Source organism: Zoogloea ramigera (genome assembly GCF_006539865.1).
GTDB classification, from domain to species: Bacteria; Pseudomonadota; Gammaproteobacteria; order Burkholderiales; family Rhodocyclaceae; genus Zoogloea; species Zoogloea ramigera.
The window spans coordinates 1-46,250 of record NZ_BJNV01000039.1 but is presented as its reverse complement, the minus strand read 5'-3'; the positions used below and the strand labels follow the sequence as shown (position 1 = coordinate 46,250).

The 46,250-nt window shown below is 68.2% G+C and carries 46 protein-coding genes, 1 CRISPR repeat array and 1 riboswitch; of the genes, 10 read left to right on the top strand and 36 right to left on the bottom strand.

Annotated elements, in window-relative coordinates:
- The 10 genes from ZRA01_RS20850 to ZRA01_RS11880 form a co-directional block, all read right to left on the bottom strand.
- Window positions 1-397, bottom strand: a 397-nt coding sequence (locus ZRA01_RS20850; protein ID WP_218028710.1) for a hypothetical protein, incomplete at its 3' end; no start/stop codon positions are given.
- Window positions 397-1,638, bottom strand: coding sequence for a tyrosine-type recombinase/integrase (locus ZRA01_RS11920; RefSeq protein WP_141352451.1), 1,242 nt, complete (start codon window positions 1,636-1,638; stop codon window positions 397-399). The genes ZRA01_RS11920 and ZRA01_RS20850, both read right to left, overlap by 1 nt.
- Window positions 1,639-1,837: 199 nt before the next feature.
- The gene (gene rng / locus ZRA01_RS11915) at window positions 1,838-3,292 is read right to left on the bottom strand and encodes a ribonuclease G (protein ID WP_141352449.1); all 1,455 of its coding nucleotides are present in this window, start codon (window positions 3,290-3,292) and stop codon (window positions 1,838-1,840) included.
- A gap of 206 nt (window positions 3,293-3,498) precedes the next feature.
- Window positions 3,499-4,125 (bottom strand): Maf family protein, encoded by a 627-nt coding sequence (locus ZRA01_RS11910; RefSeq protein WP_141352447.1) that lies wholly within the window; start codon window positions 4,123-4,125, stop codon window positions 3,499-3,501.
- Window positions 4,122-4,592 (bottom strand): 23S rRNA (pseudouridine(1915)-N(3))-methyltransferase RlmH, encoded by a 471-nt coding sequence (gene rlmH / locus ZRA01_RS11905; RefSeq protein WP_141352445.1) that lies wholly within the window; start codon window positions 4,590-4,592, stop codon window positions 4,122-4,124. The genes ZRA01_RS11910 and rlmH overlap by 4 nt, the downstream gene beginning before the upstream one ends.
- 30 nt (window positions 4,593-4,622) lie before the next feature.
- Entirely contained in the window at window positions 4,623-4,991 is a 369-nt protein-coding gene (gene rsfS / locus ZRA01_RS11900; RefSeq protein WP_141352443.1) for a ribosome silencing factor, read from the bottom strand.
- 4 nt (window positions 4,992-4,995) lie between these two features.
- Window positions 4,996-5,652: a nicotinate-nucleotide adenylyltransferase gene (gene nadD, locus ZRA01_RS11895; protein ID WP_141352441.1), complete on the bottom strand. Its 657-nt coding sequence runs from the start codon at window positions 5,650-5,652 to the stop codon at window positions 4,996-4,998.
- Window positions 5,639-6,406, bottom strand: a complete 768-nt coding sequence (locus ZRA01_RS11890) for a BPSS1780 family membrane protein (RefSeq protein ID WP_141352439.1) — start codon at window positions 6,404-6,406, stop codon at window positions 5,639-5,641. Before ZRA01_RS11890 ends, nadD begins: the two co-directional genes overlap by 14 nt.
- Before the next feature lie 4 nt (window positions 6,407-6,410).
- On the bottom strand, window positions 6,411-7,202 hold the full coding sequence (locus ZRA01_RS11885) for a BPSS1780 family membrane protein (protein WP_174851611.1): 792 nt from the start codon (window positions 7,200-7,202) through the stop codon (window positions 6,411-6,413).
- A 92-nt stretch (window positions 7,203-7,294) separates the two neighbouring features.
- Entirely contained in the window at window positions 7,295-8,242 is a 948-nt protein-coding gene (locus ZRA01_RS11880) for a homoserine kinase (RefSeq protein WP_141352437.1), read from the bottom strand.
- 106 nt (window positions 8,243-8,348) lie between these two features.
- On the opposite strand from ZRA01_RS11880, the gene ZRA01_RS11875 reads away from it, so the two are divergent.
- The 3 genes from ZRA01_RS11875 to ZRA01_RS11865 all read left to right on the top strand — a co-directional run bounded on the left by ZRA01_RS11875 (window position 8,349) and on the right by ZRA01_RS11865 (window position 12,580).
- Window positions 8,349-9,599 carry a sensor domain-containing diguanylate cyclase gene (locus tag ZRA01_RS11875; RefSeq protein ID WP_218028709.1) on the top strand — a complete coding sequence of 417 codons (1,251 nt, stop codon included), beginning with the start codon at window positions 8,349-8,351 and terminating at the stop codon, window positions 9,597-9,599.
- Between the two features lie 88 nt (window positions 9,600-9,687).
- Window positions 9,688-10,503, top strand: coding sequence for an acyl-CoA thioesterase (locus tag ZRA01_RS21335; protein WP_307724350.1), 816 nt, complete (start codon window positions 9,688-9,690; stop codon window positions 10,501-10,503).
- A 76-nt stretch (window positions 10,504-10,579) separates the two neighbouring features.
- The gene (locus tag ZRA01_RS11865; protein ID WP_141352435.1) at window positions 10,580-12,580 is read left to right on the top strand and encodes a UvrD-helicase domain-containing protein; all 2,001 of its coding nucleotides are present in this window, start codon (window positions 10,580-10,582) and stop codon (window positions 12,578-12,580) included.
- A 46-nt stretch (window positions 12,581-12,626) separates the two neighbouring features.
- Here the strand turns inward: ZRA01_RS11865 and ZRA01_RS11860 are convergent, their stop codons facing one another.
- The 13 genes from ZRA01_RS11860 to cutA all read right to left on the bottom strand — a co-directional run bounded on the left by ZRA01_RS11860 (window position 12,627) and on the right by cutA (window position 23,105).
- Window positions 12,627-13,304: a DUF799 domain-containing protein gene (locus tag ZRA01_RS11860; RefSeq protein WP_141352433.1), complete on the bottom strand. Its 678-nt coding sequence runs from the start codon at window positions 13,302-13,304 to the stop codon at window positions 12,627-12,629.
- The gene (locus ZRA01_RS11855) at window positions 13,301-13,684 is read right to left on the bottom strand and encodes a DUF4810 domain-containing protein (RefSeq protein WP_141352431.1); all 384 of its coding nucleotides are present in this window, start codon (window positions 13,682-13,684) and stop codon (window positions 13,301-13,303) included. Before ZRA01_RS11855 ends, ZRA01_RS11860 begins: the two co-directional genes overlap by 4 nt.
- Before the next feature lie 21 nt (window positions 13,685-13,705).
- Entirely contained in the window at window positions 13,706-14,380 is a 675-nt protein-coding gene (locus ZRA01_RS11850; RefSeq protein ID WP_141352429.1) for a CsgG/HfaB family protein, read from the bottom strand.
- A 3-nt stretch (window positions 14,381-14,383) separates the two neighbouring features.
- Window positions 14,384-14,977 carry a hypothetical protein gene (locus tag ZRA01_RS11845; RefSeq protein WP_141352427.1) on the bottom strand — a complete coding sequence of 198 codons (594 nt, stop codon included), beginning with the start codon at window positions 14,975-14,977 and terminating at the stop codon, window positions 14,384-14,386.
- Window positions 14,978-15,002: 25 nt separating this feature from the next.
- A complete protein-coding gene (locus tag ZRA01_RS11840; protein ID WP_141352425.1) occupies window positions 15,003-15,362 on the bottom strand; it encodes a hypothetical protein in 360 nt (119 codons plus the stop codon).
- Window positions 15,363-15,396: 34 nt separating this feature from the next.
- Complete coding sequence (locus ZRA01_RS11835; RefSeq protein ID WP_141352423.1) at window positions 15,397-16,629, bottom strand: hypothetical protein; 1,233 nt, start codon at window positions 16,627-16,629, stop codon at window positions 15,397-15,399.
- A 19-nt stretch (window positions 16,630-16,648) separates the two neighbouring features.
- Window positions 16,649-17,419: a hypothetical protein gene (locus ZRA01_RS11830; protein WP_141352421.1), complete on the bottom strand. Its 771-nt coding sequence runs from the start codon at window positions 17,417-17,419 to the stop codon at window positions 16,649-16,651.
- A 57-nt stretch (window positions 17,420-17,476) separates the two neighbouring features.
- On the bottom strand, window positions 17,477-17,983 hold the full coding sequence (locus ZRA01_RS11825) for a hypothetical protein (RefSeq protein WP_141352419.1): 507 nt from the start codon (window positions 17,981-17,983) through the stop codon (window positions 17,477-17,479).
- Window positions 17,980-18,258, bottom strand: coding sequence for a J domain-containing protein (locus ZRA01_RS11820; RefSeq protein ID WP_141352417.1), 279 nt, complete (start codon window positions 18,256-18,258; stop codon window positions 17,980-17,982). Before ZRA01_RS11820 ends, ZRA01_RS11825 begins: the two co-directional genes overlap by 4 nt.
- Window positions 18,259-18,261: 3 nt before the next feature.
- A complete protein-coding gene (gene metF, locus ZRA01_RS11815; RefSeq protein WP_141352415.1) occupies window positions 18,262-19,122 on the bottom strand; it encodes a methylenetetrahydrofolate reductase [NAD(P)H] in 861 nt (286 codons plus the stop codon).
- 112 nt (window positions 19,123-19,234) lie between these two features.
- Window positions 19,235-20,647, bottom strand: coding sequence for an adenosylhomocysteinase (ahcY, locus tag ZRA01_RS11810; protein ID WP_141352413.1), 1,413 nt, complete (start codon window positions 20,645-20,647; stop codon window positions 19,235-19,237).
- Between the two features lie 100 nt (window positions 20,648-20,747).
- Window positions 20,748-20,849, bottom strand: a riboswitch (S-adenosyl-L-homocysteine riboswitch).
- Window positions 20,850-20,898: 49 nt separating this feature from the next.
- Entirely contained in the window at window positions 20,899-22,716 is a 1,818-nt protein-coding gene (locus ZRA01_RS11805) for a protein-disulfide reductase DsbD (protein WP_141352412.1), read from the bottom strand.
- A gap of 59 nt (window positions 22,717-22,775) precedes the next feature.
- On the bottom strand, window positions 22,776-23,105 hold the full coding sequence (gene cutA, locus ZRA01_RS11800) for a divalent-cation tolerance protein CutA (RefSeq protein WP_141352410.1): 330 nt from the start codon (window positions 23,103-23,105) through the stop codon (window positions 22,776-22,778).
- A 223-nt stretch (window positions 23,106-23,328) separates the two neighbouring features.
- Here cutA and ZRA01_RS21030 point away from each other — a divergent pair, with 223 nt between their 5' ends.
- Together ZRA01_RS21030 and ZRA01_RS11790 are read left to right on the top strand one after the other, a co-directional pair.
- A complete protein-coding gene (locus tag ZRA01_RS21030; RefSeq protein WP_246093648.1) occupies window positions 23,329-23,481 on the top strand; it encodes a hypothetical protein in 153 nt (50 codons plus the stop codon).
- A complete protein-coding gene (locus ZRA01_RS11790; RefSeq protein ID WP_141352408.1) occupies window positions 23,478-23,810 on the top strand; it encodes a type II toxin-antitoxin system RelE/ParE family toxin in 333 nt (110 codons plus the stop codon). Before ZRA01_RS21030 ends, ZRA01_RS11790 begins: the two co-directional genes overlap by 4 nt.
- Window positions 23,811-24,099: 289 nt before the next feature.
- Window positions 24,100-25,510: a CRISPR direct-repeat array (repeat unit 37 nt; unit sequence CCTTCAACGAAGTCCGACCATCAGGTCGGATAGCCAC).
- Between the two features lie 125 nt (window positions 25,511-25,635).
- Here the strand turns inward: ZRA01_RS11790 and ZRA01_RS11785 are convergent.
- The 13 genes from ZRA01_RS11785 to ubiU all read right to left on the bottom strand — a co-directional run bounded on the left by ZRA01_RS11785 (window position 25,636) and on the right by ubiU (window position 39,068).
- On the bottom strand, window positions 25,636-26,574 hold the full coding sequence (locus ZRA01_RS11785) for a type I-G CRISPR-associated protein, Cas3-extension family (RefSeq protein WP_141352406.1): 939 nt from the start codon (window positions 26,572-26,574) through the stop codon (window positions 25,636-25,638).
- Window positions 26,571-29,207 carry a type I-G CRISPR-associated helicase/endonuclease Cas3g gene (cas3g, locus tag ZRA01_RS11780; RefSeq protein ID WP_141352404.1) on the bottom strand — a complete coding sequence of 879 codons (2,637 nt, stop codon included), beginning with the start codon at window positions 29,205-29,207 and terminating at the stop codon, window positions 26,571-26,573. The genes ZRA01_RS11785 and cas3g overlap by 4 nt, the downstream gene beginning before the upstream one ends.
- A gap of 2 nt (window positions 29,208-29,209) precedes the next feature.
- On the bottom strand, window positions 29,210-30,592 hold the full coding sequence (gene csb2, locus ZRA01_RS11775) for a type I-G CRISPR-associated protein Csb2 (RefSeq protein WP_141352402.1): 1,383 nt from the start codon (window positions 30,590-30,592) through the stop codon (window positions 29,210-29,212).
- 11 nt (window positions 30,593-30,603) lie between these two features.
- Window positions 30,604-31,791 (bottom strand): type I-G CRISPR-associated RAMP protein Csb1/Cas7g, encoded by a 1,188-nt coding sequence (cas7g, locus tag ZRA01_RS11770; RefSeq protein ID WP_170182961.1) that lies wholly within the window; start codon window positions 31,789-31,791, stop codon window positions 30,604-30,606.
- Window positions 31,792-31,946: 155 nt separating this feature from the next.
- Window positions 31,947-32,729 carry an ABC transporter permease gene (locus ZRA01_RS11765; protein WP_141352398.1) on the bottom strand — a complete coding sequence of 261 codons (783 nt, stop codon included), beginning with the start codon at window positions 32,727-32,729 and terminating at the stop codon, window positions 31,947-31,949.
- Window positions 32,722-33,657: an ATP-binding cassette domain-containing protein gene (locus ZRA01_RS11760; RefSeq protein WP_170182960.1), complete on the bottom strand. Its 936-nt coding sequence runs from the start codon at window positions 33,655-33,657 to the stop codon at window positions 32,722-32,724. The genes ZRA01_RS11765 and ZRA01_RS11760 overlap by 8 nt, the downstream gene beginning before the upstream one ends.
- On the bottom strand, window positions 33,654-34,262 hold the full coding sequence (locus ZRA01_RS11755; protein WP_141352396.1) for a glutathione S-transferase: 609 nt from the start codon (window positions 34,260-34,262) through the stop codon (window positions 33,654-33,656). The genes ZRA01_RS11760 and ZRA01_RS11755 overlap by 4 nt, the downstream gene beginning before the upstream one ends.
- A gap of 27 nt (window positions 34,263-34,289) precedes the next feature.
- Complete coding sequence (locus tag ZRA01_RS11750) at window positions 34,290-34,931, bottom strand: alpha/beta hydrolase (RefSeq protein ID WP_141352394.1); 642 nt, start codon at window positions 34,929-34,931, stop codon at window positions 34,290-34,292.
- Window positions 34,932-34,933: 2 nt separating this feature from the next.
- Window positions 34,934-35,242 carry a (2Fe-2S) ferredoxin domain-containing protein gene (locus ZRA01_RS11745; protein ID WP_141352392.1) on the bottom strand — a complete coding sequence of 103 codons (309 nt, stop codon included), beginning with the start codon at window positions 35,240-35,242 and terminating at the stop codon, window positions 34,934-34,936.
- Window positions 35,243-35,303: 61 nt separating this feature from the next.
- The gene (locus ZRA01_RS11740; RefSeq protein ID WP_141352390.1) at window positions 35,304-36,386 is read right to left on the bottom strand and encodes a VanZ family protein; all 1,083 of its coding nucleotides are present in this window, start codon (window positions 36,384-36,386) and stop codon (window positions 35,304-35,306) included.
- A 280-nt stretch (window positions 36,387-36,666) separates the two neighbouring features.
- Window positions 36,667-37,110, bottom strand: coding sequence for a ubiquinone anaerobic biosynthesis accessory factor UbiT (ubiT, locus tag ZRA01_RS11735; RefSeq protein ID WP_141352388.1), 444 nt, complete (start codon window positions 37,108-37,110; stop codon window positions 36,667-36,669).
- A gap of 33 nt (window positions 37,111-37,143) precedes the next feature.
- The gene (locus ZRA01_RS11730; protein ID WP_141352386.1) at window positions 37,144-38,049 is read right to left on the bottom strand and encodes a U32 family peptidase; all 906 of its coding nucleotides are present in this window, start codon (window positions 38,047-38,049) and stop codon (window positions 37,144-37,146) included.
- A gap of 5 nt (window positions 38,050-38,054) precedes the next feature.
- Window positions 38,055-39,068: a ubiquinone anaerobic biosynthesis protein UbiU gene (gene ubiU, locus ZRA01_RS11725; protein ID WP_141352385.1), complete on the bottom strand. Its 1,014-nt coding sequence runs from the start codon at window positions 39,066-39,068 to the stop codon at window positions 38,055-38,057.
- Window positions 39,069-39,246: 178 nt separating this feature from the next.
- Here ubiU and ZRA01_RS11720 point away from each other — a divergent pair, with 178 nt between their 5' ends.
- From ZRA01_RS11720 to ZRA01_RS11700, 5 genes are all read left to right on the top strand, one after another.
- Window positions 39,247-40,239, top strand: coding sequence for an ABC transporter substrate-binding protein (locus ZRA01_RS11720; RefSeq protein WP_170182959.1), 993 nt, complete (start codon window positions 39,247-39,249; stop codon window positions 40,237-40,239).
- A 58-nt stretch (window positions 40,240-40,297) separates the two neighbouring features.
- Window positions 40,298-43,600, top strand: coding sequence for an EAL domain-containing protein (locus ZRA01_RS11715; RefSeq protein WP_246093649.1), 3,303 nt, complete (start codon window positions 40,298-40,300; stop codon window positions 43,598-43,600).
- A gap of 160 nt (window positions 43,601-43,760) precedes the next feature.
- A complete protein-coding gene (locus ZRA01_RS11710; protein WP_307724349.1) occupies window positions 43,761-45,290 on the top strand; it encodes a high affinity choline transporter 1 in 1,530 nt (509 codons plus the stop codon).
- A gap of 117 nt (window positions 45,291-45,407) precedes the next feature.
- A complete protein-coding gene (locus ZRA01_RS11705) occupies window positions 45,408-46,055 on the top strand; it encodes a flavin prenyltransferase UbiX (protein ID WP_141352379.1) in 648 nt (215 codons plus the stop codon).
- A gap of 4 nt (window positions 46,056-46,059) precedes the next feature.
- Window positions 46,060-46,250: LON peptidase substrate-binding domain-containing protein (locus tag ZRA01_RS11700; RefSeq protein ID WP_174851610.1), on the top strand; the 191-nt coding region annotated here is incomplete at its 3' end.

Sequence of the window (46,250 nt, the reverse complement as noted above, 5' to 3'; positions counted from 1 at the left end):
TTCCACGATGTATGCGATCGAGCGAAGCGCATTCAATAGGTGACATCAAGTCAGAGTCAAGAAATTGAAGCGTCCCGTTTTTTTCGATCAGGCTGGCCAACTCCGCCGCTAGTTTTGCAGCCCTAGAGCCAGCAGCCTTGATTTCCTTGGCTGTTCGCCTGTACGCGGCGGGAATGAAACACCCGATAACCTCACGTCCTATAAACAAGGCGACATCATGAAAGCTCCATTCGTCTAAAACGGGCATGGAATAAAGTTTCACCCATGCGGCCTTAGCATCCTCTCTTTCCACAAGTCGGCATAAAGCGTTGTAAGTGGGCCGGCTTCCGCACAAGTAGTCCCATCCCATCACGACCGATCGAACAATCTCTAGTGATGCCGCTTGATCGGAACCCATCACGCAACCCCTCGCCCGGGAAGCTCTACGACCTCCGCCCCCGCCTTGAGCCGCCCCAGGTAGTCCGCCCATAGATCCATCATCCGGCGCCGGTCCTTGATGAATTTGGTGCGGTTGTAGGCGGTGCCCAGGGCATCGGGCACCGCGTGTGCTAGCTGGTGTTCGATCACCTCCCGGTCCACGCCTAGCTCTTCATGCAGGATCGTCCGGGCCATTGCCCGGAAGCCATGTCCGGTCATCTCGGTTTTCGTGTCGTAGCCCATGCGGCGCAGGCCAGCATTCACGGCGGCGTTGCTCATCGGCTGCTTTGGGTCACGGCCGGCGAAGACATACACGCCCCGCCCGGTCAGCGGGTGAAGGTTGCGCAGGATCGCCACCGCCTGCGGGGCCAGCGGGACAAGGTGAGGCGTCGTGATGCCCTTGCGTACCCATCCCTTCATCCGTTCGGCCGGGATGTTCCATTCACCCTTTTCAAGGTCGATTTCGGCCCATTCCGCTTTCCGCAGCTCGCCAGGGCGCACGAACACCAAGGGCGAGAGCATCAAGGCGGAGTGAACAATCAGGGTGCCCTTGAAGACCTCGATTGATCGCAGCAGCGCCCCCACTTCTGGCGGCGTAGTGATCGCGGGCCTGTGCTTCTTTCTTGCTGGCGGCAAGGCGCCCCGCAGATCGCCCGTAGGGTCGCGTTCGGCGCGGCCTGTGGCCACGGCATAGCGGAACACCTGCCCGCAGATCTGGAGCGCCCTGTGGGCGGTTTCCAGCTTCCCCGATGCTTCAATGCGCCGAATGGTCGACAGCAATTCGGGGGCTCCAAGGTCCGCCATGGGCTTGTGTCCAATCACGGGGAATATGCTGATTTCCATTCGCCGCAATGTGTTGTTGGCGGTTCCCTCCACCCACGTCGGCAGCATCTTGGTGTGCCACTCCCGGGCGATCTTCTCGAAGGTGTTGCCCGATGCTTCGGCCCGGGCCTTTGCTTCTGCTTTGCGCTGTTCGCTGGGGTCGATTCCATCCGCCAGGAGCCGGCGGGCTTCGTCCCGGCGCTCCCTCGCCATCTTGAGGGAGACATCGGGATAAGCCCCCAGGGCAAGCAGCTTTTCCTTTCCGTCCACCCGGTACTTGAGCCGCCACAGCTTACCGCCGCCGGGCTGCACCAGCAGGTAAAGCCCTTTTTCGTCCGCCGCCTTGCGGGCCTTCTCGCCAGGCTTCAGGGCCTTTATCTGGGTTTCGGTCAGGGGCATGGGGGTATCTCCGGGTCGAGGTGTCCCAGCGTTTGGGGGTATCGGAAAAGGCTCGGACTCAAGATACCCCCATCGATACCCCCACGAGAGGCCGGCTTGGGGTAGAACGTGCCGGAACTTTAGGGAGTAAAAAAGCCGGGAAAGCCTTATTTTAATTGGCTTTCCCGGCTTTGTGCGGAATGCTTCGGAACTGTTTAGGCTAGAGTAGCACGATGTCGAACTGCTCTTGCCCGTAGCTGGCCTCCGGGTGCAGCGAGACGGTGCGGTCGATGAAGTCGGAGAGCATCGCCAGCGACTGGGATTCTTCCTCGAGGAAGAGGTCGATGACGTTGGGCGCGGCGAGCACGCGGAACTCCTTGGCGTTGAACTGGCGGGCTTCGCGCAGGAGTTCGCGGAGGATCTCGTAGGCCACCGTGCGGGCAGTCTTCACTTCGCCGCGGCCGTTGCAGGTGGAGCAGGGCTCGCACAGCAGGTGGGCCAGGGATTCGCGGGTGCGCTTGCGGGTCATCTCGACCAGGCCCAGCGAGGTGAAGCCATTCACCGTCATCTTGGTGTGGTCGCGGGCGAGGGCCTTGCGGAATTCGTCGAGCACGGCGCTGCGGTGCTCGAGGTTCTCCATGTCGATGAAGTCGACGATGATGATGCCGCCCAGGTTGCGCACGCGCAGCTGGCGGGCGATGGACTGGGCCGCCTCGAGGTTGGTCTTGAAGATGGTGTCGTCGAAGTTGCGGGCGCCGACGAAGCCGCCGGTGTTGACGTCGATGGTGGTCATCGCCTCGGTCTGGTCGATGATCAGGTAGCCGCCCGATTTGAGGTCGACCCGGCGGGCGAGAGCTTTCTCGATCTCGGCCTCGACACCGTGCAGGTCGAACAGCGGGCGCTCGCCGGTGTAGTGCTCGAGTAGCGGCGCGACCTGGGGCATGTATTCGCTGGCGAAGGCGCTGAGCTTCTGGAAGTTCTCGCGGGAGTCGGCGACGATGCGGGTGGTGTCTTCGGTGACCAGGTCGCGCAGCACCCGCTGGGCGAGGTTGAGGTCCTGGTACAGCACCGTGGGTGGGCGGGCGCCGACGGCGCGGTTCTTGATTTCGGCCCACAGCTTCTTGAGGTAGGCGATGTCGGCGGCGAGCTCTTCGTCGGAGGCGTTTTCGGCCATCGTGCGGACGATGTAGCCGCCGGTCTCGCCGGCCGGCAGCAGGCGGTGCACCCGCTCGCGCAGCGCTTCGCGCTCGGTCTCGTCGCCGATGCGCTGGGAGATCCCGATGTGCTTGTCCTGGGGCAGGAAGACGAGCATCCGCCCGGCGATGGAGATCTGGGTGGACAGCCGCGCGCCCTTGGTGCCCAGCGGGTCCTTGAGCACCTGCACCATCAGGTTCTGGCCCTCGGCGAGGATGCGTTCGATGGGGCGCGGGGCGTCGCCGGCGTGGCGGTCGCACCAGATGTCGGCCACGTGCAGGAAGGCTGTGCGCTCAAGGCCCACGTCCATGAAGGCCGACTGCATGCCCGGCAGCACGCGCACGACGCGGCCCAGGTAGATGTTGCCGACGATGCCGCGGCTGGCGGTTCGCTCGACATGCACTTCCTGGACGACGCCCTGCTGCATGAGGGCGACCCGGGTTTCCTGGGGGGTGAAGTTGATCAGGTATTCGTCGGACATGGTGGGGATGGCAAATGGTGATGGGTGATGGCGGGCGCGTTGCCGTGCCATCACCGATCGCCACTTGTCCCGTGGGGCGCCGCTCGTTGCCCCCGGCGGGCAGAGGCGTCGTCGTCCGGTGCTCCCCGGCTCCGGGCTTCCGGCCGGGGGGCGTGTGTTGGTGGGTGGGGTCTCCTGCTGCGGTGCCGGCGATGGCCGGCGGGCGGTCACAGAGAATAGCCGAATTCCTGCAGCAGGGCCGCAGTCTCGAACAGGGGCAGGCCCATGATGCCGCTGTAGCTGCCGCGGATCTCCTCGATGAACATCGCGGCGCGGCCCTGGATGCCGTAGGCGCCGGCCTTGTCGGCGGCCTCTCCGCTGGAAACGTAGTGGTGGATCTCCTCGTCGTCGAGGCGCCGGAAGCGCACCTGGCTGACCGACAGCCGTTGGGCGAAGCGCTTGCCGTCGGTGAGCACGACCGCGGTGAGCACCTGGTGGGTGCGCCCGGACAGCCGGCGCAGGATCTCCATGGCGTGGCTTTCGTTGTCCGGCTTGCCGATGATCTCGCCGTCGAGTTCGAGGGTGGTGTCGGCGGCGAGCAGCAGCTGCGGCGGCAGGCCGCGCCAGTGCATGCGCTGGATGCCGCCCTCGGCCTTGGCCTGGGCGACCCGCTGGACGTAGGTGAAGGCGTCCTCGCCGGGGCGGACGTCCTCGTTGATGTCGTGGTCTTCCCGCCCGGGGCCGCGGAAGAGCAGGGCTTCGTGGCGGACGTGGATCTGGTGCAGCAGTTCGCGCCGGCGCGGGCTGTTGGAGGCGAGGTAGATGGACATGGTGCTGGGGGCCGGGCGGCTCATTCCCGGTGGTAGGGGTGGTTCTTGAGGACGCTCCAGGCGCGATAGACCGCCTCGGCGAGCATCACGCGGACCATCGCGTGGGGAAGGGTGAGGCTGGAGAGGCGCATGGTTTCGTGGGCGCTGGCCTTGAGGGCCGGGTCGAGGCCGTCGGGGCCGCCGATGATGATGGCCACGTCGTCACCGCCCTCCTGCCAGCGCTCGAGGCGCCGGGCGAGGGCCTTGGTGGTGAGGTCTTCGCCACGCTCGTCGAGGATCAGGCGCCGGCAGCGCGGTGGCAGCACGGCCTCGATGCGGGCTGCTTCGGCGGCCATCATGGCAGCGGCGGTCTTGCCGGTGGTGCGTGGCTCGGCCTTGACCTCGATGAGCTGCAGCGGCAGCTCCCGCGGCATGCGCTTGGCGAAGTCGTCGAAGCCGGTGTCGACCCAGCCCGGCATGCGGGTGCCGACGGCGACGAGGATGAGTTTCATGATGCGGAGCCGACCGCCGGGCCGCCGGGGTCAGGCGGCGTGGGCCGAGAGCCCGCCTGGGCGGCCGGGCCGGGCCGGGGCGGCGCCCCACAGCTCCTCGAGGTTGTAATAGCTGCGCACGGCCGCCTGCATGACGTGCACGACGATGCCGCCAAGGTCGACCAGCACCCACTCGCCGCCGCCCTCGCCTTCGATGCCGACGACCTCGATGCCGGCCTCGCGGGCCTTGTCGGCCACGTGGCGGGCCAGGGCGCGGGTCTGGCGGTTGGAGTCGGCGGTGGCGATGATCACCCGGTCGAACAGGGAGGTCAGGCGGGTGGTGTCGATGACGCGAATGTCCTTGCCCTTGATGTCTTCGAGGGCGGATACGACGAGGGTTTCGAAGTGCTGGATGTCCATTGATTCAGAGGTAGAGTTGATGCCGGGAAATATAGTCAACAACCGGCGGGGGGAGCAAATAGCGCAGGCTCTGGCCGGCGGCGCAGCGGGCGCGGATGTCGGTGGCGGAGATGGCCAGCGGCGTCATCGCAAACTGCACCAGGCGCCCGGCGGGCGCTGCGCCCAGGGTGTCGGGAGTGGCCTGGCGGCGGCTCACCTGTTCGGCGAGGGCGGCCGGCATCGCGGCGCCGCCCAGGCTGTAGCCCGGCCGGTTGGCGACGGCCAGGTGGGCGAAATCGAAGAGCTCGGTCCAGCGCCGCCAGGTGGGCAGGCCGAGGAAGGCGTCCACGCCGAGCAGCAGCACCAGGGGCCGCCGGGGGCCGAGCTCGGCGCGCAGGCGTTCGAGGCTGAGGATGGTGTAGCTGGCCTGGGCGGCCTCGACTTCGGCCGGGTCGACCTCGAAGGCCGGGTTGCTGGCGGCGGCGAGGCGGGCCATCGCCAGCCGGTGGGCGCCGGCGGCGCCGGGCGTGGCCCGGTGGGGCGGCTGGCCGGCGGGGATCAGGCGCACCCGGGTGAGGCCGAGGGCTTCGCGGGCGGTTTCGGCGAGACGCAGGTGGCCGTAGTGGATCGGGTCGAAGGTGCCGCCGAAGACGCCCAGCGGGCCGGCCTCAGGCAGCGTCATCGGGGGTGATCGTGCCGAACACGTCGAGGGCGTTGGCGTAGAAGCTGGCAAAGACCACCGGGATGAACACCGCCGGCAGGGCGATGCTGAGCAGCTGGCCGATCAGGGGCGAAACCAGGGCGAGCACGCCGATCAGCAGGCTGGGCACCATCACCACGAGCATCAGCCCGAGCGCATAGGCCAGAAAAGCCCGCCAGTTGCGCGAGCAGGCCACGAAGCTGAAGAACATCGCCTTTGCCGCCGAGATGCGGCCCCAGCCGGCGAGCAGCGGGGCGAACCAGTAGGCCATCATCAGCGGCGTCGAGCCGAGGGCGCCGATGAGGAGCGACAGGCCGAGCTGCGGGTCTTCGGCGGTGGCCTCGTCGAGCTTGCGCTTGCCGAGCATCAGCTCGGCCAGGATGCCGTCGTCGGCCAGGGCGGTGAGGCCGAGCACCGCGAAGGTGCCGATCAGGTAGATGCCGCCGATCTTGACCAGTTCGGGGAGGTTCTGGCGGAAGCCGGAGAGCAGGATGTCGGGCCCGGCCTTGCGCCCCTCGCCAACCGCCTTGCAGCCGTTGTAGATGCCCAGCGACAGGGCCGGCATGATCAGCGACATCAGCACCTGGCCGACGAAGGGCACGGCGGCGACCACCAGCAGGCACAGCCAGTAGCCGAAGACGAGGAAGGTGATCAGCGCCGGGTTGCGCTTCCAGAGCATGAAGCCTTCGATGATCCATGCCCAGCCGCGCTGGGCCGGTAGGGTGCGTGCCTGCATGGGTTTATTCCTTGGCGGCAGCGGCGGGCGGCAGGGCCGGGCGCTCGCCGAAGACGTCCTGGTAGGACGCGTGGAGCGTGCCGGCCAGAACGGGGATCAGCACGATCATGCCCAGCCCGAGGGGGAGCAGCGCGACCCAGATGAGCACGTAGATCAGCACCCCCAGCACGACGAAGGAGCCGAGGTTGTTGAAACAGGCCGACAGGGACATCTTCATGGCGTCGAGGGGCGGAGTGTCCCGGAGGATGACCAGGGGAGGAGCGAACCACAGGGCGGTGATCATGATGGTCATGATCGTGATGATGACGCCGGTGGCGAAGGCGGCGCTGCCGAGAGCAACCGCGAGCCAGCTGAGGCTGTGCAGTTCGGTATAGAACAGCCCGGTCAGGATGAGGCCGCCGAGGAGCACCGGCAGGATGCCGGCGATCACCGTGCCGAGCAGATAGAAGCAGCCGACCAGCGCGAGGTGGGCGCCATGGACGCGCAGCCCGCTGAAGAGGTGGTCGACCTTGAGCGGCTCGCCCCGGGCCTGCGCGTCGCAGCCCAGCACCATGCCGGCCACCATCACCGGGAAGCCGATTATCGCGATGACCATGCCGAGGATGGGGATCGCCAGCAGCGCGACGAGGATCACGAAGAACACCAGGCTGATCGCCATCCAGACGCCGGGGTTGCGCGTGAAGGACGACCAGCCGGTTTTAAGCCAGGCCAGGCTGGCAGCCGGGGCTACATGGCGGGGCCGCGGGTGGCGCGCGTCTTGGTAGGGGTGGGCTGCCGGGGAGGCCGGTTCGGTCATGGGGAAAGTGAGCGGAAAATCAGGATGTTGCGTTGCGGCAGAATGCTAGCCCAAATTGTGTGCCGAGTTCAAACCGGCTGTCGCCTGGCGGGTCAGGCGGGAAGCGCCGGCATGGCGGTGGCCCGGGCCCGCTGGCGGAGGATCTGCCGGTATTCGTCGGGGTCTTTCACCAGCACCATCTCGCCGGCCCGCGGCAGGTGGAAGTCTTCGAGGCGGGAGAGCCAGAAGCGCAGGGCCGCGGCGCGCAGCATGGCCGGCCAGGCGGCCCGCTCGGTGTCGCTGAAGGGGCGGTTTTCGGCGTAGGCGGCGAGGAGGGCGGTGCTGCGGGCGGGGTCGAGCCCGCCGTCGGCGGCGGCGCACCAGTCGTTGACGGTGACCGCCACGTCGAACAGCAGCGCATCGTGCCCGGCGAAATAGAAGTCGATGACGCCGCCCACGAAGTCGCCGTCCCACAGCACGTTGTCGCGGAACATGTCGGCGTGGATCACGCCCTGGGGCAGCGCCTTGAGGTCGACGCCGGCCTGGTAGGCGAGCTCGGCGTCGAGCTCGGCCTGCTGGTCGGGGGGCAGGTGGGCGCGCACCCGGGCGGCGCAGTCGCGCCGCCACTCGGCCCCGCGGGGGTTGGGCTGGCGGCGGCCGAAGGACATGCCGGCCAGGTGCAGGCCGGCCATCATCGCGCCGATGCGGGCGCAGTGGCCGACGCTGGGCGTCATCTCGGAGCGGCCGGCGAGCCGCGACACCAGCGTCGCCGGCTTGCCCGACAGGGTGCCCAGGTATTCGTTGTCGCGGTTGGCGACGGGGGCCGGTACCGGCAGACCGTGGCGCGCGAGGTGGGCCATCAGGTGCAGGTAGAAGGGCAGCTCGGAGCGGGGCATCGTCTCGAACAGCGTGAGCACGTAGCGGCCCAGGCTGGTGGTGACGAAGAAGTTGCTGTTCTGGACGCCGGCGGAGATGCCCTGCAGCTGTTCGAGCCGCCCGATGGCGTAGTTCTGCAGCCAGGCGGCCAGATCGGGTTCGGTGACGGATGTGAAGACAGACATGATGGCCGGAGCTTACATCACGGCGGCCGGGCCCGGGTGGTGTGGGCCCGCCGAAATCCCGGAGTCCGGGTACCATGCGGGCTTCAGCATCGACTGGATGCAGGCGGTGACATCTCCCAGCGCGCTCCCCTCGGCCGAGGCCTTGTTCGATCAGATGGCCGATGCGGTCTATTTGATCGACCCCGTCACGTCCGCGATCGTATGGGGCAACCGGGCTGCCTGGGCGATGCTGGGCCTCAGCCGCGAGGACGTGCTCGACCACAGCGTGCTGAGCCTGCAGCTGGACGTGACGGGGCTGCCCCAGTGGTCGGAGATCGCAGCGGCGATCCGTGGGCAGGAGTGCTTCACCTTCGTCGGGCGGCACCGCCACCGGGAGGGGCACGAGATCCACGTCGAGGTGAACACCACCCATTTCTGCCTCGATGGCCACGCGTACTTCCTGTCGGTCGCCCGCGACGTGCGGCGGCGGATGGCCCTCGAGAAGGACATGCAGAGCCGGGAGAACCAGCTGTGGTTCGCCCTCAACGAGGCCGCCGACGGCCTGTGGGACTGGGAGATCGCCACCGGCCGGCTGTTTTTCAGCCCTCAGCTGAAGCGCATGCTCGGCTACAGCCCCGACGAGATGGAGCCGGTGCTGGCCACCTGGAGCGATGCGCTGCACCCGGACGACCGCCAGGTTGTGCTTGGCATCCTGCAGGCGCATCTCGACGGCAAGCGGGTGCGCTACGAGGCCGAGTACCGCCTGCGCAACCGCAACGGCCGCTACCTGTGGGTCCACGACCGGGGGCGGGTCTGCGAGCGCGACGGCCTCGGGGCGCCGACCCGCGCTGTCGGCATGGTGCAGGATATCACCGCGCGCAAGGAGCTCGAACTCCAGCTTCAGCAGCTCGCCTCCAGTGACACCCTCACCGGGCTGCCCAACCGGCGCCACGGCGAGCGCTTCCTCGAGGCCGAGCTGGCGCTGTGCCGCCGGCTCGGCCTGCCGCTGGGGGTGTGCTTCTTCGACGTGGACCACTTCAAGCGCGTCAACGACAGCTTCGGCCATCTGGTCGGCGACACCGTCCTCCAGCAGGTGGCCGAGCAGGCCCAGGCCAGCATCCGCCGCTCCGACCTGGTGTGCCGCTGGGGGGGCGAGGAGTTCGTCATCATCTCGCCCAACTCCAACCGGGCGCAGCTGTTGCAGGTGGCCGAGAAAGTCCGCAAGGCGGTGATGGCCCTGGCCGGCACGCCGCGGGTGACGGTCAGCCTGGGGGTGGCGGCCTTCCCGGAGGATGGCGACGATGTCGAGGCGCTGCTCGGCGTGGCCGATGGCGCCCTCTACCGCGCCAAGACCAGGGGCCGCAACCGGACCGAGTAGGCCCGGAGCGGCGCGCATAGGTAGCAGCCCCCATTGCCTGCGCTGGCGGGCTGGGTATCCTAGGCGGCCTCTTCAACAGGAGCCTGCCATGTCCGATGCACCCCATGTTTCCAGCGACGCCCTGACGAGCAAGCCGCTCGCCCTGCGTGTGATGCCGATGCCGGCCGATCTCAACCCCGCCGGCGATGTCTTCGGCGGCTGGATCATGGCCATGGTCGATGTGGCGGGGGCGATGCCGGCGATCCGCCGGGCCGGCTCCCGGGTGGTGACGGTGGCGGTCAACTCCTTCGTCTTCAAGCAGCCGGTGGGCGTGGGCGACATCGTCAGCTTCCACGCCGAGGTGGCCGCGGTGGGCAAGAGTTCGGTGACGGTGGACGTGGAAGTCTTCGCCGAGCGCAACCCCAAGGCCCCGGAGGTGGTGAAGGTCACCGAGGCGCGCCTCACCTACGTGGCGGTGGGCGAGGACGGCAGCAAGCGGACGATCCCCGCCGAAGCCCCGGCCGGGCACGCCGCGGTGGCCTGCCAGTTGCCCACCGACAAGGAGGTGGTGCTGCAGGTGATGCCGATGCCGGCGGCCCTCAACCCGTCGGGCGACGTGTTCGGCGGCTGGATCATGTCGATGGTGGATGTCGCCGCCGCGGTGCCTGCGATGCGCCACGCCAAGTCCAAGGTGGCCACGGTGTCGGTGGACTCCTTCGTCTTCAAGCAGCCCGTCTCGGTGGGCGACCTGGTCAGCTTCCACGCCGCCATCGTCGAGGTGGGGCACACCTGCGTCACCGTGGATGTCGAGGTCTTCGCCCAGCGCAACCCGGCGCACCCCGAGGTGGTCAAGGTCACCGAGGCGCGGCTCCGGTTCGTCGCCCTCGACGAGTTCCACGCCCGCCAGCATCATCACCTGGGCTGACCTGCGCTGAGGCGGGTCGAAGCAGCGGGCGGCTTGGAGTAGACTCGACGGCCCGCTCCACCCGACGCACCCCGCCATGTCGCTGCTCCTCAACGCCCCCCAACGCGAAGCCATCCATTACCTGGACGGCCCCTGCCTGGTGCTGGCCGGGGCCGGCTCGGGCAAGACCCGGGTGATCACCCAGAAGATCGCCTACCTCATCACCGAGTGCGGGATGAGCCCCCACAACATCGCGGCGATCACCTTCACCAACAAGGCCGCCAAGGAGATGCTCGAGCGCATCACCGCGCTGATGGGCGGGCGCGGGGTGAAGGGGCTCACGGTGTGCACCTTTCATGCGATGGGCGTGCGCATCGTGCGCCAGGAGGCCCAGCTGCTCGGCCTCAAGCCGCAGTTTTCCATCCTCGACGCCAGCGATACCACGCAGATCATCGCCGAGCTCACCGGCAACACCGACAAGAACCGCGCCAAGGCGCTGCAGTGGCAGATCTCCAGCTGGAAGAACGCCCTCATCGAGCCCGACGAGGCCGCCCACCGCGCCAACGACGAGATCTCGTCGGCCGCTGCGCTGCTCTACCGCGACTACGACAAGACCCTGCGTGCCTACCAGGGCGTCGACTTCGACGACCTCATCCGCCTGCCGGTCAAGCTCTTCGACGAACACCCCGAGGTGCGCGAGCGCTGGCAGAACCGCCTGCGCTACCTGCTGGTGGATGAATACCAGGACACCAACCGCGCCCAGTACCGCCTGCTCAAGCTGCTCGCCGGGGTGCGTGCCGCCTTCACCGCGGTGGGCGACGACGACCAGGCCATCTACGCCTGGCGCGGCGCCGACATCGAAAACCTGCGCCAGCTCCCCGTCGATTACCCCAACCTGCGGGTCATCAAGCTCGAGCAGAACTACCGCTCCACCACGCGCATCCTCAACGCCGCCAACACGGTGATCGCCAACAACGAGAAGCTCTTCGACAAGAAGCTGTGGTCCGAGCACGGCGCCGGCGAGCCGGTGACCGTGGTGGCCTGCCAGACCCCCGAGCACGAGGCCGAATCGGTGGTGATGAAGCTGTCGGCCCACAAGTTCGAGCACCGCACCCACTTCAAGGACTACGCGATCCTCTACCGCGGCAACCACCAGGCGCGGCTCTTCGAGCAGCAGTTGCGCAACCACAAGATCCCCTACGCCATCTCGGGCGGGCGCAGCTTCTTCGAGAACGCCGAGATCAAGGACCTCTGCTCCTACCTGCGCCTGATCGCCAACGAGGACGACGACCTGGCCTTCATCCGCGCCATCACCGTGCCCCGCCGCGGCATCGGCGCCGCCACCATCGAATCCCTCGGCCACTACGCCTCGCACCGCAACATCAGCCTGTTCACGGCCATCTTCGAAGAGGGCGTGGCCGAGCACGTGGGGGCGCGGCAGCTCGAATCCCTGCGCGAGTTCTGCCACTTCATGAACCGCATCGCCCACCGCGCCCCGCGGGAGCCCGCCGGGCAGGTCATCAACGACCTGCTGAAGGCGATCAACTACGAAGCCTGGCTGTACGAGAGCTGCGAGCCCCGCGAGGCCGAGACCAAGTGGAGCAACGTGGGCGACTTCACCGGCTGGCTCGGCCGCAAGGGCGAGGAGGACGGCAAGACCCTCTCCGACATGATCCAGACCATCAGCCTGATCACCATGCTCGACAAGGACGACGCCGAGCTCGATCAGGTCCAGCTGGCCACCCTGCACGCCTCCAAGGGGCTGGAGTTCAAGCACGTGTTTCTGGTGGGCGTCGAGGAGGGCCTGCTGCCCCACCAGAGCTCGATCGACGAGGACAAGATCGAGGAGGAGCGCCGCCTGATGTACGTGGGCATCACCCGCGCCCAGCGCAGCCTCAACATCAGCTACTGCGAACGCCGCAAGGCCGGCCGCGAGGTGCGCACCTGCGACCCGTCGCGCTTCATCGACGAGATGGGCATGGAGGGCATTCGCCGCGCCGATAAAAAGTCCCAGGAGCCGGTGAGCAAGGAAGACGCCAAGGCCCGCATCGCCAACCTGCGGGCGATGCTCGGCAACAAGCCGGGGACGATAGGCTAGCTGGGTGTCGGGTTAGCCCAACGGGCGTAACCCGACACCCCACCGCTCAAGGCGCCGGTGAGCCGTCTTTCTGGTACTTGGGTGAGCGCGGGCCGTACAGGATGCCGTTGGGCCGGCCGGCGGAGAGCAGGCGGTCGGCGGTGATGCCGGCGATCGGGTGGCCGCGGTTGCTGAGGGTGTCGGCGATCTGAGTGATGACCGCTTTGAGGAGCAGGCCCAGCGCGCCGCCGCCCGAATTGTTGTCGCCTTCCGCGCTGGAGGCCGTCGCGCGCCCTTCCCACAGGGTGGCGCCGCTACGCAGATCGACCAGCTTGCCCTCGGCGGAGACGCGGGTTTCGCTGGAGATGATCATGTATTTGGTGCCGTAGTGGGTGACCTTGATGTAAAGGGCCGCGTCGGCGCCGAAGATCTCCCGCAGCTTCTTGAGGGGCACCTGCTGAATGTCGGCCGGGGCGGTGAGGCCGTTCTGGCGGAAGGCTTCGTCCACCAGGGTGACCGGCAGCACGTAGTAGCCGGATTCTGCCAGCGGTAGCGTGGTCTGGGCGTACATGCTGTAGGTGGCGTTCACGTCCGGCGAATCATTGAGCGGCGGCAGCACCAGGATGGACCTGGGGCGGCTCTCGCGAAATGCGCTGTAGTCGTAGCCGGGCTGGGTGGCGCAGCCGGCTAGCATCAGCACGCCAACAGCCAGCAGGGCCCGGAGTAAAAGGCGCGGGCGGATCATGGGCGGGCCTCGGCGGGTTTGCGTTCGAACTTCTTCAGGATGAAGTCCATGAAGGGGGCGCCTTCGGGGAACTGCTGCTTTTCGGCTTCGAGATTCTGGGCCAGCCGGTCGGTCTGGCCGCTCTGGCCGTAGAGCATCGCCAGATGGGCCTGGAAGCCCGGCGGCAAAGCCTGCCCCTTGGCGCGGGCTTTCTCGCGGATCGCTTCAAGGGCCTGGATCTGTTCCTGCTGCCCCTTGGCGTTCTGGAAGTGGCTGTACACAACGTTGGGGTAGTCGCCCCAGTAGTAGAGCGGCTGAGGGCGGGTGGCGCAGCCGCCGAGCAGGCTGACGGCCAGCGCGCCCAAGGCCAGCCGGCCCCGAGGGATGGAGAGGTGTCGCATTGGGTTCGACTCCATCCCTCGTTAATCGGCCAGACGCAGCGCGCCGGATTCGACGCCGCCGACGAAGTTATCGACGGCTTCGCGGATGGCCAGATCGAGCACCTTGCCGTTGAGGGTGGAGTCGTAGCTGGCGGTGCTGCCAAAGCCGATCACCTCGCGGTTGGAGAGGCTGTATTCGCCGGCGCCTTGGGCCGAATAGACGACCTCGGAGGTGCGCACATCCACCACGTTGAGGGCCACCTTGGCGTAGGCTACCTGCTGTTTGCCGCGGCCGAGGATGCCGAAAAGCTGATGGTCGCCAACTTCCTTCCGGCCGAACTCGGTCACGTCGCCGGTGATGACGAAGTGGGCGCCCTTGAGCTTTTGCTCCACCTTGTTGAGGGCGGCCTCCTGCTTGATCTCGGACATGTTCTCGCGCTCCAGCACATTGAAGCGGTTGGTCTGCTGGAGGTGGGTGATGAGGATGGTCTTGGCCTGGCTGCCGAGGCGGTCGACGCCATCAGAGAAGATGCCGCGCATGAAGCTGGAGCGGTTGTCGAACTTGCCCACTGAGATCGGTGTGCGGGCGCCGGTGAAGGCGCGGCTGGCGGCGGCCGGCTTGGCGACGGCCAGAGAGCGGGATTCTTCGGTGGCGGCGCAGCCGGTCAGGATGCCGGCGGCGGTGATGCTTGCAACAAGGGCGAGGGTCTTTTTCATGCTTCAGCCTGGATTTTGATGGAATTGGTGGTCGGCTGAAATTATATACACAGGGCCATTCCTTCTGCATTCAAGGGGAGCGAGCAGACGCGTTGGTGGGCGAAACGGCTGCTTGCGATCACGGGCGGAATGGGGGAGAGGTCGAGCTGTGACCTGCCATTCCATGCCCTGAATCCCACCCTGACTAGCCCCGAGCCGATTGCGCCGTGCGAGGTCTTGCTCGAAGGCGGCGATCACCGCGTCCTCCTTGCGCTTGTAGACCTCGCCGGGATGCGCCTGCACGTTCTGGTCGGTTGGCGTTTCGGCGTCGTCGTCGCAGGCGACATGGATGTATCCGCCGGCCGGCGTCTGGTACACCTTGAACAGCGCGTTCGAATACACCACCGGCAAGGGCGTGCTGAGGCTGCCGACCTCGACGTCGTACAGCTCGCAGGCCGCATTGAGCGCGTCGTCGTAGGTGCTCTCGAACGGGCAGTCGGCGTAGCTGTCGGCGTCGACCGCGATGCCGGCGGCCTCATAGACGTAGCCATTGGCCTGGGGCACGTGCCAGATGGCGAAGTCGTCGTGCTCGAATACCTTGGTGATCCGGTCGCTCAAGTCTGCTCCCCTCTTTGCAGGTGGACTACGACACCGAGAACGTCAGCGTGCTGCCGTCGAGCTGCATGCTGCGCACCTTGATCAGCTTGCCGGGCTGCTTCTGGCGGTTTACCGCCAGGGTCTCGCTGACGCCCGACCACAGGTCGGAGATCACCGTGCGTTCGGTGACCTCTGTGCCCGCCGGGCCCTGCGTGGCCGCCGGAAGCCGGAAGAACAGCTGGGCGTCGCCGCCGTGAACCCGGCAGAAGCCCTTCAGGTCTTCCGTCAGCGCGATCTGCCAGTTGAATCCGAGCGAGCGCAGGGCTTCCGCGAAGGGCGCGTAACCCTTGTCGAAGTCCTTGAAGTTGATGTGGTCGGTCTGCAGGGGTTGTGTCTCGGTGCTCATGGGTGTGCTTTCTGCGTAAGGGGTGCGGCGCGCTTCAGCTGGCGCGCTTCTTCCAGCTGGCCCGGCAGGTCTCCTGGAGGTAATCCAGCACCCGGGCCTCGTCGTCGCTGTCGAGGTGCACGCGGGCTTCGGGGCCGAGGTCGTCGTCCCACATGCGGCGGATGTCGGCCTGGTATTCGAAGGGCACCACGTTGTCGATGAAGCGTGCCACGGCGGCGTCGTCGAAGCCCCCGGCGCTGAAGGCGTCCCAGATGGCCTGCGCGTCTTTCTTGCGCAGGCTGCGGGCGGGTTCGAGGCCGCAGGCGACCATCAGGAGCACGCCGCACTGCACGTCCACGTGCTCGCCCTGGGTGCCGGTGATTTTTTGCCACTCTTCGGCGCGGGCCTTGTCGTGGTGGGTGATTTCGCTGACGGAGTGGGCGTCGAAGAAGAACAGGCCGGAGAAGCGGTCCTGGTTGCGGTAGATCTCGGTGGCCGGGGTGTCGCGCAGGATGGGCAGGACCTCGGCGCTGAAGCGCGTGCATTCGCGCTCGAGGAGCCTGCGGATGGCCGGCGGGGCGTCGGCCAGCCAGGCGTCGAGCAGGCCGAAGCCGGCGCCGCGCTTCTTGCGGGCGGCGTCGGCGAGCTTGGTGAAGCGGTCGACGCTGAAGAAGCCGCCGGGTTTTTTCTCGGTGAACAGCACCAGCAGGGCGCTGTTGATGACCGATTCACAGAACACATGCCAGTCCTGGGCGTCGGCCCGGCCCACGCCGAAGCGCTCGGCGAGCCAGTAGGCGGCGTCGATGTAGTGCTGGTTGCGCTCGCGGGCGGCGTGTTCGGCCAGGTAGCGGGCGTAGGTGATCACCGGCTCGCTGGTGCATTGGTCGAGAAACTCCTTCTCGCTCTCGCGGAAGATCTCGGGGGCGCCCAGCAGGCGCTCGGTGGGCAGGGCGTGGAGCCGGCGCAGGCGGTCGGCGCCGGCCTTGGAGAGGGCCAGCAGGGTCTTGTCGCGCAGGAGCCGGGCGGCCACGTCGAGCTTGCCGCCGGATTCGGCCTCGAGGGCCAGGCCGACCAGGGTGACGAGGCGGGTGCGGGCCGCTTCGAGGGCCGGGCGCAGGTTGGCGGTGCTGAAGTGGGCGGCCAGCTGCACGATGCCCTTGGCGCCCTCCCGGTGGAGCGCGTCGAGGCGCGCAGCGTCGATGAGGCCCTCGGCGCGGGCGTGGCACAGCACCCGCTCGAAGTAGGGGCGGCTGTCGACGGTGGCGATGGCTTGGGCTGGGGTGGTCATGGCGCTGCGCGGGCGGGCATCAGATGGCGGACTCGTCGTCGTCTTCGTCGAGGCGGGGCACGCCCGGCTCGGCGGCGTCGGCGACGGGGGCCGCGGCGGCCTCGGCGGCGCGGCGCAGGCGGTCCTGGATCTCGATGATCATCAGCTCGAAGGTGTCGGGGAACTCGTGGCGGAGCACCCAGGCGGTCTCCATCCAGTCGCCGTCGGCCACTTCGGAGCGCGGGATGCGCACCCGCACCATCTCGATCGCGTCGCCGATCTCGAGGCCCTGGTCGAGCTCGTCGACGCGCTCGGAATCCCAGGTGATCGCCGACTTGGGGGCGAAGGCCTTCTCGAGGTCGAGCTCGGCCTCGAAGACGCCGTGGTAGGCCAGCGCCTGCAGCGAGTCGTAGTGGTCGGTGAAGTAGTCGGCCAGCACGCGCACGCCCTCGTCGTGCTCGGCGAGGCATTCGAGCGCCTCGGCGCAGGCGCCGGGGTTGCGGTGCATCACCGCGTTCATGGTGTTGCGCAGGCGCGGCACGTAGCGCTCGAGGGGCTCGCCGTACTGGCGTTCGAGCACGATGGCCTGCACGAACTGCTCGGGGCTCACCACCAGGTTGATGATGGATTCCTTGCTGGCGTCGAACTCGCGCATCACCGCGAGCACGTCTTTGGGGGCCATCTCGTCGAGCACCTCGACGAGCGCGTGGTCGCCCTCCTGCTCGGCGATGACGACGAGGTTGGCTTCGGCCTCGGCGATCTCGCCGGCCTGGATCAGGGCGTGGGTCTGTTTGATGATCAGGTCGTTCATGGAAGATCTCGATCTGGGGTGTGCAGGGGTTTCTCCCGGCGTGGGCCGGGGCGCAGCTCAACGCTCGACGGAGTCGAAGCCTTGCTCGGCCATCCATTCGTCGCCGGCTTCGCCCAGGTCTTCGTCCTGCTCCTCGTCGTCGCGGGTGCTGGCGGGGGCGGCGCGCACCGCGAGGCCGCTGCCGAGCATGTGTTCGAGCACCGCGGCGGTGACGAGGAAGCTGTCGCCGCCGTCCTTGGCCAGGCATTGGGCGACCAGCGGCTCGGCCCACGGGGCGATGTCGAGGGTGCGGGCGAGTTCGCTCCACGCGGGGAAGTCGTCTTCGCCGGGCTCGCTGTGGGCGGCGCCATAGACGAGGGGCTGGCTGCGGAAGCCGAAGGCGCCGTGGAAGGCCGGGGCGACCATCTCGGGGGCGGTGTCCATCATGGACAGCAGGAAGGCAAACTCTTTGTGCTTGTCGCGCAGGCGCTTCTTCAGGACGTCCTTGCCTTCGGAGTCGGAGCGGAGGTCGTCAATCTCGGCGGAGTAGCGCTCGAAGATGTCTTCAAAGTAAAACGAGGTCAAGAAATTACCTTTTCAATGTAGGAGGCCCACAGCGAGGTGGCTTCTGCGAGGGGGTCGTCGATCAGGTTGCGCTGGCGCAGCAGGTCGTAGTCGCGCCGGCGGGCCGGGTCGGCCAGCAGCTCGTAGGCGGCCTGGATGTCGCGGAAGCGCGCGGCGGCCGACGGGTCGGGGTTCTTGTCGGGGTGGTAGAGGCGGGCGGCCTTGCGGTAGGCCGTCTTGATCGCCTCGTCGGCGGCGGTGGGCGTGACGCCGAGAACCTCGTAGGGGTCGCGCATGGCTCAGGCAAGGATGCCGAGGCGCTCGCACACCGCGAGGGTGGGGGCGGCCTGGTTCATGCTGTAGAAGTGGAGCCCGGGGGCGCCGGCGGCCAGCAGCTTGGCGCACAGCTCGCTCACCACGTCGAGGCCGAAGGCCTTGATGGAGTCGGTGTCGTCGCCATAGGCCTCGAACTTGCGGCGCATCCAGCGCGGGATCTCGGCGCCGCAGGCATCCGAGAAGCGCGCCAGCTTGGAGAACGACACGATGGGCATGATGCCCGGCACGATGGGGATGGTGATGCCCAGCGCCGCGCATTCGTCGCGGAAGTGCAGGTAGGCGTCGAGGTTGTAGAAGTACTGGGTGATCGCCGAGTCGGCGCCAGCGTCCACCTTGCGCTTGAAGGCGAGCAGGTCGTCGCGCGGGGTTCTGGCCTGGGGGTGGTATTCGGGGTAGGCGGCGACTTCGATCTGGAAGTGATCGCCGGTCTCGGCGCGGATGAACTCGACCAGCTCGTTGGCGTAGCGGAGCTCACCGGCAAAGCCGACGCCGGAGGGCAGGTCGCCGCGCAGCGCGACGATGCGGCGGATGCCGGCGGCCTGGTAGCGCTGCAGGATCTCGCGGATGTGCTCGCGGGTCGAGCCGATGCACGACAGGTGCGGCGCAGCCTGATGGCCTTCGCGCTGGATCTCGAAGACGGCTTCGAAGGTGCGCTCCTGGGTCGTGCCGCCGGCGCCGAAGGTGACCGAGAAGAACTCGGGCTTGAGCACCGCCAGTTTCTGGCGCACCACGCGCAGCTTGTCGGCGCCTTCGGCGGTCTGCGGCGGGAAGAATTCGATGCTCAGATGCTGGGAGGGGTGAGGCGTGGGGAGTGAGGAGGTCATGACTGTTCCGTAGGTGCGCTGCCCTTGGCGCAGCGGGGCCTGTAGTCTGTGGGGGCGGGAGAGAGGCGGAGGTTTTCCCTCCTTGCTCCTCTCTCCCGACTCATCCCGCGTCTTAGTAGCGGTAGTGCTCGGCCTTGTAGGGGCCTTGCTTGGACACGCCGATGTAGGCGGCCTGCTCGTCGGTCAGCTCGGTGAGCTGGGCGTTGAGCTTCTTGAGTTGCAGGCGCGCGACCTTCTCGTCGAGGTGCTTGGGCAGGGTGTAAACGCCCACCGGGTAGTCGGCCGTGCGGGTGAACAGCTCGATCTGCGCGATGGTCTGGTTGGCGAAGGAGCTGGACATCACGTAGCTCGGGTGGCCGGTGCCGCAGCCGAGGTTAACCAGGCGGCCCTTGGCGAGCAGGATGATGCGCTTGCCGTCGGGGAAGATCACGTGGTCGACCTGCGGCTTGATCTCTTCCCACTGGTACTTCTCGATCGAGGCGACGTCGATCTCGTTGTCGAAGTGACCGATGTTGCAGACGATGGCCTGGTCCTTCATGGCGGCCATGTGGTCGTGGGTGATGACGTGGAAGTTGCCGGTGGTGGTGACGAAGATGTCGGCCAGGCTGGCGGCGTATTCCATGGTGACCACGCGGTAGCCTTCCATCGCGGCCTGCAGGGCGCAGATCGGGTCGATCTCGGTGACCCACACCTGGGCCGACAGGGCGCGCAGGGCCTGGGCCGAGCCCTTGCCCACGTCGCCGTAGCCGCACACCACCGCCACCTTGCCGGCGATCATCACGTCGGTGGCCCGCTTGATGCCGTCAACGAGCGACTCGCGGCAGCCGTAGAGGTTGTCGAACTTGGACTTGGTGACCGAGTCGTTGACGTTGATCGCCGGGAACTTGAGCTCGCCGCGCTGGTGCATCTGGTAGAGGCGATGCACGCCGGTGGTGGTCTCCTCGGTGACGCCCTTGACGGCGGCCAGGCGCACCGAATACCAGGTCGGGTCGACGGCCAGCTTGGCCTTGATGGCGGCGAACAGGATGGTCTCTTCTTCGGAGCTGGGGTTGGCCAGCACCGAGATGTCCTTCTCAGCGCGGGCGCCCAGGTGCAGCAGCAAGGTCGCGTCGCCGCCGTCGTCGAGGATCATGTTGGAGAAACCGCCATCGGCCCACTCGAAGATGCGGTGGGTGTAGTCCCAGTAGTCGGCCAGGGTCTCGCCCTTCACGGCGAACACCGGGATGCCGTCGGCGGCGATGGCCGCAGCGGCGTGGTCCTGGGTGCTGAAGATGTTGCAGGAGGCCCAGCGCACCTGGGCGCCGAGGGCGGTGAGCGTTTCGATCAGCACCGCGGTCTGGATGGTCATGTGCAGCGAGCCGGTGATGCGGGCGCCCTTGAGGGGCTGGCTGGCGGCGAACTCCTCGCGGATCGCCATCAGGCCCGGCATTTCGGTTTCGGCGATGCGGATCTCCTTGCGGCCCCAGTCGGCCAGGGAGAGGTCGGCGATGACGTAATCGGTGAACTTTTCAGCCACAGTGTTCATGAGATTTCCTCGAACGTGTGGCCGGGAGGGGACTGCGCGTGGCTTCAGGGTGGCTCACCGCGTCTCCCCGTGCCCGGCACGGGTTTGCAAACAAAGCATGGACGGGTGAGCGCAGTTGGCGGTGCCGGCGGGTTTTGCCGGCACTGACATCGAGCCTGGGGCGCCGGGTTGTAGCCCGTGCCTTGCAGCGCTCCTCGATTGAGGCGAGGATTATATCGGTTTTTGCGACAGATTCTTGAACGCCGTGCCGATTAGCGGGCGAGGGCTGCGTCGAGCACCTTGGCAAAAGCTTCGGCCGGCTGGAAGCCCACCACCCGCAGGCCGGTGCGCTCCGCGCCGGCGGCGTCGAAGAAGATGATGCCCGGCGGGCCGAACAGCCGGAAGCGCTTGAGCAGCGCCTTGTCGGCGTCGTTGTTGGCGGTCACGTCGGCCTGGACGAGCTGGAAGGCCTCGAGCCGCCGCGCCACCGCCGGGTCGGCGAAGGTGAAGCGCTCCATCTCCTTGCACGAGATGCACCAGTCGGCATAAAAATCCAGCATCACCGGGCGGGTGGCGGTTTTGAGGATCTGGTCGAGCTCGTCCACCGAGCGCACGCGCTGGAACCTGGTCTCGGCCACCGGCGCCTGGGCGGCCTGGGCGCGCAGGATGGCCAGCGGCTGCAGCGGGTCACGCGAGCCGGCCAGCGCGCCGATGAACAGCGCCGCCCCGGCGATCAGCGCCAGCACGCCCACGCCCTTCCAGAAACGCTGCCAGCCCGCCGCGTGGCTGGGCAGCGGGTCGAGGGCGTGGAGGTAGATCGCCGAGAAGATCAGCAGCCCGGCCCAGGCCAGCATCGGCACGATGCTCGGCAGTACCGGCGAGACCAGCCACACCGCCACGCCCAGCAGCATCACCCCGAAGGCCCGCCGCACGCCCTCCATCCACGGGCCGGGCTTGGGCAGCGCGCTACGCGCCAGCACGCCGACCACGACCAGCGGCGCGCCCATCCCGAGGGCCATCGCAAACAGCGCCGCGCCACCCAGCACCGCGTCGCCGCTCTTGGCGATGTAGAGCAGCGCGCCGGCCAGCGGGGCCGCCACGCAGGGGCCGACGATCAGCGCCGACAGCGCGCCCATCGCCACCACCCCGCCGGGCGAGCCGCCCTGGCGGTGGTTGGCGCTGTCGGACAACTTGCTCTGCAGCGCGGTGGGCAGCTGCAGCTCGTAGAAGCCGAACATCGAGAAGGCCAGCACCACGAAGACCAGCGCAAAGCCGCCCAGCACCCACGGGTTCTGCAGCGCGGCGGCCAGCAGGGTGCCCGACAGCCCGGCCGCCACGCCAGCGGCGGCGTAGGTGACTGCCATGCCCAGCACGTAGAGCAGCGACAGCGCCAGCGCGCGGCCCTTCGAGATGGCGTGGCCGTGGCCGACGATGATGCCCGACAAAATCGGGATCATCGGGAACACGCAGGGCGTGAAGGCCAGCAGCAGCCCGAAGCCGAAGAAGCTGGCCAGCGTGGCCAGCGTCGAGCCGCCGCCCAGCAGGCGTTCGATGCGGCCGGACTCGTCGTGCTCGTCGCCCGCAGGCGCCGGCGCGGAGGATGCCGCCGGCGCCTCGCTGCGGCCGAGGGCCCGGCCGAGCAGGCTGCCCACCGTGCTGCCACTGCTCACGTCGAGCGAATGCACCTGGGGCGGGTAGCAGATGCCGATGTCGGCGCAGCCCTGGCTGGTGAGCTGCAGCGTGAAGGGCGGCTGGCCGGCGCTGATCGGCAGCGTGAACACCAGCTCTCCGCGGTAGATCTCGACGTCGCCGAAGGCGTCGTCCTTCTTGGGCTTGCCCGGTGGGAGCGCCGGCTCGCCGAAGCTGATGCCATCGGCCGCAAACTTGAAGCGGTGGCGGTAGAGGTAGTAGCCGTCGGCTACCTGGAAGCGGATCTCGACCTGTTTGTCGTCGATCAGCCGCGCGCTGGCGCGGAAGGCCTCCTCGGCCGGCAGCGGCTCGTCGGCAGCGTGGCCGGCCAGGGCGAGCAGGCTGATCAGGGCGGCGAACAGAAGGGTAAGAAAGCGGGGAAGGCGGGCGGTAGGCATCATGGCCGGCAGTGTAGGGGCAGGCGCGCGGAGCGGCGCCCGCCTGGATCAAGAAATGGCGATCAGGCTTGCGGCGGTGTGGTTTCGGACGCCACCCAGGCCAGGTAGCCCGGCAGCCCGGCTTCCAGAGGGACCGCGATGATCTCGGGAAGTTCGTAGGGGTGGGCTTCGGCGAGAGCAGCTTCGAGCTCGGCGTAGCGCGCCCGGGTGGTCTTGATCAGCAGCGGCACCTCGGCGGCGGTCTCGATGGCGGCGTTCCAGCGATACACCGAGGTGCACGGCGCCAGGATGTTCACGCAGGCGGCGAGGCGCTGCTCCACCAGCAGCCGCGCGATGCGCTCCGCGCTGGCCGCATCGGGCAGGTTGGTAAGGACGAGGAGGGTGTCGGGCATGGGGAGGGTGCGAAAAGGAAACCGGAGCGAGAGGGTACACCGGAGCCGCGCTGTGCACGGACTCGACTCACCGCTTGCGCTCCGGGAAGCTTGGCTTGCCAAATTTTGCCAAGCTGTCCAGCCTGAAGCCATGAGCACGATGAACATTTCCCTTCCCGACGCCTTGAAGTCCTTTGTTGACGAACAGGTCAGCCAGCGTGGCTACGGCACCAGCAGCGGGTAGGTGCGCGAGTTGATCCGCAAGGATCAAGGCCGGCAGCTGCTGCGCAGCCTGCTCCTGGCCGGCGCTGCCACCACGCCCGCTGCGCCGGCCGACGGCGCCTACTTCGAGGGCCTGCGGGAGCGCGTGCGCAAGGCCGCCAAGGCCGCCGGGTGAAAGCCAGGCCAGTCGTCCCGCGTGAGCAGGCCAAGCGGGACATCGACGGGGCCATCGCGTATTACCTGGGTGAGGATGCAGTCCAAGCTGCGCTCGGCTTCATCGACGCCCTCGAGCAGGCCTACGCCCACATCGGAAGCCACCCGGCGCTGGGCTCCCCGCCTTACGCGCACGAGCTCGACCTGCCGGGCTTGCGCATCTGGCCGCTGAGCCCTTACCCGTATCTGGTGTTCTACGTCGAGCGCCCGGGTCATGTCGACGTCTGGCGTGTGCTGCACGGCCAGCGCGACATCCCGGCCTGGATGCAGGACCCCGACGTGAGCGATTGAGGCGGGTTGCCCGGGTGACGGGGACGCCGGCCTTGGTGTGGCGCGCAGATGCTCTGGTTGTGAGGGCATGAGCTTCGGTGACGCGTGCGCATCCTTCGGGGGCGGCGGCACATGCCTTGGTGACGGGGGAACATCCTTTCGTGAAGCGCGCCGATGCTGTCGTGAAGCGTGCATTTTCTTCATGCACAGGAGTGTCAGTAATTTTGTGTTCAAGGCGGTTTTGATTCTTCCCGCCCTGAAGGTCGGATAGCCACGACGCCCACGACGGCTACTTGCATATCCAGAAGCACCTTCAACGAAGTCCGACCATCAGGTTGGATAGCCACGGGTGCTGGATTCGGCCATCGTCGCCGGCACCATCCTTCAACGAAGTCCGACCATCAGGTCGGATAGCCACGCCGGTCAGTCAGGCTTTTGAGCTGGTCAGGGGTCAGCCTTCAACGAAGTCTGACCATCAGGTCGGATAGCCACATCGTCATGCTCGACGGGATCACGAAAATTTTGCCGCCTTCAACGAAGTCCGACCATCAGGTCGGATAGCCACACCCCCGGCACGATCATCGACGACCTGCGCCCAGGCCCTTCAACGAAGTCCGACCATCAGGTCGGATAGCCACGCAGTGGAGACGTCTGCACGGCGGCGCGGATCGCTTCCTTCAACGAAGTCCGACCATCAGGTCGGATAGCCACTTTCCAGCTCTCTAAATCGCCCCTTGCGGAGTGACCTTCAACGAAGTCCGACCATCAGGTCGGATAGCCACTTTCGTCTGCCTTTTTCAGTCTTCCGTATTTGCTGGTCCTTCAACGAAGTCCGACCATCAGGTCGGATAGCCACGAGCGCCGGGATCGAGGCGACCGCCCACTTGACCATCCTTCAACGAAGTCCGACCATCAGGTCGGATAGCCACGAAATCAGGATTTCCGCAACTTCGGCGCTTGGCTTCCTTCAACGAAGTCCGACCATCAGGTCGGATAGCCACGGCGGCGGCTGGCCCCAGGGGGGCGTGCTGCGCATCCTTCAACGAAGTCCGACCATCAGGTCGGATAGCCACCGGGACACCAGATCGGCAACGGTCTTGTAGGTCGACCTTCAACGAAGTCCGACCATCAGGTCGGATAGCCACTCGCAGCCCGTTGATCGGGCGAGCCTGGAGCAGGTCCTTCAACGAAGTCCGACCATCAGGTCGGATAGCCACAGCCGCCTTGATGCGCGGATTAAGCTGCTTCAAGTACCTTCAACGAAGTCCGACCATCAGGTCGGATAGCCACGAAGCCCACAACAAGATCATGGGAGCCAAGCAATCCTTCAACGAAGTCCGACCATCAGGTCGGATAGCCACAGACGCTGGCCGATGCGTAGCGCTTGAAGATGCGGCCTTCAACGAAGTCCGACCATCAGGTCGGATAGCCACGGTGGGCCGGGTGTACGTGCCCCTCACCGCCGATCCTTCAACGAAGTCCGACCATCAGGTCGGATAGCCACCAGATGCCGAATCCAGTCCGCATCCGCCGGCGCGTTCCTTCAACGAAGTCCGACCATCAGGTCGGATAGCCACAATATCGTCGCGATGAAAAGCATTACGGCAGCGTTCCTTCAACGAAGTCCGACCATCAGGTCGGATAGCCACGTCGCCTCTTCCACGAACTCACGCAGCGGCCGCAGCCTTCAACGAAGTCCGACCATCAGGTCGGATAGCCACCCCACATCGGCAAGCCTCTGATGCACAGCGGAAAAACTGGTCGTTTGCGCGAACCCCCAACATCCAGGGGCTGGCTTGCGACCGGGTGGAGTCTGGGTTGGGCAATTCATTGATCTGATTCGACTTTACCGGTGCGCTAACCTGCCGGGGTTCAGGTGGGTGCTCAGGGTTCGCGCGGCGGGCAGGAAGAATCCGAATTTCCCGATATTGGTTCGCTGGGATGCCCACAGGCCGGCGACGCCGGGCAACTGTAGCAGGGACGCCACCGGGCGGCTACGCACCAAGCGCACTTCAGGGGCGCTGAGCGGGAGGCTCCATTCTGGCCAGGCGTAGGCCTGCCGGTTCGGCCAGCCGGTGGTTTGGGCGCGGCCGTTGCCATCGGGCAGCACGGGGTGCCAAGGCAGTGACTCGACGGCTAGCCAGACAAGGCCGGGTTGTGCCAGAGGCTTGGTATAGGTTGGGGCGATGGCGGCTTGCCCGTGGGCCGTGAGGGTGGCCGGGTCCCAGCCGAAGCTGTGCTGTTCGGCATACGGGCCGCCGAAGAGGCTGTTTTTCCAGAGGGTTTCGAGGGGAGCTTCCTTGCGGCCGCGCTTGCGGTCCGTGTCGAGGCGGGCGGCGAGGTTGCGGAACTCCTTGCCTAGCTCCTGGCGGGCTGATGAGAAATCGAAGGCGGTGCGGGCGATGAAGCCATTGTCGGTCACCACGGCATCGGTGGCGAAGCCGGCCAGGAAGCCGAGGGCGCGCGGGTTGTCGACCAGCGTGGCAGCGGCGCGGTGGTAATCCTCGGGGCGGATCTCGCGCAGGTGCACAACTGGCGCCGGCGTGCCGCCGCCGGTGCCCACTTTGAAGTTGAATTCCGGCGCCTGATGCCGGCCGCGCATGTGGTCGGCGAGCAGGGCGAGGAGGGCGGAGGTGTCGATGCCGCCTAGCAGGGCATGGCCGTTCTGCCAGCGCAGGTTCACGTCGAGGCCATGGTCTTCGTGCAGCACACGCAGCAGCCCGAGGGCGGCCATGAAGCCGAGCGGGCTGCCGATCTGGATGCCCGTGAGTGCCACCGTGTTCATGCGTTATCTCCTGCGGCTTCTTCAATCGATGCTCGGGCGTCGGCGGTGCGCAGCAGCCATTCGCAGCGGGCCAGTTGCCAGGGGCCGTGCTCGTTCAGGAGCCTGGCATAGAGCGCGAGCCAGCCGCTGCCAAGGGCGGCGATCGCGGCACCGTCGGCAGTGCTGTCGACACAGGGCACGAACCATGGGCGCCCGTAGCCGTGGTGGCTGCCGACCAGATAGCGGACCAGCGGGGCACTCGGGGCTTCGTAGGCGAGGCTCGCGAGTTCGTGCCGGAAGCCGCGGGGGAGGCCGGACTCCCGATGGGCGTTCAGCCGGTCGGCGGGCAGGCGCTGCGCGGACTTGGCGAGCAGGGGACCAGCTGCTGCCGCGAGAGCGTTGCCGTGGAGCATGCGCTGCATTCGTGGCTCGCGCTTGCCGGCGTCGTGTATCCGGGCGGCCGCCAAGATGGGGTTACGCTGCGGATGGTGGCCGGCGAGTGCGGTGGCCCAGCGGGCCACGTCGCCGTGGTGGATGTCCAGGGGCACCGCGATGCCGGTCTCGATCACGCCGTGCTCTTCGGTGATCCCTGCGCCGCGCAGCAGCAGGCCGCCGGGGTAGGTGTCGATGGTGAAGTCCACCCCGAGCCGGCGGATCCAGGGGTGGCGGCTGGTTGCGAGTTGTTCGCGCAGCGTATGGAGGGTGTCGTCCAATGCCGATTCGGCGTCGGCGCGCAGGTCGGTGTCTTCCTGCGCGTCGAACTGGGCCCGGGCCTGGAGGGCGGCGAGCAGCGCGGCCCGGAGGTTTTCGCGCGGGTCGATGCTGGCGAGCCGTTCCGGCCACAGGCGCAGCAAGGGGGCCGGTGCTTGCCGGCCCTCGGGGGGCGCGACGTGGCATTGCTCGGCCAGATCCTCCACCGGCCGGGTGGCGTTGGGGGCCCAGCCCCATTCGTCGCAGCCGCCCCAGGTGGCCGGTACGATCAGCGTGTCACCTGGCTGGATCTCGTCGGCGGTGACGAGGCCGCTATCCTCCAGCCCACGCCAGCGCAGCGCGAGACGGGCATGGCCGGAGGCGGTGTGGGGTGTGCCTTCGTTGGAGGGGCTGTGATCGAGGTCGCAAAGGCTGTCGTCGAGCTTGTGCTCACCACGGAGCCAACGACGCACGGCCGACAGGGGCATGTCGAGGGACTCTGCGCGCATCGGTGGCATGGCCGCGACGCAGTCGCGCCAGTGCTCGCTCGTGGTGGGGTCGAGGTCGGCCCGCCAGACGAGCGTGACTTCGGCTCGCGGTGGTTGCGGCCCGTGCAGCCAGGGGGCAACGTCGATTTCAGGGGCGTAGGGTCCGCTTTGGGCCAGCAGGTGCAGGTGGGCGGGCAGCAGCGTGGCGATGGCGGCCGCTTGCTCGGCTGGGGGCGGATTGGCAGTGATGGCCGTGCTCAGCGCGGCCAGGCCCATGTCGATGGTGCCTCCCGCCGCTTGGGCGTTCAGCCAGGCCCAGGCCTTGGCGCCGTCGTCCCCATAGACCGGGTCGGTCTTCTTGCCCTTGCGGTTGAGGATTACGGCGTGGGTTGCGCCGAGTTCTCCCAGCCGATCGAGCCGGCCAAATCGCTGACGCAGGGCCGAGAGGGAGGCGGATTCGGAGATGATGGCATCGAAATCGAAGTCGGCACCGACTTCGACGGTCTGGGTGGCGACGACGCATAGGGCGGGCTGGTCGGCGCTGCGGTGGCGTCCCGCCTTGAGTTCGGGCAGGTAGTTGGCCAGCAGCCGCTCCCGGTCCAGGCCGCGGCTGCGGCCGATCAGCAGGATGCAGCGCTCGCCGCGTTTCTTGAGGTTTTCATATAGCAGCCGGGCCGTCGCTACCCGGTTGACGATGACGCCGAGCTTGCGGCCGGGTTTGCCGAGGCCGAGGGTGATGGCTTCGGCAAGGGCTTGCCCGACGAACTTCATATCGTCGCTCGCTGCGTCAATCAGGCGGGTGAGTTTGCGGGCGGCGAGGCGGCGGGCGATCAGGGGATGGGCATGGTCGTCGGCTTCGAGCCCAAGGGCGTCCGGCGATGGATCGGCAAGGGTTGCCGACATGGGGAGAATGGTGATGTCGGCGCCCGAGCGGCGCAGCGTGGTGAGGGTGTGAAGGAAGGGGGATGAGAGGTGTGCCTCGTCCACGACGATGAGTGTCTGCGATGAGAAAAAGGCGCTGTGCAACGGCCAGCGCCGCGGGCTCACTCCGTAGCCGCGGCCCAGGAGGCGGGAGCCGACTTGGTCGACCGTAGACAGCACCACCGACAGCCGATCCGGATAGAGCACCCAGTCGTCGTCGCCAAACAGCCCGCCACGCAGGCGTACGATCTGCAGCGGGCCGAGTCGATCCCGGAGTTCTGCGAGTTCGGGCTTGTTTTGCAGTGCGGTGTCGATGCGCAGGGCACGTTCATGGACTTCATCGACCACGATCCGACGGTCGACGACGAACACGATGCACCGCCAGCGCCCCGCGAGTGCCCCCCAAATGGCTGCGTCGATCGCCGCGCTCTTGCCTAGCCCCGTCGGGACGGTGATGGCGAGATCTGATCCGGGTGCCAGCCGGTCTGCCAGCCGGCGCTGCCAAGGAAATGGGGGGTGCTCGTTGACATGCTGGAAGAACGCCTCGAATTGCATGCTCAGTTCTCTTGTGGAAGCGGGCGGAACAGGCCGATCCCGAAATGTCGCCCACGGCCCGCGATGACCGGACCGCACAGGGCTTGGGCAAACCTTACCCGGGCGTGATAGCGGGGATAGGGCGAGGGGACGTCGAGGGCGCGCGGTGCCCCTTGGAAGTCGGAGGTGTGGCGTACGGTGACTTCTACCGGCGCCGGGTAGCCCGCATTGACCAGTGATTGGGTGATGGCGCTGGCGATTGCCTCGGGCGTCTTGCGCTTCGGCGTGCGGTCGAGGATCACCGGGGTGACCGTTGACCAGGTGGTGGCCCCCGTCCGCCCTGCACACCAGGTGGAAGGGTGGAGTGCCTTCGGCAATCGGGCTGAGACGAGGACAGGCTCCAGGCGGGCCACTTGCCGGTCGGGCAGGATCACGCTGTGCAGCATCGCGAGCGCAGCCATGAGGGCCGAGTCGTCTTCCGGGGCAAGGCCGCCGGGCAAGGCGATCGCAAAACCGATGACGTGGCCGGTGGCGTGCGGGTGGCCCACATCGGAGATGGGCAGGAAAGCCAGGTGGCTGCAGGTGTGATCATGGCCGTGGGCGGCAACTGGCGCGTTGTTGCCGAGAAGGGCGAGGAGGGCGCGCCGCACGCTCCGTGCGAGGGGCTCCGGGGTATCGATTCCCCAACTGGCCCCGCGTAGTCGCCAGGCGAGCCAGCGATGGGAGGCGGGACGAACTTCGGGCAGCGTTGGATGCCTGGCGGAATAGCCTTGTAGATGCTCTGCCTGCGGGAGGGGGCGACGGAGCATGGAGCCGCCCTGGGCGTGCGTGCGGTCCAGCTCGTCCAGACGGCCTGCCCGGGTAACGCGAAGAAAGCGCTCCGGTTGGCTCTCGTCGGGGATCCAGTCGGGCGTGGAGGTCGGCTCGGCGCGCGAGAAGCGGCCGACGACCATCGAGTGTGATGTGCCGACATGCGTCATGCTGGCAGCGAGCTTATCGAGTTGGCGCAGCTCTGCGTCGTTCACGTCCTCCGACCAGACGTAGCGGACGATCGGTTCTCCCAACATGAAGGCGGCGGGAAAATACCTTTCTGCGTGAAGAGGGCGCGCTGGATGGGAGGATTTTCTCTTGTCGAAGAAGGAGTCGATGTCGTTGACAGGCACGTAACGCTTGGGGGACGGGGAAACGTCGGCCTCTGGGCAGAAGATCATCGGCGACGGCAGGGTTTCCAGCGTCTGCAGCGCAGCGACGCTGTCGCCGTCGATGCCGCCCAGCCGGCAATGTGCCGCGGCGACCAGCGCGGAAAATACGCGCGAGGGGCTCGGCGGCCACTCCGGGTGGGCGGGGTCGTCATGGGTTGCCGCAAAGCAGCGGGCGAGGGGAAACGCCAGTTCCAGCTGCAACATGGCAGAGCTCCTCACTCGCCGCTATCGTCGCCGCTACCTGCCGCGATACGACTCCGGCGGACCAGTGCGGTGAGGCGGTCGTCGGCGGTCAACTCAAGATCGGCTTTCCAGGCAAGCCCGTGGCGTTCCGCGTTGCCCAGCGCCTCTTCAAGAAGCTTGAGGGCGTCTTCGGCTCCCAGATCAAAGCGGGTCACATCGTCCAGGGTTCGTCCGATCACTTCGAGTTTGGCCGACGAGTGTGGCACCAACTCGCAACGGGAGCGCAGCCGATAGCCCGCTTCGTTCTGCGCAAGCAGGCCGTAGAGCCCCAGGGCTGCCAGTACGGTGCGCGCCGCGAGGTTGCGCGATGCGTCGATTTCGCCGCTGTCCTCCGGGAATCCCAATTGCCGGAGGCCTGAGCAGGAGAGTAGGCTTGTTTGCCTCGCCATGCTTATCGAAGCAGCTCGCGGCTTGTCGGTCGAGAGCACGCTGCCAAATCCGAATTCGCTGGGTTTTCGGCTCTTGTCCTTGGCGCCCTCGGCTTTGAGTTCGAAAAGGCGCCCCGAGCCTGGCGACGCAGCGACGAGCTCGGCAGAATTCTTGCGGATGTCCATTGGGTCGGTCTTCGTCGCCGACACGTTCACCGGAACTGCATCAAGGCCGATGATTTCACTGGTCAGGAGACGGGGCAGCTTTGCTGCCTGGGGGCCTCCCGCGGCATGACTGTCCCAGGCGCCAAGGAGAAGTGTCACCGGAGCCTGCTCGAAAAGGGCAGTGGCGTTGGACGGTCGTGATGCCCGGATGCGCTGCCCGATCGGGGTTTCGAAGAACGGACTTTCGCCGAGGGTCGAGCACTGCAGGGTCACATCGAAGATCCGATGGGAGAGCTGAAGTACCGAGTAGTCAGGCTCGTCCGGATCGGTCGGAAAGGTCACGCGAATATCGGGGTAGGCAAGTCGCTGCTCCGTCTTGGCGGACAGGATGACCTGCTCGATTCGATTTGCCTGACTCTGGACAGAATCCAACACGACAACGTCGCGCACCGAACCATCAACCCAAGCCTTTCGAAAATCGATGTGGGGGCTGCCATCTTTGTCGATGGCGGCATAGGTCGGCGGAAAGACGAGGCCATCGGCAGTCAGTGGCGATAGATCGACATTCAAGCGGATGACGGAAGCGTTGGATGCAGCGTCCTGCAGGTTTGTCAGGGTCATGCTCATGAGCGGCTCCATGGTCTGGTTCGATGCTTTGAGGTTATACCATGGAGGTGCGGGTGGGATCCCCCAATCCTGGGTGGGACCGCGTTTGAGGCTTGGTCGCTCCATCCCCGCGGCTTTCGCCCGCGTTGCAGGATGGGGGGAGCTCGCCGCAGCCCTTACTTCAGCAGCCGCCGCCGCGTCAGCCCCAGCGCCAGCCAGAAGGCCGCTACGGTGATGCCGGCCAGCACGGCGAGGTGCAGGCCGATCTGCCCGGGCATCTGCCCGAGGAGCAGTGGGCGCACCAGGGCGACGGCGTGGGACAGGGGCAGCCACTGGGCCACCGCGCGCACCGCGTCGGGCAGCTGGCCCTGGGGAAAGAACACGCCGGAGAGCAGGGTCATCGGGGTGATGACGAGGGTGAAGTAGTACATGAAGAAGTCGTAGCTCGGCGCCAGCGCGGTCATGATCAGGCCGAGGGCGGCGAAGCACAGGCCGGTGAGGAAGATCACCGGGATCACCGCCAGAGCCAGCGGCGACGCGGCGAAGCCGAAGGCGGCGATCACCGCGAGGATCGCCACGCCGGCCAGGCAGGCCTTGCTGGCAGCCCACAGCAGCTCGGCGGCGACGATGTCGTCGAGGCTGACCGGGGCGTTCATGATGGCTTCCCAGGTCTTCTGGGTGTGCATCCGCGAGAAGCCGGAATACAGCGCCTCGAAGGTGGCGGCGTTCATCGTTGAATACGCCAGCGTGCCGCCGGCCAGGAAGGCGATGTAGGAGACGCCTTCGACCTCCGGCACCAGCATGCCGAGGCCGTAGCCGAGGCCAAGCATGTAGATCACCGGGTCGGCCAGGTTGCCGACGATGGAGGGCAGGGCGAGCTTGCACCATACCAGGAAGTTGCGTCGCCACACGGCAAAGAGGCGCAGTGACAGGCGGGGCGGGGCGAAGTGATCAGTCACGGAGGTCACGCCCGGTGAGCTTGAGGAAGACGTCCTCGAGGTTGGCCGGCCGGTGCAGGCTGCGCAGGCCGGGCTGGTGGGCCAGGTGGGCGAGCAGCGGGGCGGCGTCGGTGGTGTAGCAGAAGGCGGTCTCGCCGCTCACCTCGCAGCGCTGGCACAGCGCGTGGGCGTGGGCGGCGGCCCAGGCGGCGGCGCCTTCGCCCTGCCATTCGCCGAAGATCTCCACCACCTGCGGCTCGATGTGGGCGGCGATCACCTCCCGCGGGCTGCCCTGGGCCAGGATGCGCCCGGCGTCCATGATGGCCAGCCGGTTGGCGAGGCGCTCGGCCTCGTCCATGAAGTGGGTGGTGAGCAGGATGGTGGTGCCCTCGGCGGTGAGGCGGCGCAGGCGCTCCCAGATCAGGTGGCGGGCCTGGGGGTCGAGGCCGGTGGTGGGCTCGTCGAGGATCAGCAGCTCGGGGCGGTTCACCAGCGCCCGGGCCAGCGTGAGGCGGCGCTTCATGCCGCCGGAGAGCGACTGGATGCGGGCGTTTTCCTTGCCTTCGAGGCCGGCGAAAGCCAGCAGCTCGGGGATGCGCGGGCGCACGTCGCGCTCGGGCAGCCCGAAGTAGCCGGCAAACACGAGCAGGTTCTCGGCGCAGGTGAAGTCGGGGTCGAGGCTGTCGAGCTGGGGCACCACGCCGACCCGGGCGCGGGCGTCGCGGGCGCGCTCGGGCACCGGCAGGCCGCACAGGCGGATGCTGCCGGCGGTGGCGGCGGTGAGGCCGAGGGCGCAGCGCAGCGTGGTGGTCTTGCCGGCGCCGTTGGGGCCGAGCAGCGCGAAGCATTCGCCCGGGGCGAGGGAGAGGTCGAGCCCGCGCACGACCTCGCGGGCCTCGGCCCCTTCGCCGAAGCGCTTGACCAGGCCGCTGATCTCGAGGGGGCTCACGCGGCGGGCGGGGCCGTGGTGGTGAAGCTCGGCCGCGCCAGCAGCCCGGCGGCCCAGGCGGCAAGCTGCGGGTGGGCGGCCCGCCAGCCCAGGTGGGCGAAGCGGAGGTCGAGGTAGCCGAGGGTGCAGCCGATGGCGATGTCGGCGATGCTGAGCGCCTCGCCGGCGCAGCCCTTGCGCTGGGCGACGCGCGCCTCGAGGGCCGTGAGGCCGCGGCTGATCTTGCCGAGCTGGCGCTCGATGGCGGCCGGGTCCTGGCGTTCCGCCGGGCGCATGCCCTCGAGGAAGGCCGCCACGGCGGCGTCGGTGATGCCGTCGGCCAGGGCCTCGGCCTGGCGCACCGGCAGTGCGGCGGCGCGGTCGGCGGGCAGCAGGAGCGGGCCGGCCAGGGTGTCGAGGTATTCGGCGATCACCGGCGAGTCGAACCACAGCTCGCCGTCGTCGGCAACCAGCGCCGGCACCTTGCCGAGGGGGTTGTAGCTGGGCACCCGGGTGTCGGCCAGCCAGGGGATGTCGACTTCGAGTTCGAAGGGCAGGTTTTTTTCGGCCAGGGCGACGCGGATCTTGCGGGCGTAGGGGCTGGTGAGCGATGCGACGAGTTTCATGCTGTCTCCGGTGGGGGCGGTGAAGGCTTAGGGCAGCGGGCTCCAGCTGCGCTCGATGATCTTGCGGATGACGTGCAGGCGGCCGTGGAAGAAGTGGTCGGCGCCGGGCACCACCACCACCGGCAGCTCCTGGGGTTCGGCCCAGGCCAGCACGTTGTCGAGGGCCACGGTTTCGTCCTTTTCGCCGTGGATCACCAGGCTGTGGTCGGGCACCGGCAGGGTCGGGTAGCTGCGCGCGCCGCTCACCTCGCCGGCGGCGGTGCCGACCAGCACGATGCGCCCGGCCGGCGTGACGCCTTCGGCCAGCCGCGCGGCGACGCGGGTCTGCACGTAGCCGCCGAAGGAGAAGCCGCCCAGTGCCAGCGGCAGGCCGCCCCAGCGGCTCTGGGCCCAGCTGATCACGGCCAGCATGTCGTCGGTCTCGGCGACGCCGTGGTCGTGCGTGCCCTCGCTCTTGCCCACGCCGCGGAAGTTGGGCCGCAGCGCCGCGTAGCCCAGGTCGCGGAAGATGCGGGCCAGGGTGTGGGCGACCTTGTTGGTGTTGGCGCCGTGGAAGAGCGGATGGGGATGGCACACCAGCGCGATGCCGCGCACGCGCTCGGGGGTGTCGATGATCAGCTCGATACGGCCGGCGGGGCCGTTGATGAGGGCGGTCTCGGTGGCGGCCATGGTCAGATCTTCAGGCGTTCGACGACGCGGCCGTTTTGCAGGTGCTCGGCGATGATCTCGTCGATGTCATCCTTGTCGATGAAGGTGTACCAGGTTTCATCGGGGTAGACGACCAGCACCGGCCCGTTGTCGCAGCGGCCCAGGCAGCCGGCCTTGTTGATGCGGATCTGGCCCTTGCCGTTGAGGCCGAGGGCGCCGATGCGGTCCTTGGCGTAGGTCTGCAGGGCCACGGCGTCGTGGTTGGCGCAGCTGGTTTCGCCCTCGGCGCGCTGGTTGCAGCAGAAGAAGACGTGGTGCGTGAAGTAGCTCATGGGGGCTCCGCGGTGGCTGGGGAGTGGTAAATCGGGAATGGGAAATTGGGGGGATTATCGATCAATCGCCGCGCCGGCGCATCGTGTCGCGTGCGGCGCCGAGCAGGCCGAGGTAGGCGAAGGTGATGAAGGGCCACAGGCTGGCGGTGAGCTCGGTGAGGCCGTGGAAGTTGAGGAAGTTGCCTTGCCGGAGCAGGGCCGCGTCGCTGGGCAGGAAGGGGTTCTCGGGGGCCAGGTTGACCAGCGCAGTGCCCACCAGCAGCGCCATGCCCGCCAGCATGCCGTGGGCGCCGGCGGGCAGCAGCAGGCACACCACCAGCACGGCGGCGCCCGCGGCGAGGCCGATCTGCCCGCCCGGGGTGGCCCAGTGCAGCGGGTCGCCCGGCGAGAAGAAGGCGGCCGCGGCAAGTGTCTTGGCGCCCAGCCCGAGCAGCACCAGCAGCACGATGGGCCATGGGCTCCATTCGCGCATCATGCTGCGCGCGGTGAGCCCCACCGCCACCAGCTGGCTGGCGGCGATGGCAGCCTCGACCTTGACGAAGCGCGGCGGGTTGAACTGCAGCGGGGAGGGCAGGTCGAGCAGGCGGTGCAGGTCGCCGGTGGCGAACAGCAGGCTCTCGGGGGTGAGCAGGGTGAGCAGCCACAGGCCGAGGATCACCAGCCCGAGCTCGCCCACGTGGCCGGCCACGATGCGCCGCTTGCGCCAGCGGGTGAGGCCGCTGCGGGGGTCGAACAGGCGCCCGCCCCAGCGCCCGCCGGCCAGCGCGCCGAGCACGCCGCCCAGCGTGTTGCAGCCCACGTCCACGTTGGACGGCACTCGGCTGGGCAGGAAGTTCTGCAGCGTCTCCACCGACAGGCTGAGCAGGAAGCTGCCGACGATCGCCCCCAGCACCGCCCACCCCCGCGGCAGCCGCCCCATCAGCGCGGCGGTGAGCGCGAAGCTGAAGGGCGCGATGCCGATCACGTTAACGGTGAGGTCGACCCAGGTGTAGTAGCGCGGCCACGGCAGGGTGAGGAAATCGAACACCGGCAGCCCCGGATCGCGCCAGCCGGCAAAGGGGTGCAGGCAGGCGTAGATGATCAGCAGCCCGATGGAGGCAGCGACATAGGCGGCGAGGGGGGAGCTGCGGTAATGCGCGGGCATGGAGCGGGAGAGTGGCGCGGTGCCTGCATTCTAGCCGCTGGGCCCGGGCAGGGGGCGCCGGAGGGCGGTGGCGGGTTTTCCGTGGGGCTTTCGGCAGGCTGCCGTGGCCGAGACCGGCTGGGGAGGCCGGTGTGTCGGCAGCTCGCGGATGGCGATCCGCCGCGCTCATTTGTTCTGCGTCGGGCCGGGCGGGGCGAGGCCCGACCGGGGTTGAACACTTGCGCCACCGCCGGCGGGCCGTCAGCGGATGGCGTCCGGCCGGTTCGGCGCGCGGTCTGGATCAGCCGTGCCGGAGCATACCCGGCAGGCGCGTGGTCAGCGCGTCCCAGTCGACGGCGTCGAGGGTGTTCTTGACCAGCAGCCCGAGGTCGGTCTCGCCCTCCATCAGCAGGCGGCGGCTGAAGAAGAGGGTGTCCGGGTCTTCCTCGCGGAGGGCCAGGGCGAGGTAGTCACGGGTGGTGGCGGAGATGGTCAGGTCGGGCTGGCGCGAATCGAAGAGGGGGCGGAAGCCGCGCGGGGTGAGGGTGAAGCGCAGGGCCAGGCCGGCGTCCGTCACCTTGAGCAGCAGGCGCTTGCCGGTGAGGGGCTCGAGCGGCTCGCGGGGCAGGATGCGATCCAGCGCCAGGTTGAGCCCGCCGACCAGGGCGAGGGTGGGCGGCAGCTGGGGCAGGCGGGCGCCGACTCGGGCGAACGGGCCGGGCAGCGTGAAGGCGGGGATTTTCATGGGTGGGGCCGTTTCTGGGTTGAAGGTCCGGCTTCAGTGGATGACCAGTTGCTCGACCCCCGGCCGGCCGTGCCAGAAGCCGTTGCAGGGGGCTTCGGGGAGCAGGGGGATGGCGTCCTGCAAGGCATCGAGGGGCGGTACGAGGCCGTCGATGGCGTTGCGGAACAGCTGGATGATCTGGCCGGTGTGCTCGCCCTGGGGGCTGATGCGCAGGATCTCGAGGCCGTCGGCGACCACCGCGGGCAGGTCGGGGAGCAGGGTGTGCACGTGGGCCGATTGGGTCTGGATGCCGTTGAGGGTGAGGAAGGGCGCGCCTTCGCGGGTCTTCAGCGGGATTCCGTCGGCGAACTCGAGGCAGCGGAACTCGCAGCTGTCCTTCTGCAGGTTGTAGTGGCGGGCGGTGAAGCAGCGCGCCGAATAGGCCAGTGGCAGGCGGCCGTGGGCGAAGAGCTCGACCTCCATCTCGCGGCCGAGGCCGGCGCGGAGTTCGGCGATCTGCTGGCGCGACATCTCGGGCGGGGCCGCCCAGCGGGTGGCGCCGAGGTCGGCGAACAGCCCCAGGGTGGCCGGGTTGAAGATGTTGAGGGTCGGGCCGGCGACCCAGTTGCGGGCGGGGCTGTCGCCACCCGACAGCAGGTGCACGGCGCCCATGTCGTTGGCTTCGACGCGGAAGCGGCCGTTGTCGATGATGCGGCGCAGGGTCTTGAGATCGGATTCGGATTCGACCAGCACCTGGCTCGACAGCACGACCTCCTTGCCGGCGGCGGCGAGCATGTCGGCCACCTCGAGCCAGTCGGGCAGGCGCAGCTCGTGGCGGCGCGAGCAGACGGTCTCGCCGAGGTAGACGATATCCAGCGGCGCCTCGGCCATGTCGGCGTAGAAGGCGAGGGTGGACTGGCGGGGCCAGTAGTAGAGCAGGGGGCCGAGGGCGAGTTTCATCGGGCTCATTTCCAGGGGCGATAGTAGGCGCCGAGGGTGTGGCTCTGGCCCTCGGAGACCTTGTTGAGGTCGGCCATCCAGGCCGGCTCGATGCGGAAGGGCGCCTTGCCCTGCTGCAGGCGGTCGATGGCGGCGCGCCACACCTGGGTGACCTGGGCCACGTAGGCCGGGCTGCGCTGGCGGCCCTCGATCTTGATCGCCGAGACGCCGATGCGGGCCAGCTCGGGCAGCAGTTCGAGGGTGTTGAGGCTGGTGGGCTCCTCGATGGCGTAATAGGTTTCGCCGTTCACGTCGAAGCGGCCCTTGCACAGGGTGGGGTAGCCGGCCCGCTCGCCGTCGGCGAAGCGGTCGATGAGGATGCCGTTGAGGCGGGTCTCCATGCCCTTCGGCGTTTGCTCCCAGCGCACGTGCTTGCCGGGCGAGCAGGCGCCCTGGCAGTTGGGCGATTCGCCGGTGGCGTAGGCCGACAGGGCGCAGCGGCCCTCGACCATCACACACAGCCCGCCGAAGCCGAAAACCTCGATCTCGACCGGGGTGTTGGCGATGAGCTGCTCGACTTGCGCCATCGACAGCACCCGCGGCAGCACCGCCCGCGAAATTCCGAAATGTTGGTGGTAGAAATTGATGGCGTCGTAGCTGGTGGCCGAGCCCTGCACCGACAGGTGCAGGCGCAGCGCCGGGTGGGTCTTGCGGGCGTAGGCCATCAGGCCCGGGTCGGCCAGGATGATCGCGTCGACGCCGGACTCGGCGGCGCGGTCGACGGCGGTGGTCCAGTTTTTCCAGTTGCCCGCCTGGGGGTAGGTGTTGAGGGCCACCAGCACCTTGCGGCCGCGCTGGTGGGCGTAGCGCACGCCCTCGGCGATGGCCTTGTCGTCGAAGTTGAGGCCGCTGAAGTTGCGGGCGTTGGTGGCATCCTTGAAGCCCAGATAGACGCAGTCGGCGCCGTGGTCGACGGCGGTCTTGAGGGCGGGGAGGCTGCCGGCGGGGCAGACCAGTTCGATGGGGCGCGCGGGAGTCATGGGGGAGAAGATGGGGCTGCGAAATCGCGCAAAGACTTTAGGCGGGGTGCCATTTCAGGGCCTTGACCACGGTCAATGGTCCTGCGGCGAGGCCTATCAGACCCTGTTCCCGTCGTGGGCATCCGGCAGGAGCCGAGGCATACTGCGACGTCCGCGTCATATTTCAGTCAGATCCACCATGCCATCCCTGCGTCGTCGCGCCATTTCCCTCGGGCTCGGGAGCTCCCTGCTCCTGGCCGCCGGCGGCTGCAATCGCAGCAGCCGCGAGCCGATCAAGTTCGCCACCAACCCCTGGCCCGGCTACGACCCGCTCTACGTGGCGCGCGACAGAGGTTTCTTTGAAGAGGTGGGGCTCGACGTCACGCTGGTCGATCTCACCTCGCTTGGCGCCTCGCGGCGGGCCTTCGAGCGGGGCCAGGTGGATGGCTGTGGCGCGACGCTGGTGGAGATCCTGCTCACCGCCGACCAGTCGGGCACGCGCCCGCAGATCTCCGCGGTGGTCGACTATTCCAACGGGGCCGACGTGCTGGTCGGCGAGCCGCGCATGTCCGGGCCGGCGGGCCTGCGCGAGCGCCGGGTCGCGATCGAGCCGGGCACGCTGCACATCCAGCTGCTGGCGCTGGCGCTGGCCTCGGTCAAGCTGTCGATCCGCGACGTGATCCTGGTGCCGATGCCCCAGAACGCCATGCCCAACGCGTTTGCCGAGGGCCTGGTGAGCGCCGCCGTGTGTTTTCCGCCCGAGTCCAACCGCATCCTCGAGGCCGGTGGCAAGGTGCTGTTCCATAGCGGCCAGGTGCCGGGGCAGGTGATCGACACCCTGGTCTTCGATGGCGCCTTCGTGAACCGCCGCGGCTCCGACGTGCCGGCCTTCGTGGCGGCCTACTACAAGGCCGTCGCGCTGATGGCCAGCCAGCCCGACGAGGCCCACGCGATCATGGCCCGGCGCGAGAACATGAGCGTGGCCGAGCTGCGCCAGACCCTCGCCGGCATGCATTTCGTGTCCCGCACCGAACAGCCGGCCCTGCTGGCCCCCGGCGGCCCGGTGGAGCGCTCCCTCAACGAGCTGCAGGGCGCCATGATGGCCCTGGCCCAGCTGCGGCAGGCCCACAACCTCAAGGATTTTCTGATCGCCCGCGAGTTTCTGGCGGCGGATTTCGGAGTGCTGGCGTGAGCCGCGCGCCCATGCCGGCCTGGCAACGGGGCGAACGGGGGCCGCGCGCTTGAGCGGTGTGTTCATCTCGCTGCGCTGGCGGCTGGTTGCGCCGCTGCTGGCCCTGTGGGCCGTCGGCATCGTGCTGCTCGTCAGCGTGGTGTATGCGAGCATCCTCGAGCGCTTCCAGACCCTCGTCGAGGAGCGCGCCGATGGCATCGTCGCGGCGGTCTTTTCGGCCGCCGAGACCGCCCGCGACCCGGCCGACCTGCGGCGCTTCCTGTCGTCCCTGGGCGCGGCGCGGGACGTGCAGCGGGTCGCCCTGGTGGCTGGCCGGCCGCTCCGGGTGGTGGCCTCCAGCGACCACAGCTGGCACGACCAGCCCCTCGCTGCGCTGCCCGACCCGGCCCTGGCGGAGGCCATCGGCCGCGTCAATGCCGGCCGCAAGGCCGAGCGGCGGCTCGATTCCACCCACCGGGTGCTGGAGGTGCTCGAGCCCGTGCTGCTGGTCGACGACGGCCACGAGAACGGGCGGCTCGCCGATGGTGTGCTGCTGCTGCGCCTCGATGCCTCGGCCCTGTGGTGGGCGGCGCGGGACACCGTGCTGTCCCTCAGCCTGTGGCTGGGCGGCATCCTCAGCGCGGTGGCGGGGCTGATCCTGCTGATGGTGTCGCGCTACGTGCTGCGCCCGGCCGACCAGATCCGGGCGGCCCTCGGCCGTCGCCAGGCCGGCGGAGTCGACATCGACGTGCCGGTGGGCCGGCGCGACGAGCTCGGCGAGCTCGCCGCCGCCCTCAACGAGATGCTGGACACCCTGCGCACCCGCAACCGCCAGCTCGCCCGGGCCCGCGACCAGCACCTGGCGATGCTCGAGGGCTTCCCGCACCTGGCCTGGCGCGCTGGCGTGAGTGGTGAGTGCGACTGGTTCAACCGGGCTTGGCTGGCCTTCACCGGCCGCACGCTCGCGCAGGAAGCCAACGGCGGCTGGGTCGAGGCGGTGCATCCGGACGACCGGGAGGCCTGCCTCACGGCCTACCGGCGCGCCTTCGAGGCCCGCGAACCCTTCGTCTTCGAATATCGCCTGCGAGCGGCCGACGGCAGCTACCACTGGATCGCCGACCACGGCGCGCCCATCCACGACGCCGACGGCGTGTTCACCGGCTACGTGGGCTCCTGCTACGACCTCCAGCCGGCCCGCGACAACGCTCGCGACATCAAGCGCATGACGCGCCTCTACCACGCGCTCTCCGACACCAACAAGGCGATCGTGCATACCCGCGACGCGGCCACCCTGCTGCCCCAGGTGTGCCGCATCGCCGTCGAGTTCGGCGAGCTCGACCTGGCCTGGATCGCCTTTCCCCGCGGGTCCGGGCGGGAGCTGGTGGTGGAGGCCATCTACCAGCGCGCCGGCCGCCGGCCCATCGCGCCGGCCGAGCTGCGCTGCCGCCAGCCGCTCGAGGCGCTGCTCGCCCGGCCACTGATCGTCAACGAGCCGCAGGCGGCCCCCGGCGCCGCGGCCTGCGAGGGCTGCGTCGCCAGCGACCCCGACAGCTCCTTCGCCTTCTTCCCGATCCGCATCGCCGACGGCGGCGCCGACGCCGACGGGGTGCTCGCGCTGCGCAAGAACGAACGCGACTTCTTCGACGAGCACACGGTCCGCCTGATCGAGGAGCTCACCGCCGACGTGGCCTTCGCGCTGCGCAGCTATCGCCGCGAGGATGTCCTGCGCCTCGCCGCCAAGGTCTTCGAGAACAACTCCGAGGGCATCGTCATCAGCGACTGCGAGCGCCGCGTGGTGATGACCAACCGGGCCTTCGCGACGCTCACCGGCCACGCCGAGGAGAGCGTCCGGGGCACGGTGCTCGAGCTCTTCGACCCCCTGCATCACCCCGAGGGTTTCGTGACGATGGTCCGCGAGCAGGCCGCCGAGGCCGGCGCCTGGCAGGGCGAGGTGTGGCTCCGCCGGGCGGGCGGCGAAACCTTCCCGGCGGCGCTGTCGCTGAGCGTGGTGCAGGGCGACGAAGGCCAGGTCACCCACTACGTGGCGGTGTTCTCTGACGTCAGCCAGCAGAAGGCCGACGAGGCGCGCATCCGCTTCCTGGCCAGCCACGACTTCCTCACCGGCCTGCCCTCCCGCGCCGAGCTGGCCACCATGATGGGCGAGGCGGCGGCCCTGGCCGACCGGCTGGAGCGCCGGCTGGCCCTGTGTTTCCTCGACCTCGACCGCTTCAAGAACGTCAACGACACCCTCGGCCACCACGTGGGCGATCAGCTGCTGATCGAGGTGGCGCGGCGCCTCGAGAGCGTGCTGCGCCCTGGCGAGAGCGTGCTGCGCCACGGCGGCGACGAGTTCGTCGTGCTGATCCCCGAGGGCGACGACGGGGCCGGGCTGCGGGCCGGCGCCACCCGCCTGCTGGCGGCCCTCGACGAGCCCTTCCGGCTGGCCGGCTGCGAGTTCAGCCTGTCCACCAGCGTCGGCGTGGCGGTCTACCCCGACGACGGGCGGGATGCCGAGCTCCTCCTCGACCGGGCCGACATGGCCATGTACCGGGCCAAGGAGGCGGGCCGCAACGGGGTCGAGTTCTTCACCCCGGGCATGGACTCGGTGGGCGGCGAGCGCCTGTCCCTCGAATACGCCCTGCGCGGCGCCCTCGACCGCGACGAGCTGGTGCTGCACTACCAGCCGCTGATGTCCGCCGACGGCCGCTTGGTGGGCGCCGAGGCCCTGGTGCGCTGGCAGCACCCTGAGCTGGGGCTGCTGTTGCCGGGGCGCTTCATCGCCATCGCCGAGGAGAGCGGCCTGATCCTCAGCCTCGGCAAGCGGGTGCTCCACGCGGTGTGCGCCCAGCTCGCCGCCTGGCGCGCTGCCGGCCTGCCGCTGGTGCCGGTGGCGGTCAACATCTCGGCGCTGCAGTTCCGCCGCGCCGACTTTGTCGACAGCATCGCCGCGGCCCTGCATCGCCACGACATCCCCGCCGGCCTGCTGACCCTCGAGCTCACCGAGAGCATGGTGATGCGCGACGTCGAGCAGGTCGCCCGGCAGCTCGCCGAGCTCAAGGCCCTGGGTGTCTCGATCGCCATCGACGACTTCGGCACCGGCTACTCCAGCCTCGCCTACCTCAAGCGTTTTCCCCTCGACAAGCTCAAGATCGACCAGTCCTTCGTGCGGGAGATCAACGCCGGCCCCGAAGATCGGGCCATCGTCGCCTCCATCGTCGGCCTCGGCCACAATCTGGGTCTCGAGCTGGTGGCCGAAGGCGTCGAGACCGAGTCGATGGCCAGCACCCTGCGCCAGCTCGGCTGTGATGCGCTGCAGGGCTGGTGCTACGGCCACGCCGAGCCGGCAGACATCTTCGCCGCGCGCCTCGAGCCGGCCGCCTAGCCCCACGCCGGGCAGCCCGCGGGCGCCGGCGGTGCGCGTCAGGTGGTGGCTTGAAAGCGCCCCTTCGGCCCACGCGCCATCCGCTCGCGCCAGTGGGTGCACGGCGCCCCGGTTTCCAGGATAATCCGCGGATTCTTCAACGCTTTTTCCCTGTCCGCGCATGCTGCTCTGGTTCGTCATCGTTTATTGGCTGATCTCGGTGGGCATCGGCCTGCTTGCCGCCACGCGGGTGCACAACACCAAGGATTTCGCGGTGGCCGGGCGGCATCTGCCGTTTTACATGGTCACCGCCACGGTGTTCGCCACCTGGTTCGGCTCCGAGACCGTGCTGGGCATCCCGGCCACCTTCCTCAACGAAGGCCTCCACGGCGTGGTGGCCGACCCCTTCGGCTCGTCCATGTGCCTGATCCTGGTCGGGTTGTTCTTCGCCGCGCCGCTCTACCGCATGAACCTGCTGACCATCGGCGACTTCTACAAGAAGCGCTATGGCCGCGGCGTGGAGGTGCTCACCACGCTGGCCATCGTGGTCTCCTACCTGGGCTGGGTGGGCGCGCAGATCACCGCCCTCGGGCTGGTCTTCAACGTGGTGTCGGGCGGCGAGATCAGCAAGCTGGCCGGCATGTGGATCGGCTCGCTCACCATCCTCGTCTACACCCTCTACGGCGGCATGTGGGCGGTGGCGGTCACCGACTTCCTGCAGATGATCATCATCGTGATCGGCATGCTGTGGATCGGCGGCGAGGTGAGCGGCATGGCCGGCGGCGTCGGGGTGGTGGTGGAGCACGCGATGAACGACGGTAAGTTCAACTTTTTGCCGCCCGCCGAGCCGAAGGAGGTGATCGGCTTCATCGCCGCGGCGGTCACCATGATGCTCGGCTCCATCCCCCAGCAGGACGTCTTCCAGCGGGTGCAGTCGGCCAAGTCCGAGAAGATCGCCGTGTGGGGCTCGGTGCTCGGCGGCGGGCTGTATTTCGTGTTCGCCTTCGTGCCGATGTTCCTGGCCTACTCGGCCACCCTCATCGACCCCGACATGGTGGCCCGGCTGATCAAGTCCGATTCCCAGATGATCCTGCCCGAGCTGGTGCTCACCAAGGCCCCACTGGTGGCCCAGGTGTTGTTCTTCGGCGCGCTGCTGTCGGCCATCAAGAGCTGCGCCTCGGCCACCCTGCTGGCGCCCTCCGTCACCTTCACCGAGAACATCCTGCGCCCGGCGCTGCCCCACCTCACCGACCGCAAGCTGCTGTTCTGGATGCGCGTGGTGACGCTGGTCTTCACGCTGCTGGTCACCGTCTACGCCATGTACTCCAAGGCCAGCATCTTCAAGATGGTCGAGAACGCCTACCAGGTCACCCTGGTCTCAGCCTTCGTGCCCCTCGTGTGCGGCCTCTACTGGCGGCGGGCGACCAACCAGGGCGCACTGCTGTCGATCTTCCTGGGCATCGCCGTGTGGCTCGCGGTGCACCTGGCCGGCGGAGACGACCCCCTTTGTCCCGGCCCAGCTGGCCGGCCTCATCGCCAGCGCGGTGGGCATGGTGGTGGGCTCGCTGATGAAGCAGTTCGTCCACCACGACATCCACGTGCACGACCGCCTGCGCCACGGCCACCACGCCGCCGACAGCCACGGCGTCGCCCACGAGGGCATCGGGGTGATCCACCGGCATTGAGGGGGGGCGGAGTGGGTAATGGGTAGTGGGTAATGGGTAGTGGGTAGTGGGTAGTGGGAAGTGGGAAGTGGGTAGTGGGCGCCTCCCTACTTCCCATTACCCACTCCCCATTCTCTCCCCGATTTCAACCAGGGTTTTCCATCATGACGCTTGCTACCTCCGACACCAAAACCATCGCCGTCGCCCTCACCGGCGCCTCGGGCATGCCCTATGGGCTGCGCCTCGTGGAGTGCCTGCTGGCGGCCGGCTGCCGGGTGTGGCTGCTGTATTCCCAGGTGGCGCAGATCGTCGCCCGCCAGGAGATGGATCTCTCCCTGCCGGCCCGGCCCTTCGACGTGGAGGCCCAGCTCAGCGCCCGTTTCGGCGTGGCGCCGGGGCAGCTGCGGGTGTTCGGCCGCGAGGAGTGGTTCGCGCCGCCGGCCTCCGGCTCCAACCCGCCCGACGCGATGGTGGTGTGCCCGTGCTCGATGGGCTCGCTGGCGGCGATCGCCGCCGGGCTCGCCAGCACCCTCATCGAGCGCGCCGCCGACGTGGCGATCAAGGAGGGGCGCAAGCTCGTGATCGTGCCCCGTGAGACCCCGTTTTCGGTGCTGCACCTCGAGAACATGCTGCGCCTGGCGCGGATGGGCGTGGTGATCCTGCCGGCCAACCCGGGCTTCTACCACCACCCGCAGAGCGTGGGCGACCTGGTCGATTTCGTGGTCGCCCGCATCCTCGACCAGCTCGGCGTGGCCCACGCCCTGATGCCGCGCTGGGGCGAGGACGCCCGCGACAATCAACGCGAGGAGTAAGGCGATGAGCAACACCGTCGACGCCGTCGAGATCCCCATCTTTCCCCTCGGCACCGTGCTGTTTCCCGGCGGGGTGCTGCCGCTCAAGCTCTTCGAGGCGCGCTACCTCGACATGGCGGCCCGCTGCATGCGCAGCAACTCGCCCTTCGGGGTGTGCCTGATCAGCGAAGGCGGCGAGGTCGGCGAACCGGCGGC

Bases quoted from the DNA above. Each gene is read 5' to 3' on its own strand.
- ZRA01_RS11920 (WP_141352451.1), bottom strand. From the start codon at position 1,638: ATGCCCCTGACCGAAACCCAGATAAAGGCCCTGAAGCCTGGCGAGAAG.
- rng (WP_141352449.1), bottom strand. From the start codon at position 3,292: ATGTCCGACGAATACCTGATCAACTTCACCCCCCAGGAAACCCGGGTC.
- ZRA01_RS11910 (WP_141352447.1), bottom strand. From the start codon at position 4,125: ATGAGCCGCCCGGCCCCCAGCACCATGTCCATCTACCTCGCCTCCAAC.
- rlmH (WP_141352445.1), bottom strand. From the start codon at position 4,592: ATGAAACTCATCCTCGTCGCCGTCGGCACCCGCATGCCGGGCTGGGTC.
- rsfS (WP_141352443.1), bottom strand. From the start codon at position 4,991: ATGGACATCCAGCACTTCGAAACCCTCGTCGTATCCGCCCTCGAAGAC.
- nadD (WP_141352441.1), bottom strand. From the start codon at position 5,652: ATGACGCTGCCTGAGGCCGGCCCGCTGGGCGTCTTCGGCGGCACCTTC.
- ZRA01_RS11890 (WP_141352439.1), bottom strand. From the start codon at position 6,406: ATGCAGGCACGCACCCTACCGGCCCAGCGCGGCTGGGCATGGATCATC.
- ZRA01_RS11885 (WP_174851611.1), bottom strand. From the start codon at position 7,202: ATGACCGAACCGGCCTCCCCGGCAGCCCACCCCTACCAAGACGCGCGC.
- ZRA01_RS11880 (WP_141352437.1), bottom strand. From the start codon at position 8,242: ATGTCTGTCTTCACATCCGTCACCGAACCCGATCTGGCCGCCTGGCTG.
- ZRA01_RS21335 (WP_307724350.1), top strand. From the start codon at position 9,688: ATGTCCGATGCACCCCATGTTTCCAGCGACGCCCTGACGAGCAAGCCG.
- ZRA01_RS11865 (WP_141352435.1), top strand. From the start codon at position 10,580: ATGTCGCTGCTCCTCAACGCCCCCCAACGCGAAGCCATCCATTACCTG.
- ZRA01_RS11860 (WP_141352433.1), bottom strand. From the start codon at position 13,304: ATGATCCGCCCGCGCCTTTTACTCCGGGCCCTGCTGGCTGTTGGCGTG.
- ZRA01_RS11855 (WP_141352431.1), bottom strand. From the start codon at position 13,684: ATGCGACACCTCTCCATCCCTCGGGGCCGGCTGGCCTTGGGCGCGCTG.
- ZRA01_RS11850 (WP_141352429.1), bottom strand. From the start codon at position 14,380: ATGAAAAAGACCCTCGCCCTTGTTGCAAGCATCACCGCCGCCGGCATC.
- ZRA01_RS11840 (WP_141352425.1), bottom strand. From the start codon at position 15,362: ATGAGCACCGAGACACAACCCCTGCAGACCGACCACATCAACTTCAAG.
- ZRA01_RS11835 (WP_141352423.1), bottom strand. From the start codon at position 16,629: ATGACCACCCCAGCCCAAGCCATCGCCACCGTCGACAGCCGCCCCTAC.
- ZRA01_RS11830 (WP_141352421.1), bottom strand. From the start codon at position 17,419: ATGAACGACCTGATCATCAAACAGACCCACGCCCTGATCCAGGCCGGC.
- ZRA01_RS11820 (WP_141352417.1), bottom strand. From the start codon at position 18,258: ATGCGCGACCCCTACGAGGTTCTCGGCGTCACGCCCACCGCCGCCGAC.
- metF (WP_141352415.1), bottom strand. From the start codon at position 19,122: ATGACCTCCTCACTCCCCACGCCTCACCCCTCCCAGCATCTGAGCATC.
- ahcY (WP_141352413.1), bottom strand. From the start codon at position 20,647: ATGAACACTGTGGCTGAAAAGTTCACCGATTACGTCATCGCCGACCTC.
- ZRA01_RS11805 (WP_141352412.1), bottom strand. From the start codon at position 22,716: ATGATGCCTACCGCCCGCCTTCCCCGCTTTCTTACCCTTCTGTTCGCC.
- cutA (WP_141352410.1), bottom strand. From the start codon at position 23,105: ATGCCCGACACCCTCCTCGTCCTTACCAACCTGCCCGATGCGGCCAGC.
- ZRA01_RS11785 (WP_141352406.1), bottom strand. From the start codon at position 26,574: ATGAACACGGTGGCACTCACGGGCATCCAGATCGGCAGCCCGCTCGGC.
- cas3g (WP_141352404.1), bottom strand. From the start codon at position 29,207: ATGCAATTCGAGGCGTTCTTCCAGCATGTCAACGAGCACCCCCCATTT.
- csb2 (WP_141352402.1), bottom strand. From the start codon at position 30,592: ATGTTGCAGCTGGAACTGGCGTTTCCCCTCGCCCGCTGCTTTGCGGCA.
- cas7g (WP_170182961.1), bottom strand. From the start codon at position 31,791: ATGAGCATGACCCTGACAAACCTGCAGGACGCTGCATCCAACGCTTCC.
- ZRA01_RS11755 (WP_141352396.1), bottom strand. From the start codon at position 34,262: ATGAAACTCGTCGCATCGCTCACCAGCCCCTACGCCCGCAAGATCCGC.
- ZRA01_RS11750 (WP_141352394.1), bottom strand. From the start codon at position 34,931: ATGGCCGCCACCGAGACCGCCCTCATCAACGGCCCCGCCGGCCGTATC.
- ZRA01_RS11745 (WP_141352392.1), bottom strand. From the start codon at position 35,242: ATGAGCTACTTCACGCACCACGTCTTCTTCTGCTGCAACCAGCGCGCC.
- ZRA01_RS11740 (WP_141352390.1), bottom strand. From the start codon at position 36,386: ATGCCCGCGCATTACCGCAGCTCCCCCCTCGCCGCCTATGTCGCTGCC.
- ubiT (WP_141352388.1), bottom strand. From the start codon at position 37,110: ATGAAAATCCCCGCCTTCACGCTGCCCGGCCCGTTCGCCCGAGTCGGC.
- ZRA01_RS11730 (WP_141352386.1), bottom strand. From the start codon at position 38,049: ATGAAACTCGCCCTCGGCCCCCTGCTCTACTACTGGCCCCGCCAGTCC.
- ubiU (WP_141352385.1), bottom strand. From the start codon at position 39,068: ATGACTCCCGCGCGCCCCATCGAACTGGTCTGCCCCGCCGGCAGCCTC.
- ZRA01_RS11720 (WP_170182959.1), top strand. From the start codon at position 39,247: ATGCCATCCCTGCGTCGTCGCGCCATTTCCCTCGGGCTCGGGAGCTCC.
- ZRA01_RS11710 (WP_307724349.1), top strand. From the start codon at position 43,761: ATGCTGCTCTGGTTCGTCATCGTTTATTGGCTGATCTCGGTGGGCATC.
- ZRA01_RS11705 (WP_141352379.1), top strand. From the start codon at position 45,408: ATGACGCTTGCTACCTCCGACACCAAAACCATCGCCGTCGCCCTCACC.